Below are 57500 nucleotides of genomic sequence, written 5' to 3' on the forward strand. Positions count from 1 at the left end.
TAGTGGGAGCATCTTGCTCCCTAATGTCCTATGTAGTGGGAGCATCTTGCTCCCTAATGTCCTATGTAGTGGGAGCATCTTGCTCCCTAATGTCCAGGAAGCGGGCTAGAAGCCCGCACTACAAAAAAATAAATTTACACATTTGGGATGCTCCCAAGCTATTTCGGCGATCGCACTCTATCAGCTAATTTGCTCTAGCAGTACCTCATTAATAACTGTTTGATAGCCAATACCTCTTTTTTCGGCTTCTTCTTTTGCCCAGGCTAGGACTTTCGGGTGAAGTCTGAGGGAAATTAATTCATACTTCTCATCTTCATCTTTTGCTGGTCTACCCCGCCTTCTCAACTTCATGCCAAACTGTTCAGAAATCGCTTCTCTGAATTTCTCACTTTCTTCTGGTGTGACTCGCCTCGCCCTCTCGAAAGGGAACTCAGATTCCTTCTTCATATCTCTTGTAATAATGCGATCGCATGGTGGCGGATATGATCTTCAATAAAACTGGCGATGAAATAATAACTGTGATCATAGCCTTCTTGGTAACGCAAGTTTAGCGGCTGATTAACATCTGCACAAGCTTTCTCAAACACCTCTGGCAGTAATTGTTCAGCTAAAAATTTATCAGCAGTTCCTTGGTCAATCAGAATTGAACTGTGATATCCGACTTTTTTGACTAATTCACTAGCATCATAAGCACGCCAACTTTCTTGATTGTTGCCAAGATAACCACTGAAAGCCTTTTGACCCCAAGGACAACGCATCGGTGCAGCGATCGGCGCAAAGGCTGATACTGATTTGTAAAGTTCGGGATTTCTCATCGCACAAACAAGCGCCCCGTGTCCCCCCATCGAATGACCGAAAATGCCTTGTTTCTCAGGTTGGGTGGGGAAGTTTGCGGTAATTAAAGCCGGTAATTCCTGGACGATATAACTATACATTTGGTAGTGTTGACGCCACGGTTCCTCTGTAGCATCAACATAAAAGCCCGCACCTGTGCCAAAGTCCCAGTCATCATCCTCACCTACAATGCCAGTATTACGCGGACTTGTATCTGGTGCCACCAATATCAAACCGTACTCAGCCGCAAAGCGTTGCACTCCCGCCTTTACCATAAAATTCTCTTCGGTGCAAGCCAATCCAGAAAGGAAATAGAGAATCGGCACAGGTTTTTGAGTTGCTTGTGGTGGTTGATAGACAGCAAAGCGCATTTCACCGTTACAGGTGGAGGAATGATGACTGTAAAAGCCGAGTTTGCCACCAAAACTTTTATATTCTGAAATGAGGTTGAGGTTAGGCATTGCTTATATTCTCTTTCTTGAGCGATCGCCAAAGACAGATTATTTTAGCCTAAATTAATATTATGCAGGTAACAACAGCACAATATGGCGCAGTTGCGATCGCTTTGAGAACCGAAACCAAATTGCGATCGTTGCTTGGCGATTCATCGTGTCTGAACTCGCTAGTTTGTCAATAGGATAACTAAACCAACACACACTCAAGCGGCTACTAGGTTCATAAGCTAACAACCATGTTTTTTCGTAGCGTACCAAATCGCTAACCCAAGGTGGATTTATATCTTCCTGTTGAGCAACTTCGACGATAAAATTAGCAAAAGCGATCGCATCTTCTCTATGTTTTTTGATTCCCTTTGGTAAATGGGTTTGGGCATATCGCCAAAACAAGGTAGTAAAATTTTTACCCAACACCCGCGCAGTGCGTGGTAATTGTTCGCGTACTTCTCCTAACCGTTTCCACTTCAGAGAATTGGCAAAGATATTTACCTCTTGTGCTGAAAGTTGAGCTAACTTTTGTGCTTCATCGCAACTCAGCCCCAACTCTGCACCAACGGCTTGTGGATTAGCAAAGAAACGCTCTCTCAAATCCGTATTCGTGTAAAGTTGGGCTAAAACTTCCTGGGTTTGTGCTAACCCCATCTGCCATAACTCCTGCTAATGTCCCGTGCTTTTTGCAGTTCTGCTGTCAATTCTGCAAAGGGTGGCAAGTTTTCATCCCGTTCGAGAATAATCCCTTTAACTGGAACACGGGCAACAACTTCCTCCATCAGTTGCCATACTTCTACTGGCGTTGATTGGGAATGGCTATCTATTAACACACCATCATGCCAATGTCCACCAACAAAATGTAATTGTACGATGCGATCGCACGGTAATTGTTGCAAAAAGTCATGGACATCATAGCCGTAGTTCACAGCATTAGTATGGAGATTAGTTACATCTAATAACAGTCCACAATCAGAACGTTCTACCACCTCGCCTAAAAATTGGGCTTCTGTCATTTCTGCACCTGGAAGCGTCACCATGTAGGTGATATTTTCCAAAATCAGTGGTACATCAACCCAGCGACGCAATAAAGCAATGTTGCGACAAAGTACTTCCACAGCTTCTTGAGTATAAGGTAGCGGCGACAAATGCCCGATATCAATTCCACCCGCTTTTGTAAAGCAGATATGCTCACTCCACCAAGGCGGGTTGAGTTGCTTAATTAATGCTGCCAGTTTGCGTAAATAATCTGTATCCAAACCTTCAGCACTGCCTAACGAAAGATTAATCGCGTGGGGAATTATCGGGAAATGAGCAGCAAGCAGTTCTAACTCCTGCTGTTTTTGCACAGATGCATCTAGATAATCTTCGGCAACAATTTCCAAAAAGTCAACCTGCTGACGGTTGAGAAAAATATCACTTTTAAAAGGTTCCCGAAAACCTAACCCCACACCTAAACTAGGAAGATGAGAAAGCATTGCTCTTAACCTCCTCCACAGCCACCACCGCAGCCACCACCGCAGGAACCGCCGCTACATGAACCACTACTGCATGAGGAGCCACTATCAGAACTAGTACTGCATGAGGAGCCACTATCAGAACTAGTACTGCATGAGGAGCCACTATCAAAACTAGTACTGCATGAGGAGCTAGTGCCAGAACTATTACTGCCAGAACTACTACTATATGAGGCGCTCCTGCATGAAAAGCTACCACATAAGCTACTAGACGAACTCTCTACTGTGGCAACTGTTCTAGAAAATGTTGGCGGAAAAAACGCTTTGTAGTAAGAGTCATAGGAGGTTCCAGCCAGGGCTTCAACGCCAAATAGTGCCACCAGTAAGTTGTAGTCAAATACAGAAGGGATGTCATACTTTACCTTCTGCTGCAATCGGGTAAATGTTTCCTGAAGTTGTTGCAGATACATTTTCCCTCGCTGACTTAGATGCGTATGCTTACTGACAGACCACAGCAGAAAGATAATTGATAATACACCAATTGCGATCAGAAAACCTAAGTTATAGCGTCCTTTACCAAAGGCTATCAGCAGCTTATAGCCCCCCAAGCTGAAAATAATCATCGCCCCAATCAAGCCAACTTTGATATTCCATTCTTGCCACTGGGAAGCATACAACAGTTGCTCATTTTGCAGTTTCTCTTCATAAGCATTGCAGTATAACTGGATGCTCTGGGTTGCCAACCAAACAGATGTTTGAACTGTGGAGGAGGAAGATAATTTCTCAAATACCTCACGCTCTATTGGCTCTAGCTGAGATACATCAGGATAATTTGGTGCTTGGCTAAGAGATTTTTGACTGAATTGCAAATAACCCCGGACAATCAAATCAAATAACACTACATTGGCAATTCCTGTTTCTTGGGAACGCAAATAAGCGATTTCGTAAGGATCTGGTTCAGCAGGAATTAACGGCAGAGGCTGGTTTTTGGTTGGATCTTGCACTAGCCACCAGGAGGCTACCAAAGTTATCCCAATGACAAAGCAATAAAATAGCAAAAAATCCAGCCCATACATATCTGCAATTGGATTATGCAGTAATGCATTCATTGCCTTTACTCCTTTTTAGGAAATTACTGAAAGTAAGAGAAATTAAATGTCTCAAAGTTTGCAGTGTTGTTTAGAACATTTCCCTTTCTCAGGTTTGTCATTTACTCTACCACAAGATTGTAGCACACACTAAAATTTACCCCATAATCAATCCTACAACGTCGGTAACTTAGTCCCGCACCTTTTACAAAACCCAGCATCGACATCATGGAAAGCCAAACCACAACCTAAACAAACTGTTTCTACCTGATTAGCAGTTTTCACCACTCGCTTAATTAAATCTCCCACTTGCCAAGGAATCAGCGCAATTCCGGTAAAAATCATTAACACTGTTAGCAAACGCCCTAATTCAGAAATTGGAATAACATCGCCAAATCCGACAGTTGTCATTGTGACAACAGAGAAATAAAAGGCATCCAAAAATGTACCGTAATTTTGAGGATTAACCGGATGCTCGACTTGATAAATTAAGCCAGAGTAAATAAAAACAATTGCAAATAATGTAAATAATATTCGCGCAAAAATCATTCCATCTTCGGTACTGACACTGGCGAATAAAAATTTCCTATCTATAAATCTGATTAACCGTAAAATCCGAAACCATCGGAGTAGGCGGATAAAGCTAATATCCATCATTCCTAGAAAGAATGGCAAAATCGCTATTAAGTCAATAATCGAATAAAAGCTAAAAATATACTTAATTTTGTTTTCCGCACTCCACAGGCGGAGTGAATATTCCACCGCGAAGATGATCACGATCGCAATATCGACTAGATTCAACTTAAACCGTACAGAATCAGGAATATTATAAGTTTCTGCCACAAAAATTCCTGATGATAGTAACACCATAACGGCAAGTGTTAAATTAATCGCTTTACCGATTGGTGTTTCCAGGTCTTTTAAGTAAAATTCTGTGTCTTGTCTGCTCAGTAACATATTCGACCATTAACTAACTCTTAATTTCCAGTTATAGCATTAGAAATAGGATATTATTAACCATGATCCTTATGTTAACCTCAGCTTATATGAACCCAGAATATTTTATGAGTTTAGCATTGGCAGAAGCAAAAGAAGGCGATGCGCCTTACGGTGCTGTGATTGTTAAAGATAACGAAATCATGGCGGTAGCTCATAATACTGTGAGCAGAGACAACGATCCATCAGCCCATGCGGAAATTAACGTCATTCGTAGTTTAACAGCTAAACTGAAAAACCCTTCTTTAGAAGGTTATAGCATATATACAACTGGCGAACCTTGCCCGATGTGTGCAACTGCTTGTGTTTGGAGTGGTTTAGCCGAAATTGTCTATGGTGCTTCAATTGAAGATTTAATCTCGGTAAATCAATCACAAATTAATATATCTTGTGAAGAAGTGATCGCTAAGTCATTTAAAAACATCAAAGTCACAAAAGGCGTTTTAAAAAATGAATGCTTGGAGTTATTTAAATAAGCAACGCACTGGCTACTCTACGTGAAAAACAAGATCCCCGACTTCTTTAAAGAAGTCGGGGATCTGCGGGTTGCAATTCTCACAAATCAAATGGAATTGCTATATAGGTTAAAATTACGAATTACGTTCGCGTAGCGTGCCGGAGGCTCTATTACGAATTACGAATTATTTAACTTGGCTCATTCAAATAAGATAAATATGTATTTGCCCAAATTGCAGCTTGAGTGCGATCGCGCAAATTTAACCTGTTTAAAATATTCGTAACATGATTTTTTACCGTACCCTCAGAAATGTACAGTTGGTGAGCAATTTCTCGGTTACTAGCACCTGTAGCAATTAACTGCAAAACCTCTTTTTCTCTAGGAGTAAGTTCAGCTAAACTAGATGGTACAGGTAGTGAGTGGGTTGGTGTCGGATGAGAAAACTGAGTCAACAGTTTTTTAACTATACCTGGGCCTAGTTGAGTATATCCTTTATGAACAGCACGAATAGCAACAGCTAATTCTTCTGATGGTGTATCTTTCAATAAATAACCCATTGCTCCATTTTGCAACGCTGCTGACACATATTCATCATCATCAAAAGTCGTCAGTACTAAAATCTTCGTTTTGGCAAAACGTTTTTGAATCTCCCGCGTGGCTGCAACTCCATCCATAATCGGCATTCTGATATCCAATAATATTACATCTGGCTGTAATTGAGCAACTAAATTAATCGCTTGTTCACCATTTTCTGCTTCTCCCACTATCTCTATATCTGGTTCTAGTTCCAATAAAGCTTTTAACCCTTGACGAATTAAACTTTGGTCATCTACTAGCAATACTTTAATCATCATGTCAACCTCGTTAAGGGAATATTAACTGTAATTTTGCAACCAGAACCAGGAGTGCTGTTAATATTAAACTCACCTCCAATTGCTAAGGTGCGATCGCGCATACTATGAAGTCCAAAACCAGTAGTATTTTGCCCTAAATCAAAACCTCTACCATTATCCTGAATTATCAATCGTAAATTACCTCTGGTCGTAGTCAGTTCTAGTTTAATCTCTGTTGCATCTGCATATTTAGATATATTTGTCAATGATTCTTGAGTAATTCGGTAAATAGCGGTATTGATTTCAGGTGGGAGAGAATATTCTAGGTTGATTTGATAAATTGGTAAAATGCCATTGGAGCGATGAAAATTTTCTGAAAGACTAGCGATCGCCAGTTCTAAAGATTGCTCTTGTAAGGGGCTAGAACGCATAGTAGAAACAGATTGGCGGACATCTTTTAGCGCTTTTGAACCTAATTCTTTTGCGGTTGCTAGAAATGTTTCAGCCCTAATTGGGTTAGATTGCCATAGTTTTAAAGCCGTTTCTAATTGCAGATTCAAAGCAGTTAGAGAGTGTCCTAATGAATCATGAATTTCACGAGCAATGCGGTTACGTTCTTCCAAGGTAGCTTGATTTTCAATTCGCAGGGCATATTGACGGAGTTTTTCGTTAGCGATCGCTAGCTTTTCTCGACTGTGCCGTTCTGATAATACTGCATTCATCATCAACAACACAAAAACTAAACTTAAGCCAAATGTCAGCGACCAATTCAAGCTAAAAAAACGAGATCGCTCTTGTGCTTGTGCTTGTGGTGATGCTTGAAAATTGAAAAGCTGGTATTTTAGCTGTGTAGTAACTAAAAATAAGGTAAATGATAAAGTTGTAATGAATAAACGCCCAGGTAACTGAAAAATTAAGCAACTGCGAGTAACTAAAATTATGTAGAGAACCGGGAAAAGGCGAGCAAATCTCTCACCAAAAAGTCCAGTTGTTAAAATCAATAAAATTTCAATGGCTGTGTAGATTACCTTAGTTATCTGGTTCCTCCTGGGTAATGTTAAGCCCATTACCGCAAAAATAATCAGACTATAAATTGACAGTTGTGGCAATATGCTACAAACTGATAAGTCTGGAAATACACCACAAATTGATAGTTCTGGAGGCTTAGGACGAAATTGCCGTAACGGAGGTGGTATAACTGCCGTCAATGCAGTAATCGCTAGTAGTGTCCACTCCAGATAAAGCAGAGACGGAAAAGGATGTTTTTTAATTTGAATTGGACGACTCATCAGTTGCTTTGCTCCAGTTATGAATTAGAGAGACGCGATTAATCGCTTACAGGAGAGACGCGATTAATCGCGTCTCTCCAAACTTTTAACTCCCCACTCCTAACTACTTATTGTCAATCATCTTTGTCAAAATTCAATCATGACTAAAGTCATGGGTAAAACCATGACTTTCTCCTCATGTGACTACTGAAGATAAGTTCTTATGATAGTGGCATCCAACCAGGAAAAACCCACGAGATAAGTAATGAAACTCAAAGCATTATCGCTAGTTGCTGGAGCGATCGCTCTAACTTTAACTGCAACCTCCTTTGCTGTTAACGCCCAAACAGTCTCTCCTTCACCCGTGCTACTTGCACAAACTCCACAAGGAGGCCCTTGGAAAAACTTGGGTCTAACAGGTATACAAAAAGCCCAAATTAAGACAATTCACGAAAATACCTGGAAGCAAATTGAAGATAACGTTTTCACCCCAGACCAAAAAACACAGTTCGAGACAGCGAAACAAGCGCGTCGGGCTGAGTGGCAAGCGCGTAAGGCTCAGGGGCAAACAGGTCAACAGCAACCAGGTCAAGGTCAGCATCGTCATCATCGTGGCGGAAAAGGTGATTTTGCTAAGTTAAATCTGAGTGATGCACAGAAAGAGCAAATAAAAGCACTTCGGAAGTCAGAGAAAGAACAGATTAAAGCAGTCTTGACCCCCGCACAGCAGCAACAAATACAGCAATGGCATCAAAATCGTCAACAAAGCAATCCCGGATAATCCCCAATCTTTCAAAAAATACTTAATAAATCTGAGGTGGGCACTGCTACCCATCTCATCCCAAGATAGGTATTGTTTTCCATACTAAAAAATTAATAGACTTCTTGCAGAAGATGCGGAAAGGGGAAAAACTTCATCCCCTTTCCCTTTCCCTATTTATTCCCATGCCCAATTTAACGTGAGTTCGACAAGTTTTAATTTGACCTCTCAAGAGCAGCCCCTCTCCGACGCACAGAGGGGAGCAAAAAGCTTAATTTTTCGTTGCTCCTCCCTTTCCATTTCGGAGAGGGAGGCTGTCCGGGAGAGGTTCATCGAATTCACGTAATTTAGTAGACTTTCAAGCTAGTTATGAGTTATGAGTTAATTCAAAACTCCTAGCTTGATTAAGATGTCCAAAGAATTCGCAATTGGTAGTAAAGTCTGTGTCGTGGCACTACCAGCTTACGTCAAAACTGCTGAACCTATGCCCATGCTGCGCCCACCCGATGTAATTCATATTGGCGAAGAGGGTATAGTTATTGACCGCAGACCCGGTGGATATTGGGGTATTCGCTTCGCTAGGGGAGCCTTTCTCCTAGATAGTCAATACATCGAAAGCACAGATATCTCTCCCGAATCTCACTTAGAGGAGATTTCTGGCAACCAAGAATTATAAACTTGTGTAGAGTTGTGATTCTGGTTTGCACCATGATTTCCCGCCGCACTTTTTTAAGCATATTATTTGCCAGCTGTATTTCTGCGATCGGCTGGCTGAATTTTACCCCTGCTGCTGATGCTCTTGGTGGTAAACTTCCTGCAATTAATCAACCCGCACCAGAGTTTACTTTGCCAACCAACACAGGTGATGGCAAAATTTCCCTCTCTGACTTGCGCGGTAAGTGGCTAGTCCTCTACTTTTATCCTAAAGACTTCACCTCTGGTTGTACTATAGAGGCTCGTCGTTTTCAGCAAGACTTACCCCAATACCTTGAAAAAAACGCCCAGATTATTGGCGTCAGTGCTGATGATATTGATTCTCACGCTAAATTTTGTGATTCAGAGGGACTAAAATTTCCCCTGTTGGCTGATACTGATGGTTCAGTGAGTAAAGCTTACGGTTCGTGGCTCGGCTTTTTATCTATGCGTCACAGTTTTATCATCGATCCTCATGGCGTGTTGCGCGAGACTTTTGTGAAAGTTAACCCAACTATTCACAGTTCAGAAGTGCTGGCACGACTAGAAAAATTACAGTCCACAGCTTCTTAGACCTCAATTAGGGATTTCCAACAAATAAATTATCCAATCTTGTAGGGTGGGCATCTTGCCCGCCTTTGGCTATGGGCGGACGAGATGCCATTGGTGTCAACTTAAGCCAAAACTCCTTTAAAACCTCGTTTCTAGCCTCTGGCTGGAAATACTCCTGCGGTTCTGCCGCAAGTCTTGAGGCGGAGCCTCACATAGGCATTCCCAGTCTCTGACTGGGAACGAGACAATCTCTAAAAGCTGGTTATAGACTGGCTTTTACGTTAAGTTGACACTAATGACGAGACACCCACCCCACAATAAGTAGTTGAGTATTATTTTTATTTGGAAGTCCCTTAACTAAACAAGGGGCTTAAGTCCTTTGTTATCTGCATTCTTCTTTAACGCACAATAAACCCATCTTTTTTGAGTACAGCTTTGACTTGACTGCCAGATAGAAACTCGACAAACTCTTTGGCAGCAGAAGTATTTTTACTGCTTTTAATTATTGCTACCGGATAGACAATCGGTGAATGAAACTTATCATCAGCAGCGACTACGACTTTTACCTTGTTGGAAATTTTGGCATCAGTGGCATAAACTAAACCGGCTTCGGCGTTACCACTTTCTACTGCTGCTAAAACTTGACGCACATTGTTAGCAAAAACCAATTTTGACTTGACCTGCTCATAAAGTTTCAACTTCTTTAATACTTGCTCTCCATATTGACCGGCAGGTACACTTCTGGGTTCACCGATCGCAATTTTTTTAATCTTACTATCTCTTAAATCGTAAAAGCTAGTGATGCCAACAACATCCTGAGCCACAATCAAAACTAGACGGTTATTTGCCAGGTTAATACGGCTACCTGGTAGCAACAATCCTTTTTCTTCCAAGGCATCCATTTGCTTTTTGCCAGCAGAAATAAAGATATCTGCTGGGGCACCTTGCTCAATCTGTTGCTGTAAAGCACCAGAAGCCCCAAAGTTATAACTAATGTTGACATCTGATTTACTTTGTTGGTAAAGAGGCTTAATTTCTTCCAGCGCCTCTTTTAAGCTGGCGGCTGCGGACACGAGTATGCTGGTGTTTGACTGTGCTATTACGGGAGAAGGAGTAACCAACGGTAAACCAATTGTTAGCAGCAAGCCAGCAAGCGCTATACCTAGAAAGCCAAAAATTTGTCTTCTTTTCATAAAAAAGGTGTTTGAGAGGTTTTTTTTCTAAAATTGATGCTAGGTAGAATCGTAACAATAATACCAAGATTTGCCCAACTATATCGGTAAAATTATGCCTAGAAAAGAACAAGGGTGGGTCACATTCCAAACCTCAGAAGAGGAGCGAAAGATTTTAGAAGAGTTTTGTGACCAGTCTCAGCGAACTAAGACCGAGATTCTTCGGGAATTGGTACGTGGTCTTAATCAACACTCTTCACGATCCAACTTGCTACCAACCATAAACAGAGAAGAGGAGAATATCTACGCTCAAAAGTCTGAGATAGAAATTAGTATTCAAAAGAAACCACTCAAAGTTAGCTCTCGCAATATTTTGAAGGGTGTTGTTAAACGAGTTGTCACTGGAGCGGTTAATAGTGAGGTGACGCTGGAGATTGTTCACAAAGTTGTGTTAACTTCGATTATCACCAGAGTATCGGTAGAAGAGTTGGGTTTGTCTGAAGGGAAAGAGGCTTATGCTGTTATTAAGTCCAACGATATAGTTATTGCCAGCGAATAGGCTGTGGCGATCGCTATTCTGACAGCAATTTTCATCTTAAATAGACCACGCGGTAGGGGCACAGCAATGCTCATTCGTGTCAACTTAAACCAAAACCCTTTTAAAACCTCGTTTCTAGCCTCTGGCTGGAAATGCAGTTCCTGGTGGCTCTGCCGCCAGTAAGGGAGGCGGAGCCTCAATGAGGGGCATTCCCAGTCGGAGACTGGGAACGAGGTAATCTGCTAAAAGCTGATTCTAGGCTGGTTTTCACCTGAAGTTGACACCAATGGGCAGTGCCGTGCCCCTACACCTAGCGATATAATATTTTACCGCATCTGAATGGGAACGGCTATAGTTAGCGTGTTGATTGCCCCAAAGATTGGGTTACGGGTTCGATTTCAACCTCGGAGAAATGTTTTATGGCATCTCAAATAGACATACATTTGCCTAACGGAGTTTTAGAACGCTTGCAAAATGTGAAAGATTTTGTGAGCGGAAACGTTAACTCTCTAAGTAACTCAGCACAACAAGTTGGGGAATCTTTGAATACAACAACTGATAGAGCAATTGATAGAGTTTCGACAGGTTTAGAACAAAGTTGGCAAACAGCTGAACAAGTTAAGAGTACAACATCGGGAGTAGTAAAAACAGCAATTAGTTCTTCTATAAGTGATTGGCTGACACAACACCCGATATTTTTTCGGTTAGTTCAAATACTAGGTTGGGCGGCTAATCACCCAATTATTAGTGTAGTAATTCTGGTGTTTGCACTTGCTCTACTTTGGAGCATCATCAAAGCAATTGTCCGCTTGATTGAAACAGCTAGTTGGTCAATACTCCAAGTTCCGATCCAATTACTTCAGGCTTTGATTAAAGTTAGTTTTCTATCTTTAACTAAAGTTGGCAGTTTTGCTATTCAACGAATCACAGCTACTAAAATAAACGATAATCTGCCTATTTTACTACCTGAAAATTTTAAACCAAATAAGCAACAACGATTAGCAGAAATTTATCATCGTTTAGAGGCAATTCAAAAGGAACAATATGAGCTTTTACAAGAAGCAAAAGATTTGATTGCTGCTGACACAATTGATCTAGAAATATCCAAAATTCAACCGCTAAAAAGCCTTGAATCACATCTTGGCTAAGTTCTGCTGTGGAACCAAGAAAACCTCACCCTGGTTCTGTTACGCAAAACCTGTCCCTCTCCTTGGTAAGGAGAGGGATGTCCGTTAGGACTCTTTGAGGTTTTTTTGTTTTGGGTAATTGGATGACTTGTGTGTACACCGTAGCCCAGAGGGAGAGAGAGGCTAGGTGGGAGAGGTTCGTCGAACTCACGTTAAAATTAACGCTCTTAATTTTATTGAGAAAATATTTCATTAGTACTTGACATTAATTATCAATCAAGGCTATATTCTTTTACAGTGTTCTCCTCTCTTTTAAGGATCGGCAGACGGGATTAGCCAGCAGCAGCAGGCTCGTCCCTCTTTTTTGTGATTAGGAATTGGGCATTGGGTATTGGGGATGGGGGAAAATAACTAATGACTAATGACTAATGACTAATATGCAAGATATTGATGCGATCGTGATTGGGTCTGGGATTGGCGGATTAGTAACAGCGACTCAGTTAGCGGCGAAGGGAGCAAAAGTGCTGGTACTGGAACGTTATTTGATTCCAGGTGGTAGCGCCGGTTATTTTGAACGCCAAGGCTATCGATTCGATGTTGGCGCATCAATGATTTTTGGGCTGGGACAAAACGGTACTACTAACTTACTCACCCGTGCATTATCAGCTGTAAATGTCAGCCAAGAAGCGATCGCAGATCCAGTGCAAATTCACTATCATCTACCCCAAGGTTTAGACCTGAAGGTTGACCGGGTTTATGAAAAATTTTTGCAAAATCTTATTGCTCATTTTCGCCATGAAGAAAAGGGGATTCGTCGCTTTTATGACGAATGCCAAAAAGTATTCAAGTGTCTCAACAGTATGGATTTGCTGTCGCTGGAAGAACCTCGGTATTTACTACGGGTATTTTTCCAGCATCCTTTGGCGTGTCTCGGTTTAGTTAAGTATCTGCCTCAAAATGCCGGGGACGTGGCGCGGCGCTACATCAAAGACCCGCAATTATTGAAATTTATCGATATGGAATGTTATTGCTGGTCGGTGGTTCCATCAGATATGACACCAATGATTAATGCTGGGATGGTCTTTTCTGACAGGCATTATGGCGGAGTTAACTATCCCAAAGGCGGAGTGGGACAAATTGCCCAAAAACTGGTGGAAGGTCTAGAGAAGGCTGGAGGTAAGATTCAGTACCAAGCTAGAGTTACAAAAATTCTCACAGAACAGGGAAAAGCCGTAGGTGTGCAACTGGCTAATGGTAAAGTATATCGGGGTAAACGCATAGTTTCTAATGCTACACGCTGGGATACATTTGAGCAATTATTACCACCAGAAGAAATGCCAGATAATGAGAAAAAATGGCAACAGAATTATCAAAAATCTCCCAGTTTCTTGAGTTTACATATAGGGGTAAAGGAGTCTGTTTTACCTGCGCGGACAGAGTGCCATCATATTTTACTGGAAGATTGGAAAAAGATGACAGCAGCAGAAGGCACAGTTTTTGTTTCGATTCCCACATTGCTTGATCCAGATTTAGCACCAAATGGATATCACATTATTCATGCCTTTACGCCTCACTGGATTGATGATTGGCAAGAACTTTCTCCGAGTGAGTACGAAGCGAAGAAAGAAGAGGCGGCTTGGCGAATTATTGACCGCCTAGAGAAGATTTTTCCCGGTTTAGATGCTGGATTGGATTATTTAGAAGTAGGGACACCGCGCACCCATCGCCGCTTTTTGGGTCGTGAGGATGGGACTTATGGGCCAATTCCCCGGCGCAAGTTGTGGGGATTATTAAAAATGCCCTTTAATCGCACAGCTATTCCAGGACTTTATTGTGTAGGGGATAGTACCTTTCCGGGTCAAGGGTTGAATGCAGTCGCTTTTTCTGGGTTTGCTTGCGCCCACCGCATTGCCGTGGATTTAGGATTTTAATGTATAAGCTGTTGCGTATTTAATTTGTATATTGGACGCGCTCATGTTGCCCGCACTACAATATTTTTGGGTTTTCGTGTTATACAATTTAGCTGCACATCAACTTATCAATTCAGGCGATCATTAGACATAGGAGTGAAAATGACGTAGGGACAATTCATCAATTGTCCCTACCAAGGATTTCGAGCAACGCAGAATTAATTTTCACTCCTATGTTTATTGGACTTACGCATTGATGGCATTATCTAAATTACATAGATGTGATTTTCCCTGGTTTAAGAGACTGGGCTTGAATGTGATTACTGTTTAGCTGAGGTTTCAGCTTATCTTTGACAGATGATCATGTCAGGTAGCTGATTTGGGCTGAGGTTTAGTCTGTTGCAGCAAAAACTTAGCTCTACTACCGAGATGCGATCGCAAGACTCGAATTCTGCTACAACTTGTTAAATAAAGCTCAAAGCCAAAAAATGTTCATACATAAAATAGGTATTGGTAGAGTAGCACAGCTGTGCATTGGTGGCAACTTACAGCAGTTTTCATCTATTTGAACCACATCTGTCGTAGGGGCACAGCAATGCTGTGCCCCTACTGCGTGGTCTATTTAGCTGAAAATAGCTGTAAGGTCAAAGGCCAAATTCAATTCGCCCTGGCTCTAAGTTGACACGCATGACAGATGTGCTACCCTGCGGTAATTAGATAATTGTAATTTTACTTGCGGCTCTAGTAGCTTTTTCCCTAGCCTCTTGGACATTATCACCCTTCGCCAAAGCTACGCCCATTCGCCGATATGGATGAGCATTAGGTTTACCAAATAATCTAATATCTACATCTTTTTCTGACAAAGCATTAGCTACACCGCCAAAAGCAATAGAATCAGATTTTTCTGAGGCTAAAATTACCGCACTCGCTGATGCTCCTAGCTGTTCTATATGAGGAATTGGCAAGTCTAAAATAGCTCGCAAATGTAGTTCAAATTCATTGAGATTTTGTGAGATTAATGTCACCATTCCCGTATCGTGGGGTCTGGGAGAAAGTTCGGAAAAAATCACTTCATCTTTGGTAATGAAAAACTCAACGCCAAAAATTCCGGCTCCTCCTAAAGCATCAGTGACTTTTATCGCTATTTCTTGGGTTTTTAATATCTTATCTTCAGAAATTAGTGCGGGTTGCCACGATTCTTGATAATCGCCTCGTTCTTGGCGATGACCAATAGGATAACAGAAAATTGTCGGTGCATTCCACTGTTTAATTGTGAGTAAAGTGATCTCAATTTCAAAGTTAATAAATTCTTCTACGATGACCTTTTGACTGTCTCCTCTAGAATTAGCGATCGCATAATTCCAAGCTTTCTCAACCTCACTCTTATCCAGCACTACAGATTGACCTTTACCAGAGGATGACATCACAGGTTTAACAACATTACTAAACCCAATTTCCTCAGAAACGGCAATCAATTCTTCTAGAGTTGTTCCATAACCATATTTAGCCGTTCTGATGCCCAATTCTTGATGCGCCAATTCCCGAATTCTATCGCGGTTCATTGTATAGTTAGTAGCAGCCGCAGTTGGTATAACTGTAATCCCTCGCTGTTCAAATTCCAAAAGTTTTTCTGTTCTGATTGCTTCAATTTCTGGTATAATAATATCTGGCTGATATTTTGTCACTACAGCTTCTAAATCATCAGCACTGAGCATAGAAATAACTTCATAAGCATCAGCAACTTGCATCGCTGGAGCATTGGCGTAGCGGTCAATGGCAATCACATAATTACCAAGACGTTGAGCTGCGATCGCAAATTCTTTACCGAGTTCTCCTGAACCCAGCAACATCAATTTTTGGGGTAACTTAATACTCATTAACTTATCCAGGACAATTTCAATTTAATAATCTTATAATTTTTTGTGTTTTAATTACCATCTTCACAAGAATTAAATCTAGCCCCGCGTAGTTGTAAATCTTCATGTTGCAGCTTTGTCAATCCATCGCCTATACCAAATTTACACTCACTTACTAGAGCGCCTAACCAAATAGTCTCGTTAAGAGTTGCACCTCGTAAATCTGCATTTCTCAAATCAGCTTTTGTAAAATTTACAAATAAGAGGTCTGCATTGACTAAACTACTACCTTGTAGATTTGCCTCTGATAAGTTTCCTCGGATGAAGTTTACACCATCTAAAATTAAACCTGATAAATCTGCTCCTATAAGATTAGGGAACTTTAACTGACTTGGATATTGAAAAAACCGCATCATACAAATGATATTTGCTTCATTTAGTCGTATTTTAGTTAAAAAATCATAACGAGCTATGCCCAGTTGTTTGAGAATTTGTAGACGCTGTGGGGGACTTTGTTCTAAAAACTGGATGGCTGTGTAGCGTAGGTCTTGAGTAGGGATATTTAGCATAATTCTTAGAGGGTGTTTGAAAAGTATTTAGTTGTGATTTTAGGCACTTCTAGATCCCCCCTAACCCCCCTTAAAAAGGGGGGAACCGGAATCAAAGTCCCCCAATTTATCGGGGGATTTAGGGGGATCTAGAACGTTTTGCTACCAAGAAGAGGACTTTTCAAACAACCTCTTAGATAGTCGTGATATTTATGCCGATTAAAAATTTAACCGTCAATTTAGGCAAATAATAGATAATATTAGGACTAGTATAAGATTAGTGAAATGCACGTAGTAGACCCTCATGGCTAAAATAGTGCATTAGACGTAGACGTAGGTTGGGTGGAGCGGAGCGCAACCCAACTGATTATCAGGATGTTGGGTTACGCAAAGCCTCCACCCAACAAAGCAATGTTTTTGCAACTAATTCGTCATGAAGTTCGCGGACTCACTAACGTAATTCGTAATTTAATTCTTAATTACGAATTACGAATTACGAATTACGAATTATTTTAACGTTCTGCCAACAATGCTTTTGTAGCAGATTCGCCTGCTAATCTTACGCGCTTTGTCAACTGGAAGTTTAACCATACTAGAACAGTCAACTCAGCTAAGAATGCCATAAAAATTGTTGTTGTTCCAGAGCCTTCTATACCTGCCCAAGGACAAGTTGAAAACAGCCATACAGTAGACATCACAGTAGACACCTGCGAAGAAATGCTGATAAATCCTAAAATCATCGGTGGTAGCAAGATTGCTGCACCTATAGTCCTAATTGCCCAAGAAGAACGTTTGGGAGTTTTCAGCAAAAGTATCAATTGAGCGATGGTAGCGTAAATCATGATTATGCTGATAGACAAAGCTATAGCTAAAAGTACTTTAAACCTGTCAATATCGTGACTCAGCCAAGTTTGGCGATCGTTCGCATCAAAAACAGATGTAAATGAAATCCAAACTAGCCAGGGGATAGTAACAATTATCAGATTAATTGCGATCGCTACGAGTGCAGGGCTTTTTTCACCCCAAATTAGATCCTGCCATAAATTCTTGTGACTAGAAACTCCCTGATGTCGATATCTTGCCCAATCTTGTACATCTTGACGGTGAGGGGAAAGAACCGCAATTAAACTTAAAATCAACGCCAAGTTGTACACTGCCAAAAAAACGAGATTTCCCCCAAACCCTTCATCCCATCTTTCATTATTTATACCAAGTTGTAGGGTAAATCCCCACATCATCAACTGGCTAAAAGCTACTAGTAAATAACTTTGCTTCTTGCTGATTATTGAGGATTGAGGATTACGGAAGCAACGTTTAATAACTTGCAAAATACCGTAACTGCACAATCCCAAGTTTAATAAATGGAAGCCAACAACATTAACTACACTTGTCCAGAACGGTAAATAGAAAAACTGCCAGTTTTTCACGGAAGAACCATTGGATATATGGAATAAGTTAGGAAATAGATAATTAGTTGTATCCCAAGGATTAAAGAGTCTAAACCAAGCAGTTGAATTATTTAAACTATTGCTATCAGACGATGCCAGTACCATCGTTATGAACAAAAAAAGCGAAACTACACCACTACTTAATAAACCTAACAAAGACTGAAAACCGTTAACTGAACGACTAAATAAGGCTAATAGGAGTGCAGCACTGTAGAAGAAAATACAGCTAGCAGCAAGAATTGCGTAGTAACTCAAAATGTAACTAAAAGCAATGTTCGCAGAAAGTCCAGCCCACAAATGTAAAGGAACTGCTAGTAAGATGAACAGATAAATTAAACTCGGAACTCCTAGCAACTTGCCAGTCAATATACTTGTTTCTGATTGAGGACTTAGACGGATGAAATTCAGCGTACCACGAGTTTCTTCTTTGGCTAAATCGTTGATTAGCAAATAACTTCCTGCAACTAATAGTGTAAATACAAAAATTACACTAAACGTGAGGAATATATATTCCCAATGATCTCGCCACCACAACTGCAAATCAATTTCATTTTGGGGACAGAAATTCTTTGAGAAGAAATCATTGAAGTCAACAATTCTAGATTGATCTGATTGCTGTAAAACCTGATTTTGTTTCTGTTCATATACTTGACGAAGATGACAGTATGTGCCAGTTAGCGAGTATCTATCATCGGGGAATTCCCGTAACTGATATAAAAAAACTACCAGTTGCAGTAGTAAGGATGTTGCAACTGCGATCGCAACATTAAAAAACTTCAGGCGTCCTTTGAGTTCCCGGAATAGTTGCGGATTCCAATCGCCGATTTTGTCTATTAAATTCAGCATAGTATGAAAAAATTCTCCAAAAATGGGGAGTGATATTATCGAACAGACATTCAGAAGTCAGGAGTCAGAATTCAGAATGAGTTCTGAACGAAAAAGCGGATGAATAATCGGCGTTTTTGCACCCCCACAAAACAAGAAAATTTCGTGGTCAACAAGAAAGTCGTGGCTCTGAATCCCCGACTGATTGATTCTGACTTCTGAATTCTTCTTCAATGACGTATCAAGATGCTTGTTTGTGACCTAATTTTAGGAAAATACTTTCTAAGTCTTCTTGTGTGCAGTGAAAATCAGTCAGGGGAATACCTGCTTTAATGAGTGATCGCAATAACTCAGCACTATCTTCATCTTTGCCCGAAAAATTCACCCGCACACTGTTTTTTCCTGGTATTACCTCCCACTCTTCTACTAAAGGATGATGTTTTAGTTCAATCAAAAGTGTCTCTAGGTTCCCCAAAGTTGATAACACAATTTGCTGATGAGCAAGACTTTGGTAAAGTTGCTGTAGGGAAGTATTTTCTACCAAGAAGCCAAGTTCCATAATTCCCACAGAAGTACAGAGTTCCGCTAAATCACTGAGAACGTGGGAGGAAATGATTACAGTCATCCCAGCTTCTCGTAAAGCTTTGATGATTTCCCGAAATTGCATCCTAGCAATGGGGTCAAGCCCAGAAACAGGCTCATCTAGTAGTAGTAAAATCGGTTCGTGGATAATGGTTCGCGCTAAACTTAAGCGCTGTTTCATTCCGCGTGACAGAGTAGAAATTTGACTGTGACGTTTATTACCAAGTTGGATTAGTTCTAAAACTTCATGTAGGCGTTGAGTGCGGCGTGGTTCTCGCAAACGATATAGACGCGCAAAATAATCTAAGTAGTCCCATACTGTCAAATCCTCATATAGCGGGTAGTCATCGGGTAAGTAGCCTAGACGGCCCTTAAGTTTGGGGTTACTCTTGTCACGGAGTAAGCGATCGCCATTAATATAAATCTCACCCGTAGTTGGTTCCTCAGCAGTCGCCAACATTCGGATGAGAGTTGTTTTACCCGCGCCATTCGGCCCAATCAATCCATATACTTCCCCCACCTGAATCTCTAAATCAACATCATTGACAGCAACGTGTCGGTCAAATTGCTTAGTTAATCCACGGGTGCAAATTGCTAATTCTTTTACCATTGCTGCTGCGGTGCGGCTTGTGATTAATAGTTAACTTAACCTTTTCTAAAGCTTTTGTCAGGCTGGTTTCAGAAATTGAAACTGGCTTTCAGAAGAATTCAGAAGTCAGAATTCAGAATTCAGGAGTCAGAATTCAGAATTCAGGAGTCAGAATTCAGAATTCAGGAGTCAGGAGTCAGAATTCAGGAGTCAGAATTCTGTTTTGATATATAGGACTAGTATTTGATTTTTGAACAAATTAAGTACTAATCGAAAAGGCTTATTCCCTACTCCCCACTCCCTATTCCCTACTCCCCACTCCCTATTCCCTACTCCCAGCCTATGCAAGTCAGTTCAATAATCAAAGCGAATTACTATATATATTACTGTCTCACTTTCAAGGTGACTCTAATGGGACAAACCATTACTCAGGTTGATGCTTTTACCAATACACCTTTTGCAGGAAATCCTGCTGCTGTCTGTGTTTTGGCTACTCCCCAAGAGGAACGCTGGATGCAGAACGTGGCGCAGGAGATGAATTTATCTGAGACGGCTTTTCTAGTTAGACAGGATGATGGCTTTAATCTGCGTTGGTTTACGCCCACGGTGGAAGTGCCGCTTTGTGGTCATGCAACTTTAGCTAGTGCCTATGTACTTTGGTCAGAAGGACATTTATCACCTGATGAAGTTGCGCGTTTTTACACCAAAAGTGGAGTGTTGATTGCTAAGTTGCAAGGTGAGTGGATTGAGTTAGATTTTCCTGTAAATCACTCACAAGCAACGATCGCTCCTCCAGAACTTAATGCTGCTTTGGGTGTACCATCCAAATCTGTCTTGCAGAATTCACTAGGTTATTTAGTGGAATTAGAATCGGAAGACTTGGTACGGCAAATGCAGCCTAATTTTCAACTCCTAAAAACGTTGCCTGTTTCTGATGTTATAGTTACCAGCATTACGCAGTCTGATCCAAATTATGATTTTATCTCTCGCTTCTTTGCACCAGGAGTAGGTATTGATGAAGACCCCGTGACTGGGGCTGCCCATTGTTGCCTTGCTGCGTTCTGGCGCGATCGCTTGCACAAAGATGAGTTTTTGGCTTATCAAGCATCGAGTCGCGGTGGAGTGGTAAAAGTCTATTATGACGGGGGCGATCGCGTCTTTTTGGGCGGACAAGCGGTAACTGTGATGCGAGGCGAGTTAATTAACGCATAAATCTAATACAGCAGAATTCAGAATTCAGGAGTCAGAATTCAGGAGTCAGAATTCAGAATTCAGAAGGCAGAAGGCAGAAGGCAGAAGGAACCCACCCTTAAAAGGGTGAGATTGAAACAAGGACATTTTATACCTCGCTGCAAGCAGTCTCAGTATAATTATTTATTTTTACTGAGCTTTAAACTCTGAAACTTTAGTTCTCATTATACTTTCTTACCTTCTGCCTTCTGCCCTCTGCCCTCTGCCTTTCTTTGTAAAACAGGCTTTATACCTGGCTTTGAGACTTAGCTTGTGTACAACACCCAACTTGAAATCTGCTGGATTACAAATTAATTGCATCCGGCAAAAACTCAGCATCAAGAACTTGGGCAATGAGATAAGGACATTCCACCGGAAACGTATCTATTGGTAGTTCAGTTTCATTACTAGCAGCTTTCAATCCCCGATAGTAGCACTGGGCTAAAACTTCTTCTGGATAGGACTTGAGGCTGGGACTCTCTTGCAGCAAATCTGCAATTTGGTTGCGTTGCTGATCAATTGTATTTCGCCAAGAGCCACTCCGCAAACTAGACTGATAATGCCACTTGAGCAAATGCTGTAATAATATCTCCAAGCGGCTTTTCAACTCTCGTCGATCTGACCGTCCCAAGCTTTCAATCTCCTCAATCACAGCATCCCAGTCTACTTGTCCAAATTGTCCAGCACGAATGAGTTGCACAGTTTTTTCTGTCCATGCGACAAAATCTTTTTCATACAACTGGGCTGCGCTTTTCGGAATTGGGGTCATAAGCTTCCTGCAATCCACTGTAGACTAGCAAAAGTTGAGATATTTTATACCCATTTTAACGTCAGCTATGGGAGGCGATCGCGTCTTTCTCACCGGACAAGCAGTAACTCCTATGCTTATGCGTGTCAACTTAAGCTAAAACTCCTTTAAAATACTAAACTGCAAGAGCGTGTACTTTTGCAAAGAAGCAACTGCCACAATATTTAAACAAACCTATATTTTAATTTCAAAAATGTCTGCTAAACACACAAATAGTAGAAGTCCCAGCCAATCTCGTGACTGGCCAATTGAGCAATTACCTGGATTGAGCCAAGAGGAACAATCTCAACTGCAAAATTGTGGGATTACTAGCACAGTAGCGCTAATCAAACAAGGCAAGACTCTAGAGGAAAGAGTAGCGTTAGCCAATAAACTACAGATTCATCTTCAGTATGTAAATAAATGGATCGCTTTGGCTGACTTGGCACGTATTCCCAGTGTAGGGACACAATATTGTGGTTTATTGCTCCATGCGGGTATTGGTTCTGTAGCACAGTTAGTTCAAACTCCCACTCACAGATTGCACCAACAAATTATGCGCTTGCAGGTAGCAACAATGCAGCGACGAGATTTGTGTCCAGCAATTGAACTAGTACAACAGTGGAGTCAGCAAGCGAAAATAGTTTTGGGTGGGGAGTAGGGAGTGGGGAGTGGGGAGTGGGGAGATGGGGGAGATGAGGGAGATGGGGGAGATGAGGGAGATGGGGGAGTTTTGAGTGCTGTTAGCGGTAGCGTAGCGTTTAACCCGTGCTGAGTGAGAAATCTCACTTGTTTACTCAGAACTCGAAACTTGGAACTCGGAACTGTTTTACCAAAGTATGTTCAGTTTAATTCCCCAGCAAGACAGGCAGCACGTTTTGATGCATAATTGAAATCCCCGTCACAAAACTTAATTACGAATTACGAATTATTTTAACCACTCCCCACTCCCTACTCCCCACTCCCTACTCTTTGGCTAAGACTCCATTAAGGAAGATATCAGCGAGTCCTTCGGCCATTTGCTGCATTTCTTGGGGGGAAGCGTCAGGTTCAATGAGGGTGTTGTTAGAAAAACCTGCGATCGCAAACATTCCCAAGAAAACTTTCGCAACTAGCTTGGCATCCATTTGACGATAAACGCCTTTATCCATCGCTGTTTGAAAGAAGGCTTCGCCCACATCGGTCATTTTGGTAATCACTTCTAATTGAATGCGATCGCGCAAATCGGGGTGAAACTGCACCTCCATAAAACAAACACGCATCACATCGGCATTTTTTTGGAAATTCCACATCCGGCGACGCATCACCTGAGCTATGGCTTTATAACTACCCATTTCACTTAATTCTGTCAGTAAATCTGTCAGAATCTCCACCCAGCCATTAGTCGCTACTTCCACCAAAATTGCTTTTTTATTGGGAAAATAACGAAATAGAGTGCCTTCAGCTACACCTGCTGTTTGTGCTAAATCGCGGGTGGTAGTGCCGTCAAATCCCTGAGAGGCAAACAAGCGTTGTGCGGTCTGTAAAATCCGGGTGCGCGTCTGAGTCTCTGAGGGCGGGGAAGAATTAAAAATTCGCATAAAATTTATGGTGAGATATCTGGAACAGGATTTGTAGCATTATTGTCTAACTTCAAGTAGAAAAAACCCTGAAAACTTAATACAAGATTAACGCTCTTTTACTAAGTATCCTGTTTTTTACGTAGTGTAACTTTATCTTAATTTTTGCTTATGAACCAGATCAGTCGGTCAATTTTGGATTTTAAATTTTGGATTTTGAATTGGTCAGATCAAGTATCTGTCACATTGCGGCGGTTGTTTGTCACTTTGTTAACTTTGATTATCCTCTGCTGGGGATTGCTGCCAGAAATTGCTCTGGCTGAAACTCAGACGGCACTTCTTCCTCAAGAATCTCCAACTCCACCACTTCAAAGCTCGATCCAACCTTATCTCGATCGAGTGATCAAACAGTTAACGGAATTTCGCCTCGACAATGGTCTAAAATTCATCGTCTTGGAACGACATCAAGCGCCTGTAGTTTCTTTTATTACCTATGCGGATGTCGGTGGTGTGGATGAGGTAGAGGGCAAAACTGGTGTAGCTCACTTTCTGGAGCATTTGGCGTTTAAAGGCACGACACGTATTGGTACAAAAGACTACAAAGCAGAAAAACCTTTATTAGAAACTTTAGAGCAGTTGGATGCTCAAATTAAAACAGCGAAAACCGATGGCAAAAAAGATGAGGTTGCTCGGTTAGAAACTGAGTTTAAGCAAGTTGAATCACAAGCAGGTAAGCTAGTCTTGCAAAACGAATTGGGGCAAATTGTCGAACAAGCGGGAGGCGTGGGTTTAAATGCCAATACTTCAACCGAAGCCACCCGTTATCTATACAGCTTTCCTGCCAATAAGTTGGAACTTTGGATGTCGTTGGAGTCGGAGCGATTTCTCGATCCGGTAATTCGTCGTGAGTTTTATAAAGAGAAAGATGTAATTTTAGAAGAACGACGGATGCGGGTGGAGAATTCGCCCATTGGACTGATGCTGGAGAAATTTGTTGATACTGCTTACAAAGTCCATCCCTACAAGCGTCCAGTGATTGGTTATGACCAAGATATCCGCAATCTCACACCAGAAGATGTCCAAAATTTTTTTGATACTCACTACGTACCAAGTAATTTAGCGATCGCTATTGTCGGAGATGTCAAGGCGGCTGAGGTGAAAAAACTGGCACAAACTTATTTTGGCCGCTATCAAGCAAAAACCAAAGCTGTTGAGCAAATTCCGGTGGAACCGCCACAACAACAAACACGAGAAGTTACTTTACAGCTAGCTTCTCAACCCTGGTATTTAGAAGGTTATCATCGTCCAGCAATTACCCATCCAGATAATGCAGTCTATGAAATCATCGGCAGTTTATTAAGTGATGGGCGCACGTCGCGGCTATATAAGTCTTTGGTAGAAAAGCAGCGTTTGGCGCTCAATGCTCAAGGTTACAGTGGATTTCCTGGAGATAAGTACCCAAACCTGATATTCTTCTATGCTCTCACGGCTCCTGGTCATACAGTTGATGAGTTGGCGGTGGCTTTGCGCCAAGAAATTGACAAATTAAAAACTGAGCCGGTAGCGGCGGCTGATTTGCAACGGGTGAAAACCCAAGCACGGGCGGGTTTGTTACGTACCCTCGATTCAAATATGGGGATGGCTCAACAATTGTTGGAATATGAGGTGAAAACTGGCTCTTGGCGGAATTTGTTTAAGCAGTTGGATAATATTTCGGCGGTGACGACGGCTGATATTGAGCGGGTGGCTAAGGAGACTTTTACGCCTGAGAATCGCACGATTGGTAAGTTGTTGTCGAAAGAAACTTAAGAGAAACGAACCGCGAAGGGCGCAAAGGGCGCGAAGGAAGAGAGTATGCAGAGGTTTAAGGTGAAGGGTAAACAATTCAAAATCCAAAATCTAAGTTGCGCTGGAAGCGCACCAAAGGTGCGACTTAAAATCCAAAATTGGAAGGGGCTGATTTATGCTTTGGTTGCTGTTTTTACGTGCTTACTTTTAACTTGTAATTTTTCTCTGGCGGCGACGACTGAAGCAAAGCATTACACGGAGTTACAACTTCCACCGCTACCTGAGATCAAGTTACCTAAGTATGAGCGGTTTGTGCTGCAAAACGGCTTGGTTGTCTATTTGATGGAGGATCACGAGTTACCGTTGGTGAATGGGACGGCGTTTGTGCGGACAGGAAATCGCTTGGAACCACTGCAAAAAGTCGGTTTAGCTGGTTTTACGGGCGCGGTGATGCGAACTGGGGGAACTAAGAAGCATTCGGCTGATGAACTCAACGAGATATTGGAACAACGGGCGGCATCTGTGGAAGCTAGTATTGGTGAAGCTTCTGGTGGTGCTAGCTTTGACGCACTCAGTGAAGATTTAGAAACGGTGTTTGGGCTGTTTGCTGAAGTGCTGCGATCGCCTGTATTTGCTCAAGAAAAGCTAGACTTGGCGAAAACTCAAGCTAAGGGCGGCATTGCCCGTCGCAATGACAATCCAGATGGGATTGCTAGTCGAGAATTTAAGAAACTGATCTATGGGAAAGATAGCCCCTATGCTCGCACAATCGAGTATGCAACGGTGGATCAGGTTTCTCGTGAAGATTTGCTCAAGTTTTATCGGCAATATTTTCACCCCAATAATCTGATTTTGGGGATTGTCGGGGATTTTGAGGCGAAGAAAATGCGATCGCTTGTTCAAGCTAAGTTTGGCGACTGGAACCGCAACCCAAGTATTGCTAAACCCAAATTACCAGATGTTTTGCCAGCTAATACAGGTGGAGTCTTTTTTGTCAATCAGCCACAACTAACCCAAAGTAGTGTGCTTCTCGGCCATTTAGGTGGACGATTCGACAATCCCGATTATGCGGCGCTGGATGTATTGAATGGGGTATTAAATGGATTTGGTGGACGCTTATTTAATGAATTGCGATCGCGTCAAGGTTTAGCTTACTCTGTCTATGGCCGGTGGAGTCCCCGCTACGATTATCCTGGAATGTTTATTGCTGGTGGCCAAACGCGATCGGATGCTACTGTCCAGTTTGTCAAAGCCTTACAAGCTGAAATTAAGCGTATGCAAACTCAAAGAGTCACAGCAAAAGAACTGGCTTTTGCCAAAGAGTCTACACTTAACTCCTTTGTATTCAACTTTCAAGACCCCAGCCAAACTTTATCACGGTTGATGCGATACGAATATTACGGCTATCCTGCTGATTTTCTCTTTCGCTATCAAAAAGCCGTCGCCGCCACCACAGCCGCCGATGTGCAACGGGTAGCACGAGAATACCTCAAGCCAGAAAAGATCGTGACTCTAGTGGTGGGGAATCAAACCGCCATTCAACCGCCATTAACGCAGCTAGCAGCAAAGGTGACACCCATAGATGTAACAATTCCTGGTTCGCAGCCACAGGTGAAGAATTAAGGGACATCCAGAAAATAAAGTATACATTCACTAACAATGATGATAAGCTGTTGCGTATTTAATTTGTATATTGGACGCGCTCATGTTGCCCGCACTACAATATTTTTGGATTTTCGTGTTATACAATTTAGCTGCACATCAACTTAGGACTTATATCATGTCCGGGTAATTAGTTATGATTCCCATAGTCATTGCACCCCACCCCTTAATCCCCTCCCCGCCGGCGGGGAGGGGAGACAAAGCACAGCGTTGGCGGGGTGGGGTTCTTCGGGTTTAATAAGTAATCAAGCGGACATGATATTACGCATTGACAGACATAACTAAATGTGCATCAACTTTCGTTACAAGGCTCTGCCTTGTAATGCTCTTGTGGGAGGGCTGCTGCCTCCCAGTTTGACAGGAGGCAGAGTCATAACCCTTGTTGTTTAGCCTGCTTGCGCGGTTGCAACTATCCAGGGTATCCACCAGCTTGAAAAATCTGTTCGGCGGTTAAATTTAACTCTGGGAAAGTAGACGAGATGATGCAATCGCTGCCTCTAAATTGAGTAACTTGGTACTCACCATCGATTAATTGATAAATGGATATAGTAGGGAGTTTAGGATTGCCAATAAACTTTCTAGCGCCACACGCTGCGTAATCTATAATCCAATATTCAGGAATGCCTATAGCTTCATAATCAGCTAATTTTTTGTAGTAATCATCCCGCCAATTATTACTAACAACTTCAATAACCAGTGGAATAGATGCAGCAAGAGAAACAGTCGATTCCTTTTTCCATAAAGGCTCATTCACTAAATTTGGTCGATTGATTATTAATATGTCTGGTGAATAAGCTGATTCACCTTCAAGTGGTTTGACTAATACAGTTTTTGGAATGTAATAAGGTAAATTTAGACGCTTGATATCAGCAGACATTTCTAGTGCCAAAAAACCCACAACATCTTCATGGTCGCCCGTTGGTTGTGCCATTTCAACAATCACTCCATCATGTAATTCATACCTCCCCCCTTCGGGTCGCCACGCTGCAAAATCTTCAAAGATCACTAGTTTTGGTCTGGCTTGAGTCATGATTTATCGCTCCCCTTGTACTGCTTTATCAACTCAGTTAAACGCTCTTTGTAACCTGGAGTTTCTTCGGTCAACCATTTTTCTGCGAGAAGACGGTTTACAAATTGATAGCGACGCGCCGTTATTTCTAGTAATTTGCTGACATTTATTCTTCCCTCCTCAATCATTAGTTTTCAGCCATAGATATTCAACAACATAGATATTACATCTATGTTGGCATGAACTCACGCGCAGAGAAAACCTATAATAATTATTATCATTCTTATAGAACGTATATTTTATTTTCTGGATGTCCCTAATAGCGTGCAATAGGTAGATAGGACTTACGCAAAACGCAAAATATCTCTCAAACTCTGATTTCTCTGTGTCCTCTGCACCTCTGTGGTTCGTTATTCCGTAACTTGTACGTAAGTCCCGCGAGTAGACACTGAATATATAAATAAAATCCCAAGAATCAGATCCCCGACTTCTCTAAGAAGTCAGGGATCTCGGTGTTCAAATAATTTTCTTCACTATCGGGAAATAACTGAGGACAAATTGTAGTAACCAGTAGAAACTAAATCAGGAACCAAAACCTCTGGGAACTCCAGAGGTTTTTTCTTTACTCTCAGGACTTACGCCACAACAGCCGGACTTGCTACCTTCTCCTGTCTTTGGGAAGGTGGACGCATTCCTAAACCAAGTAAGTTCAGCATTTCTCGGTCAGTATCGTAATCTGGACAGGGAGTTGTCACCGTCAACATCTTGTTGTCGTCGCTAGAAAAGATAGAATTGGCTCCTGCCATAAAGCAGAAAGCTTGTTCAACTTGAGAAAGTCTAGCCCTACCAGCACTAAGACGCACATCGGAAGTTGGCATTAAAATTCTAGCTGTGGCAATCATCCGCACAATATCCCAAATGGGGACATCAGGCTGATTTTCTAAGGGTGTGCCTGGTACTTGTGAGAGAATATTAATCGGTACGGACTCTGGATGCGGATGTAAGTTTGCCAGAGTTTGTAACATCCCAACACGGTCATCGACAGTTTCGCCCAAACCCAGGATACCGCCGGAACATACAGTAACATTTGTCTGACGGACATTCTCAATCGTGTTCAAGCGATCGCTATATGTTCTCGTGGTAATAATTGTGCTGTAATATTCCTGTGAGGTATCTAAGTTATGGTTGTAGGCGTAAAGTCCCGCTTCTGCCAATTTCCTGGCCTGATTTGCCGTCAACATCCCCAAAGTGCAGCACACTTCTAAACCCATTGCAGTCACATCCTTGACCATTTCCAGGACTTCCTCAAATTGTGAGTTATCCCGCACTTCTCGCCAAGCAGCACCCATGCAGATGCGACTAACACCAGTTTCTTTCGCTTTCTGGGCAATGTTAACTACCGTTTCCTTTTCTAGGAGTGCTTGCGCCTTTACCTCTGTTTTATAGCGGGAAGATTGGGCACAGTAGCTACAATCTTCTGGACAACCTCCCGTTTTAATAGATATGAGCTTACAAACTTGTATTTTTGTTGGGTCATGATATTGGCGATGCACGCTAGCAGCTTGATAAATAAGCTCTAGCAATGGCGTGTTGTATATCGCCCGAATCTCTAATTCCTGCCAATCGTAGCGTATTCCCACCACATCACTATCCTTCTTGTAGACTGGGTTAAATCTTGAGCTGTCTTTTGGTTGAATCTCCTGCGGTACAGCGTTTGGGCAAAGCGATTTTATCGAAGTTATGCTGCACACTGTGCTTTATCACCCATTGGCTCTCAATCCTTCCGCTCTAGATATTAGACATCAGCTTATCAAGATTTTGGTTGAATGGCAGATTCAGAGCAAAAATACTCACTTCACTGCTGCTAAACCGCAGGTATGAGAGAATTTACAAAATTAGCGAGAATGTTTTGGGAAGAGATCACGTAAATTCAGTAATTTATGATATCAGAACTGCCACTAATTACAAGCGATCGCCTATTATTACGAGCAGCGATCCATGAAGATATACCCCAAATTCTCAAATACTTCACTGATAACAAAACTTATCTGACTCCATTCTACCCTCTTTGGGCTGATGGTTTTTTCACTGAAGAATATTGGCAGTATCAGATAGAGAATAATTTTCTGGAATTTATCAATGGGCAATCGTTAAAACTATTTATTTTTACTAAAAAAAATCCAAATATAATTATTGGAACGGTCAATTTTAGTAATTTTTTCCGAGGAGCCGCTCATTTTTGCTATGTAGGATATAGCCTTGCTGAAAGGAAACAAGGTAAAGGATATATGACAGAAGGACTAAAAGCCGCAACTCAATATGTATTTCAACAGTTAAATTTTCACCGCATCATGGCTAATTATATGCCTCACAATCGGAGAAGTGGCAATGTACTCAAAAGACTCGGTTTTGTCATTGAAGGATATGCTAGAGACTATTTATTAATTAATGGGCAATGGGAAGATCATATTATAACAAGTCTGATCAATCCTAATTGGCAAGCACCAAAATTTTAAAAATGGCTGAGTATTATCTTCAAGAACATTTATTTATCTTTGCCAACTACATCTGCTTCTAAATTTAATTTCTTATACATGCTATAGGACTAGTATTTGATTTTTGAAATGCACGTAATAGACCCTCTAGGCTAAAATAGTGCATTAGACGTAGGTTGGGTGGAGCGGAGCGCAACCCAACATCCTGATATATGTTGGGTTACGCAAAGCCTCCACCCAACCTACAATTTTTTTGCTGAGTATAATTTTCAATAATGGTACAATATCTGAGTTGGAATTAATTTCAGATATAGCAGATTTCAAGGAAAGTTAACTACACAATCTAAGTCTCAAAGACAGGTATAAAGCTTGTTTTGCCTCTGAATTATGACTCCTGAATTCTTAACTCTGCTGTATCACAGGACTTACGCAAACAATAGCCGAAACCCTTATTTTCAGGTAGGGGCAATTCATGAATTGCCCCTACAGCTTGTACTTTTGCGTAAGTCCTATATCATTTGTAAATATTTACAAATTCATAGCAAATTCATAATAACTACACAACAACTCCACAAGTAAATGCAATAGTAATATTTGTTCACTACCTGGCTCATTTATCAAGGTTAAGTTGAGCCAATGTGTCCAATTTTATTAAATGATTGAGGAGTTTTTCAAAATGTCCATTAATTCTATAAAGCGTTTATCTGTCTTTTCTACTATCTTCGCCTTTGCTACCATTTTACACGGAGTTGTATTGGCAGCACCAGTTCCAAATCCCGCCACTACACCAGCCTTAAAAACTCAGACTAGTTCTGCATCACACCAGATAAGCAAACTCACAAATCAGCAACGCCTACAAATCCAAATAGCTCGCCAGCAAAGAGATAAGGATATTGAGGCTGTATTAAACCAGTCTCAAACTACTAAGTTTAAGGCAGCACTGCAATCGCGTCAGAGAATCAGAACAGTGTTAACATCTTTGGATCTGAATCAAGATCAACAGAAAAAAGTTCAATCAATTTTGCAAGCTTATAACCTGCAAGTGAAAAAGATTCTATCTTCACAGGCATCACAACCAACATCAAACTCAGTAGGAATTACTCAACCGACATCACAACCCATTACCAAATAAAAAACTCAGTTTTATTTAATTGAGGTTAAGTTTCGGAAGACTGGCGGATTTGAGCCAAACTTCGGTTGAGCCAGTCTTCATACCAATCATAAAAACTCAGAGGCTGCTCTTCATCGCTATCTTGATGAAAATCATCAGGGTCGGTGTCATGGAAAGCATGACAAAAACTTAAAGTTGCAGGATATATCCCATTATCATTAGTACGGTCATCTATCCAGATTTTTCCTGACTGCTCCCCAGAAATGACTAACATTGCATAAATTCCACAACCATAATTTGTAATGGTGAGAGTACCCTGGATAAACTTATCATCAAAGTAAGCATCACTATTGGCAACAAAACGCGGATTATTCTTGACAATCAAATCTAAATCATTCCATGCTTCTGTTAAAGGAAATGGTTTAGAGAGAATTTCGTAGTTCTCTTGGTATAGTTTTTCTGGGATGACATCTTCATACTCAATTTCCAACAGACCAGATAAGCCGTATCCTGGCCCCGCACCACCATTACCAATTTCTAAGAGAAAGTTTCGATATTCACTTGGTAGTGTAATATTATATCTAGATTCAAACACTTGAATATCTTTGTTACTCAAACAAGGTTTAAATTGATATTCGTGTGATTCTGAGCCAAAAACCTCAAATGTAGCGTCTAAAATAGCTAATTGAGTCAACTTTTTCTTTAATTGCAAAACTTTATTCATTATGCGCTCCAGATTTTGATCGTGGCGCTACCATATTTTATATATGGTTCGCTTTTTGCGTCTATGCTGATGCTGAAGCCAGAGGTAGTATTAAGGGAAGAATGAATTAAGCTTTGCTTGTAATGACTCTGGCTGAAACTCCAAACTACAAAAATTCTAGCAATCCTTTTCTCACCCTCAACTACGAAAGCGCCTTAGAATCTCTAGGCGGTGACTACTACGATGAGGTTGCAGCAGCAGAATTTCCCCAACACCTCCTGCGTTGGCGTAATGATGAACTATTGCCCCGTTTCGGTCTAGACCCCCAAGTAGTCAAAGACGAAGATTTTATCACAGCTTTTGGCAAATTTCAGGGGCGCAAACCCTTGTTGGCACTTCGTTACCACGGCTATCAATTTGGTGAATATAACGGGCAGTTGGGTGATGGTAGAGGCTTTCTCTACGGGCAAGTACGCGCCAATGATGGCGAATTGTACGATTTTGGCACGAAAGGTTCTGGGAGGACGCCCTACTCGCGTGGTGGCGATGGTATGCTCACGCTCAAAGGTGGGGTACGGGAAGTTCTGGCTGCGGAAGCACTGCACTACTTGGGTGTACGTACTTCGCGCTGTCTTAGCATGATTGAAACAGGTTTACCCCTCTGGCGGGGCGATGAACCTTCGCCTACCCGTTCCTCTGTGATGGTGAGAATGAGCAGTTCTCATATACGGTTTGGCACTTTTGAGCGACTGCACTATTTCCAGCGTCCAGATTTAACTAAGAAGCTGTTAGACCACGTAATTGAGCAGTATTATCGACACTTAAGTGCTGAAGAAGATAAATATGCCCTGTTTTACGCCGAATTAGTTAAACGGGTTGCAGAACTAGTAGCGCAGTGGATGGCGGCTGGCTTTTGTCATGGAGTTCTGAATACTGACAATATGTCGATTACGGGAGAGAGTTTTGATTATGGGCCTTATGGATTTATCCCTACTTATGACCCCTACTTTATAGCTGCATATTTTGACTATTCTGGACGCTACTGTTACGGTAATCAACCAAGTATTTGCCAGTTGAATTTAGAAATCCTCCAGGAAGCTTTGAAGGCGATTATTGATAAAGGCGAAATGGAGGCTGGATTAGCTAGGTTTGATGAATATTATCAAGCTGAATACAGTTCTTTGATGTTGAAAAAGTTAGGTTTTGTGGAGTTGGTACATCCACAAGCTCAAGAACTCTTGAATCTAACGATTGAATTTTTGAAAGTGAGCCAAGTTGGTTATCACCAATTCTTTTATGAGATGGTTCGCACTTTTTCATCTAAATGGCGAGATGAACCAGGTTTTGTAATGAATGGTTCCGATATTGTACCAATACCGGGTGCTTCAGCAATTTTTGATGATTGGTGCATATTGTACCATAAAATTTTGAATGATTTTGATAGCGATCACACCGATGTAATCGCCCAAACTCTAGCTGTTCATAATCCCAAAACGGTATTATTAAGACCTGTGATTGAATCTATTTGGGAAGCAATTGCTCAGGAAGATAATTGGCAACCTTTTTATGAGTTAATCAAGGCAATTCAGTCTAGGAGATAGTTAGCATGGGGCAAGGCTTGTACCGAAAATCATTTTTTTCCCTTGCCCCTCTGCTTTCTTGCCAATATTTAGATGCGTTTGCCGAGAGGTTTGAGTAGAAGCAATTCATGAATTGCCCCTACTCTGGTTAATTGAGATGGTAGCTGGATTTCCGCCGTGCTGTACTAGTATGTAATCCCAAATTGTGTCTGATAGAAGTAGAATTATTTTCCGAAATGGAACTAGTCAAATCTGTGCCAATGACAACAGTGACATCAGATGCAATATCTCCTAAAGAAGCAACTTCTACATCACCGACACCAAGAGCTTTTTGAACTGCATTAGCTGCTTCAGGATTTCCATGTTGAGCAATAATTCTGGTTTTTTGAGCAGTGTCTGTATTAGTATCAATTTCATGACTAGAAAGAAAAATATTCCTAAAACCGCGTTTTTCGAGTAAGGAGGTGACTTTTCCTACAGCTTCGCGTTGTGTAGTTGCGTTCTGGAGAAAAATTTTCATACCTTGCGGCACTACTAAATTTTTGTCCTCTTCTTTTACTTCTACATTATTAAAATCAAAATAACGTTGGAGAATTTTGCTAGTAGCTTTATGGTCAGAAATCCAGTAGCTAACATTGTATTCACTTTTTTCACTAAAACGCCCTGGCAGGAGAATAAAACTATGGTGATTACTTTGAGCTAGAGTTTGAGCTATGGCTAACATTTCATTAATAGATAAATCAGTGTCTATATTATCTTGAGCTACCTTTAAAATTTGAGGTAATTTAGTAATAGTTTGTGGCTGAAGCAGTGTAAGTAGGATATCTTTAAGAACTTGTTGTTGTCGCTGCACTCGACCAATATCACCTAAAGCATCATGACGAAAACGGATGTATTCTTCTAGATGTTGCCCAGTCAACTTTTGTAGACCCGCTAAAAAGTGAATGCTGAGGTTCTGTGAATGATCTACATAATCCATTTTTTTAGGAATATTAACTTCAACTCCTCCCAAGGCATCTACCAAATGAATAAAACCTTCTGTATCCAAGCGCAAATAACGATCAATTGATACACCATCTAATAGCTGACTTACACTTTGGGCTGCTTGTTTTGTTCCACCACGCACGTTTGCATCATTAATTTTATCTACACCAACTCCATAAAATCGAACGAGAGTATCTCTGGGAATAGATAGTATATTAATCGAATGAGAATCTGGCATGATTTGGGCTAGTAGGATAGTATCGCTATTGCCTGCTAATGCCTCGGCAGGAGTAAAATTTTTCTCGTGGGGATGTCCAGAATTGTCGATACCGAGAATCAAAATATTCACAGGATGATCTAGAGTTGCAGGAATCGAACCTGTGACACTTTCGGAACTACCAGGCAGATGCAAAGCAACATCATGATCATTTTTTAAGGGAGTTAAACTTACAACCGAGGAGTAAATTGCTCCCAAAATTGTAGCTACTACTGTCGCACCGATTGCTAAAGCAAATGGCTGTTTTAACAGCTGAGATTTCTTGGGATTATTTTTTCCTTTCACTTCTCACCCACTACATATAAGATTAATTGCTATGGTCTAACCCGGAATTATCTTACTCTGCCAGAGTGGCCACATTTAACTAAACTGTTGAGCATAAGATCGCGCATAGCGACGCTCTAGGGCTAATAATTCTTCATGGGTTCCCGATTCGACAATTTGTCCCTGTTCGATAACTAAAATGCGATCGCACCTCCTAACGGTCGATAAACGGTGAGCAATAATAAATACTGTCCGTGTCTTTGTCCACCAGATAAGTTTACCCCACGATCGCCCACCCAAGTCTGATAACCCTCTGGGAGGTGGCTAATATATTTATACGTGTTAGTTAATACGGAATTTGAGTTATGGATATTGAAGAAATGTTGGATAGGTATGAAGCGGGAGAAAGAAACTTCGCTTGGAGTGTTAATTGCAGCAGAACTGGTTTATTCATGATAGCGGTTGATTTGAGTGGGGCTGACTTGAGCGGGATCAACTTGGAAGGAGCCTTTTTGGAAGCTGCTCACCTGGACAATACCAATCTCAGTGGGGCTAATCTCAGGGGAGCCTATATGGAAGGAACTCAGTTGAATGAAGCCATCCTTAACGGCGCTAATTTGAGCGAGGCTAGAGGTGGTGAAGCCAGCTTCAACAATACTTCCTTTGTCAACGCCAACTTGAGCAGAGCCGAAATGTACCAATGCGGTTTTGATGGCGCTAATTTCAGCCATGCTATTCTCAGGGATGCTTTCGTGAACTACTCCTCTTTCGATGGTGCTAACTTCACCAATGCCGATTTGAGGGAAGTTGAAGGTTTCTATAACATTCGTAAGGCTATTTTCAGTAATACCATTATGGAAGATGGAAGTATTTGGTACGAAAGTATTGGGTATTGAATACATAGATACTCATTCTTCTAGCTCAAAAACCGATTTTGTGAACTCAAAAACTAATTCGGTTGTCTTAAAACCTCAAACTTCCCCTATCTTTAACTAAACTGCTGGGCATAAGACCGCGCATAGCGACGCTCCAGGGCTAATAATTCTTCATGGGTTCCCGATTCGACAATTTGTCCCTGTTCGATAACTAAAATACGATCGCACCGTCTAACTGTTGATAAACGGTGAGCAATAATAAATACTGTGCGTTTCTCCATCAATCTTTCCAGCGCTTCCTGTACCAGTGCTTCTGACTCCGAATCTAAGGCTGATGTCGCCTCATCCAGAATCAAGATTTGGGGATTGAGCAGAACTGCACGAGCGATCGCAATTCTTTGTCTTTGTCCACCAGATAAGTTTACCCCACGTTCGCCCACCCAAGTTTGATAACCTTCTGGTAGTTGGCTAATAAATTGATGGGCATTAGCAATTTTCGCCGCCTCTTTAACTGCTTCCATCTCAAAAACATCTTGTCCAAAAGCGATATTTTGGGCAATTGTCCCCGAAAACATGATGGTTTCTTGGGGAACAATCCCAATTTGTCGCCGCAGACTATGCAGCTTGACATCTCGAATATCAACACCGTCAATGAAGATTTGCCCAACTTCGGGATCGTAAAAACGCGGGAGAAGATTCACAAATGTGGTTTTACCAGCACCAGAAGCACCCACAAGAGCGATCGCTTCACCTGGTAATACCAATAAACTGATATCTTTTAATACGGGTTCACCTGGTTTATAAGCAAAGGAAATATGACGATATTCTACTTTGCCCTTGACTGGGGGTAGAGCGATCGCATTTGCCTTTTCAATCACCGTCGGCTGAATTGCCATCAATTCAAAAACGCGGTCAACAGATGCTTCACCCTGCTTAAATTCGTTGTAGTTGTTAGTAGTATGACCAATGGGATCAATTAACAGCGCCGCCGCCGCCAGATAACTGAAAAAATTTGCCACTGTCAAGTTATTTTGGGAAATTTGCCACGTTCCCACAATGAGTAACGATAACCCACTTAAGGCTTCCAGAAATCCGATGATGGGAATCTGAATCGCTTTCAGGCGTTCGGCTGAGTATTTTGCTTTGAGACTGCGTTCTGCTTCATGTCCAAAGCGGGCGATTTCGTAATTTTCAGCAGCAAAAGCCTGTACCAAACGAATACCGTTGAAAACTTCCGCAAGGATGGCTGATAAACCTGACACGCGATTTTGACTTTTTAAGGAATACTTGCGTAACCGTTCACCAAACCAACCGACTAAAATACCCATCAGTGGCGCAACAATCACCGTTGCTAGTGTCAGTTGCCAATTCAGGTAAATCATGTAAATCGGAATTGCTAGTAACTGCAAAATGCAGGGGATAAAGTCGTGAAATCCTTTATTTACTACTTCGCCAACGCGGTCAACATCTTCCGTGAGGCGGTAAGATAAATCACCTGCTTTTGCAGTTTCAAAATAGCTGAGATTTAGCTTTTGCAGATGGGCGTAGACTTGCTGGCGGAGATGAAAAGCAACTCTCAAAGCAGCTTTCGCCATGTACATATCTTGTATAGACTGAAACAAGCCTCTGACAAGAAAGACTAAGGCACAGCTGCCAGTTATTTGAGCGATCGCTACTACATTACCTTGGGCAAAGGGAGTTGCCAATTTCCCGGCGAGATTGATCAACACTAATGTCGCCAGTACGTATCCCAAGATACCAACAACTCCCTTAGCGATCGTTTGCCACTGGAGTCGGATATAAGGCAGTAGTAGCCAATAATTAGAGCGCGTTTTCAAGCTGTAACGTCCACAACGATATTCTCCTTTGTTTGACGCTATCAGCTTTTGGGGAGTTTCGGAATAATTAACTAATAGTTGCAACCTGTTTTAGCATTCAGACTAACTAAAAGTTTAGGTTTTAAAACTCTTCATCCAAACGAAGGGTTAATAACATCACATCAGGACAATTATTTTACACAATTCCTGGAACAACAGGTTTACTACTTTACCTTTCCTTGAATGTGCTTACCGAAAACTTTTCGGAACACAACTCAAAAATCTTAGAATTTTAATCCTAATTCCTGTCGGAGACGATAGAGAATTGTGTTCTGGTCAACTTGAGAAAGAATTTCTTGAATGACGCTGCTAGCGCCCAACTGTCCCCAAGTGCAGCCTTTTTCGAGATACACCTGAGCAGCTTTGCCAACGGAGTATGCTCCATAACCGGCGATCCCAGCTTGAGCGATCGCACTGCCAGCAAAGGCAGTAATATTGCTGGGATTGTCACCACTGGTTATTGCAGCCGTACTCTTACCCAAACCCAAAAGGAAACTACTGCCTAATTCTAAGAGCAGCAAACCACCAGAGCTAAATAAAATCGTTTTTAAAATTTTCCCGGCTTCATAGCTAGTCATCGGCAAACCATACAATCTAGCTAGAGCGCGAATTAAAGCTAAATCGGCGATAGTTCCGCCAAGGATATCTAAAAAAGCAATGGGATTGAGCATTACTGCCAAAGCTTTGTATTTGGTAAATTGCCAAATGATATTTTCGGCTTCTTGTTCGCGTAAATCGATGGTTTTTTGAGCGATCGCGGCTTCTGCATCCCGTGCTTGGATCAGTGCATTTAAAGCCAGAAGCGATCGCCCTTCTCGATTCAGAATATTCAGAATTGTCTCTTTGAGTTCATCTACTTGTGGTGGTAGTGTCTCCCATTCATAACTGACACGCCCATCAGGCCACTCAACCCGTACTTCCATTGGTGCTGGTTCCGCCGCCACCATCACAATTTCATCAGGTAGTAGAGGCTTCGCTTGGGAATGTCCTGCACCCAGTTGTTGCAAATTTTGGTAAATCGCTCCCTGGTCTGTATCTGGGTATAAGTCTATCTTGTTAAACACCAAAATCAGGGGTTTTTGTGCTTCCCGCAATGACAGCAGTGCCTGATACTCAGTGCGCGTGATATCACCAGACACGACAAACAAAATTAAATCAGCTTGATGCACCACTTCTCGTGCCATATCCGCCCGTGACTCACCCTCAATTTCATCTAATCCGGGGGTATCAATTAACTCTACTAATACCTTACCACCGGGCTGCCAACGGACGGAACGCGGCCATTGAGTGACACCATTCAGTGGCCCAGTTTGCAGAATCTTCTCTCCCAGCAAGGCATTTAAAACTGCTGACTTTCCCCGACTCACCAAACCAAAAGCAGCAATTCTAATGATGTTAGAGTCCAGCTTGTTGAGCGTGGAATTCAAAGCTTCCAATTCCGGTTTGATCAAACCTGCCAATTCTGGGTTAGATGACAATTGTCCTGACTTGCGAAGATATCCATACCAAGACAGCGCTTGTCTGAGACTGGCGCGGGCACGATTTAAGTGAGTTTCTTGCAGATTACGCAAAACCGACATTTTACAAACCTTTTCAGCTTTTATTATCCCATATATGCTCAAATTATGCTCAAACAAGCTATTTTGACCATACTAGTCAAGCGAGCAACACTCAACAATCACGCTCAATAAATGCTCACTCTGGAGAGCATAAGCGGGTCGCAAGCTGGTTTATCCTTCCTTCCCAATTGCTTGCTTTAACTCACCTACCAGTTGAGCCACATATTTGTAACGCTCCCCAGGTTGACCGGTCGCCGACTTCCCCTTGCTCTCATCTACTCTATCTTGCCAATTGTCAAGGATGTGCCGTACCGTCTCCAACTCCCTTGCTATCTCCTCAACATTATCACCAAGGGAAGGTGGTAAACGGTAAACCTGAGTTTTACACCTTTACCCCATTTACTTTCCCTGATCGCCATCCAAAAACCTCGGCATTGTCGCACTTGTTCAATTTACCATAAAACATTGTCACACATTGTTAAACATTATTGAGCCTTGTTCCAAGGTTGCGGGAGTATGATGAACTGGCAACAAATCTTTGTAGTGTTGATGAGTCAGAGCGATCGCGTACAAACTTCCATATATTTCCCCAAAGATATCCACGAGGCTTTGGTGAGATGGGCACAGGAAGAAGACCGTCCCATCAGTAATCTTGTTGTGCGGCTTGTGAGTAAGGCAGTTGAGGAGCGGGAAAAGAAGCAAAATCCGCCGCAATAATATCTAGCTGTCGCAGATAGGACAATTTGTAAATTCCTGGTATCGAAAAAAGATGAAATGGTTGATGAATACTTATTTAAATTAAGAGGAAAAACTGGGTAAAAAATATAAAATATATCTTGATGTTTGTTGTTTAAATCGTTCATTTGACGAGCAAACACAGCCGCGAATTCGTTTAGAAACAGAAGCAATTTTAGAAATTATCAGCCGTTGTCGAGATGGAGAATGGGAATTAGTCAGTAGCACAGCCCTAGAATCGGAAATTGCACAAACCCCAGATGTAACCAGAAGAGAACAGGTGCTTGAAGCATTAGCGATCGCTCAACATCAGATTTTAGTCACCGAAGAAATCTCTAGACGAGCTATAGAATTAACAAACTTTAATATTAAAAATTTTGATGCGCTTCATATCGCTTGTGCTGAAGGGAACGCTGACATTTTCTTGACAACCGATAACCGTCTATTGTCAAGAGCATTAAACTATAAGAATAACTTAAACATAATAGTTGCTAACCCAATGATCTGGTTAGCAGAAGTTACCACCAATCTCGTAGAAGGAGGAGAAAATGACCCCGATTGAATTATATAGAAAAGGATTTCAAGCCTTAGTAGATGCTTTGGGATATCCTGATGCTATCCGGTTTATTCGCCAATTTGACAAGGGAAATGGAGACTACACCCAAGAACGTCATCAATGGCTCGATCAGCTAACGATGGATGAAATCCTCACAGACATTAAGCAACGCCAAAAAATATCTGACCCCAAGAACCAGGAACAATAATGAGCCAAGTTGGATAACGGGAACGCCTAAGGCAAAACCGCAAACAGGGAATGATGCAAGAATTATTAACCAGGAAGACGACAAACAAGGCTACAGCGATCGCCTTCGCCTCATCACCAAAGCCTTGTATGAACTCAACAAAGTCGCAGGCGACCAAAGCAAAAGCCTTTATGACATCAACAAAGAAGTTTATAGCCTAAAAATGGACACTAATTCTTTAAAACGGACAATATAATTTAATGGACAACAGCCGCACTTGCTGCTTTAGGGGTTAAAACAGTCTTTTTTAACTAAGCTGTAGATAGTAAAAATTCGTCAAATATTATAGATAGCCCTCCAATGAATTTACTGGAGGGTATTTTGTATTCTCAAAAGACTTTAAGTAAGTCGGCGCAATTAAAGCTAACTCGCTGGGGCTGTCCTTTATCCTTTGCTATTCCTCATTGGTCAAGGTTTTAAGCCTATTTATGTTTCGTAACATAATTTGGTTTATTTCCAACGATTTACTTATCTCAACTATTCCTGCTTGAGTGGCAGCAACGAGAACAGAACCCTCAAGCATGATAGAAATAATTATTGGATTTTTAGGTATTATTGTAGGGTTTTTCTTGGGTATATTTTCTCAACTAACCTAATAATACTTTTAGACATTTGCGGAAATTTCTGATGGCGTTGTAAAATTTTGTTACTTAAAGTGAGGTAGTTAGCTTAAGTAATTTATCAACATTAAAGTTAAGACACAACTGCCATGCAATGTATATTTCAGAATGCCAAAAGACTAATTTCAATTTGCTTACTTACACTGCTCATAGTGACTAGCGCTCTGACGATTTCACCTGCTCCGGCTCACGCACTAGGAGATTTAAATGTAGAAATTTTTAAGTGTGAGTCAGAATGTGGCAATATGGCGGCATTTGCTGCGGGGGTAGCTTCAGGTAGTGCGGTAACACTTGCTGCGACAGGGAGCAGTGGAAGTTTAGCTACAGAGCCTGTAGCTGCAATTGGATACGCAGCTATAATAGCAGCATCTGCATTAACCGCAATAGCTGCACCAGCAATAGCAGCTGTGGCTGTGGTAGTAGTTCCAGTAGCGGTAACAGCATATGCATACCGCTTGTGGGAAGCCCATCAGAACAGTGAGCCAACGCCTAAAGTAAGCGCATCTATATTACTCTTGACAACAACCTTGTTTAATGTATTAACGAAATAATCAGATTTATAAATAAGCTGGTGGATTTGCGGATTTTGGCTTTTTTCTTTCTTGGTGGAAATTTCTGATGTCGTTGTATGTTTTGTTTTTTAAGCTGAGGTAGATCGCTTCTGTGATTTATCAAAATTAAATTAAGACAAGAAATCTCATGCAACGTTTATTTCAAAGCGCTAAAAGACTAATTTCGATGTGCTTACTTACACTGCTCATAGTGACTAGCGCTCTAACGATTTCACCAGCTCCTGCTCAGGCAGCAACAGGAAGTGTGATAATTTTTAACTGTGAGTCAGACTGTGGAAATCTGGCGGCGTTTGTTGCTGGGGTGGCTTCGGGCAGCGTGGTAACGCTGATTGCTACGGGGCACACGGCACTTATAGCCGGGGCTGGGGCTGCGGTTGGTTCAGCAGTACTAGGCGCAGGGGGTGCGGTTGGTTCAGCAGTAGCAGGGGCAACGATTGGAACTTTAACTGCGGTTGGATCAGCCGTAGTAGCTCCGATATTACTTCCAGTAGCCGCAACAGCAACAGTTGGCTATCTTGGATACAGCGCATGGACAGCTCTTAACCCCAGTGAGCCAAACCCTTGAATTTAGTTGATTACAAGAGTTGTGCAAGATTAAATTTAACCTTTGCACAGCACCTCTGGGACAAATATTATTTTTAGCCCTTCGGTGAACTTACCGAAAGGCTTTCACTATTTCAAAAATCTCTCTTCCTCTGCTACGAGTGCTGTTTATTTTTATTAAAAACTCACATATCCTATCAAGATTTCATAAAGTTCCCTGAACTCGCAAAAATTTATCAAGTCTATATTGTGAGTAACTTAAATTACCTATAAATAAAACAAGTGACGCAAACTTTCCGAACAGGTGCAGCATTCATAACAGGCGGAACCATAGCAGGTGCCGGTGTTTCTGCAACAGTCGGCGGGATGGGACTAGCAGGCGGATTTGGCGCTGTTGGCATTGGTACAACTTCTGTAGTCGGTGCTGGCGCTGTGGCTGGTGCAGCTGCTTATGGCGCTTTTAAAGCGATCGCAGAGGGAGATGCTGCTGCGATCGCTACAATGGGAGTTGGTGCAGTCGGCGGTGCTGGTGTTTATAGCGTCGTCGGTGCTATGGGTTTAGTTGCACCTAAAGTAGGGCTGGCATTTGGGATTGGTGCAGTACCGATGGCGGGAATTGGTGCAGTGGTGGGACTCGCCGCCTATGGTATTGCCAAACTGTTAGATGAATCTGGAATTAGGGAAACTCCAGCACAGCTTTTTGAGCGGATGGAAGAGAAAGTTTTGCTGATGGATGCCCATTCAGAAGCAGTGATGGAATTAGAAGCATTTTTATCTGGTGAGGATCTCAACCAAAAATTTGCTGTTTTGGAAGTCGAGGATGAGTTACGATCGCTCAAGGCTGAATTCAAGAAAAAATCAGAATTTGTTACCCCTAAACCTTCTACTCCCAATATTGAACCAGAAATAATATCTCTGACAACCCAGCCACCTGAAAGCTGGAGATGTGTACGCACAGTCAAAGCTCACTTAGCGGCAGTTAATGCGATCGCTATCAGTCCTGATGGTACTACCTTGATTAGTGGCAGTGATGACAGACAAGTTAATTTGTGGAACTTGAAAACAGGTAAATGGCTTTACACGTTCTCTGGACAAGCAGAGGCAGTTTTATCTGTTGCTATCAGCCCTGATGGACAGCAGATTACAAGTGGTAGTGTCGATTGCAAAATCAGCAGTTGGCAGATGGACACAAAAAAGTTTCTCTATACATTCTTTTATTTAAACTCTCCCTACAGTCATAATGGTTTTGTTAACTCAGTTGCCTACAGTCCTGATGGGGCAATTCTTGTTAGTGGTGCTGCCGATAAGACGATTAGAATTTGGGGAGGCTACACGGGAACAATAAAACGCACCTTGAATGGACACTCAGGTGCGGTTTTGTCTGTCACCATCAGTCCGAATGGTAAAATCCTTGCAAGTGGTAGCGCTGATCAAACTATTAGGCTTTGGGATGTCAAAACTTGGCAACAGCGCTATATTCTCACTGAACATTTGGGAGCAGTAAATACACTTGCCATCAGTCTTAACAGTCAAACTCTTATTAGTGGTAGCACAGATGCCACAATAAAGCTGTGGAATCTCCAAACTGGAGAATTACTCAGTACTCTGGTTGGACACTTAGCGGCGGTTTTGTCTGTTGCCATCAGCTCTGATGGAAAAACCCTCGCCAGTGCCAGCAGAGAAGGTATTATCAAACTTTGGAACCTCCATACTGGGGAACTACTACAAAGTCTTTCTGGGTGTAATCCCGTTGCTTTCAGTCCTGATGGTAAGACGCTGGTAAGTGGCGGTAATGGCGGAAGCCTGAAGATTTGGAGTCAAATGCAAAGCTTTGATAAATTTACTCTTGACTCTGTATTATCTGGGAGATGGTGGGAAGTTTTGGGTGTAAATCAGAGCTATCATCCCAAAGATGTCAAACTTACCTATCTTCGATTAGCAAGGCAGTATCATCCTGATGTCAACAGTTCTGCGATCGCAAAAGCCTCAATGCAAGCAATTAATCAGGCTTATAAAGAATTCCAGGAGCAGTTAAACCCTCACAAATATATTAACTTTGATAAATAAGTTACCAACTAAATTAAACTGATAGCACAATCTCTAATGACAAGCTACTATCATTAGGGTAAAATATATAACTCTTCAGAAGTATTGAACTCTTCAATTTTTTAAGCATTTATCTTGCATATTCTGATAAAAAGTTATAAATTATTAGATTATGGGGGAAATCTGACATCTTCGTGTCAAAAACTAATCCTGCTCAAGTAAATATACTGCAACCAGTTTGAACTTCACGCAAACCTTAAACAGCACTGAAGATATGTTTTTGTTTGGTAAAGCAAAGATTCCAAACATCAAAGAGAATAATAAATAATCTAAAAATATATCTTGTGTGACTGTTTTGAAGAATCATGTTACGGCTGGCGGTGAAGAAGAACAAAATTAACCAAAAAAGTAATCGATTATAAACAAATTAACTAGCAATAAAGTGCATAAATGTCAGCAGATTTATTCATTGTTAGTTAATTAATGTTTCTGCCAATTATATTTGCTATTCAAAGAATCGTTTTTGCTATGCTGAGAGTAGCAAAAACAATAAATGAAGACGCATCTACGACAAATTCACAACCCAAATGGAGTTATTCTGGCGATGCACCTAAACGAATTGGAAACTACTGAAAATTTAAAAGAAGTGGAAGAAGCATGGCGAGCGCTAGAAAAATCAATTCTCTACTATCAAGGACGCCCTGTTGGTACAGTAGCCGCCTATGATGCATCTGTAGAGGCACTCAATTATGATCAGTGCTTTGTCCGGGATTTTGTCTCTTCAGGTCTAATTTTTCTAATCAAAGGTAGAACAGATATTGTTCGCAATTTCTTAGAAGAAACCTTAAAGTTACAGCCTAAAGAAAGGGCATTAGATGCTTATAAGCCTGGACGAGGATTAATTCCAGCTAGCTTTAAAGTTGTATCAGAAAATGGGCAAGAATATTTAGAAGCAGACTTTGGTGAACATGCGATCGCTAGAGTTACACCTGTAGATTCTTGCCTATGGTGGATTATTTTGTTGCGTGCTTATGTAGTCGCCACAGATGACTTTTCTCTAGCCTATAAACCTGAATTCCAAAATGGTATCAGGTTAATCATGGAAATCTGCTTGGCGAATCGTTTTGATATGTACCCAACGCTGTTGGTTCCAGATGGTGCTTGTATGATTGACCGTCGTATGGGCATTTATGGGCATCCTCTAGAGCTACAAGTTCTTTTTTACACGGCATTGCGTGCATCTCGTGAACTGCTAATTTGTCAAGGGAATTCCGATATTGTTGAAGCGATTGATAATCGGTTGCCTCTTTTATGTGCTCATATTCGCCAGCATTATTGGATAGATATTAATCGCTTGAATGCAATTTATCGCTTCAAAAGTGAAGAATATGGCAAGACTGCTGTTAATCTGTTCAATATATATGTAGATTCTCTTCCTTATTATGAATTAGATAAGTGGCTGCCCAAAAAAGGTGGTTATCTAGCAGGTAATGTTGGTCCGTCGCAGCTAGATACTCGCTTCTTTTCCCTCGGAAACTTAATGGCAATCATTTCAGACTTAGCCACCGAAGAACAGTCACAAGCGATTATGACTCTCATTGAGGAACGATGGGATGACTTAGTGGGAGATATGCCAATGAAAATTTGTTTCCCAGCTTTGCAAAATGAAGAGTACAGAATTGTAACTGGATGTGACCCCAAAAATATACCCTGGTCGTATCATAATGCTGGTAGTTGGCCAGTTTTGATGTGGATGTTAGCGGCGGCGGCGGTGAAAACTAACAAAACAAGTCTTGCACAAAAAGCGATTGAAATTGCTCAACCACGCCTCATTGAAGATGAATGGCCAGAATATTACGACGGTAAGAAAGGGCGACTGATTGGGAAACAAGCCAGAAAATATCAAACTTGGACAATTACTGGGTTCTTATTAGCAAAAGAACTGATGGCAAACCCCACTTATTTACCATTAATTAGCTTTGGTAAATTACCACCAGAACAGGTTTCTAGAGCATGTGAGTTTGAAATCGCCAGTGTAGACCCGTATCTGACTCGATAGGAAGTTAAGAGTCATTCAATTTTAGATTTTAGATTTTAGATTTTGCGGAAAGTCTGAGCGGAGATTTCCTTCGCTCAGAACTTTCCAAGTAAGATTTTAGATTTTTCCTTCAATCCAAAATCCCAAATTCAAAATCTAAAATTGGCAGAGTTGGGAGTTAGAATACAAAAGCCTTCTGACTCCTGAATCATGTTTCCATGACAAACGCCCGTCAACTAGCTTTTATCGCCCTGCGAGATGTTCATAAGGGGGCTTATGCTGATGTTGCCCTAGATAGAGTGCTGCAAAAAGTTAATTTGGCTGATTGCGATCGCCGCTTGGTGACAGAATTGGTTTATGGCAGCGTCAGAAGGCAGCGTACTCTTGATACTCTCATTGATCAAATCGCCAAAAAGAAATCCGATCAACAACCCCAAGACCTTCGCACCATCTTACATCTGGGTTTCTACCAACTTCGTTATCAACAGCGTATTCCCGCCTCAGCTGCTGTTAATACCACCGTCCAACTCGCTAAAGAAAACGGTTTTTCTGGACTCACGGGTTTTGTTAACGGTCTATTACGCCAGTATCTTAGAAGAGCAGGGGGAGCAGAGGAAGACAACACTCCCTCATCCCCCTCATCTCCCTCATCCCCCTCATCCCCCTCATCTCCCTCATCTCTCCATACTGATCCGTTACAACTCCCAGAAAATCCAGTGGAACGCTTGGGCATTTTACACAGCTTTCCTGATTGGATGATTCAAGTTTGGTTAGAACAACTGGGTTTAGCCGACACGGAAAAACTGTGTGAATGGATGAACCAATCACCAACAATTGACTTGCGAATCAACTCGCTTTGCACTTCCATCGAAGAAGTTGAGGCGGCTTTACAATCTGCTGGTATTTTGGTGAGACGGATTCCTCACTTACCCCAAGCTTTAAGATTGATTGGTAGTGCTGGGTCAATTCAAAAAATACCTGGTTTCAGAGAAGGTTGGTGGACTGTCCAAGATAGTAGCGCTCAATTGGTAAGTCATTTGCTCGATCCCCAACCGGGTGAAGTGGTAATTGATGTCTGTGCTGCACCAGGGGGTAAAACAACCCACATCGCTGAGTTAATGGGGGATAAAGGGAAAATTTGGGCTTGCGATCGCACTCCTTCTCGTCTTCGTAAACTCCAAGAAAATTCTCAACGGCTGAATTTACAATCTATTCAAATTTACACTGGTGACAGTCGTCATTTTACCCAATTTCAAAACACCGCAGACCGCGTATTACTCGATGCTCCATGTTCTGGGTTAGGAACGATGCACCGTCATGCTGATGCGCGTTGGCGACAGACACCAGAATCTGTCCGGGGACTTTCGGTGCTGCAAAAAGAATTAATAACACATACGTCTACTTTTGTCAAGCCGGGTGGTGTATTAGTTTATGCCACCTGTACATTACATCCAGCAGAAAATGAAGAAGTGATTTCGGCATTTTTAGCTGAGTCACCTGATTGGCAAATTGAGTCTCCCAGAGGTTTTGAGTTTCCTGATTCTGCCCATAACACGCCTCAAGGTTGGTTTAAAGTCTGGCCTCATCGACAGGACATGGATGGCTTTTTTATGGTGCGCTTAAGAAAAACCAATAATTCCGAGTGAATACTGTTTGGGATTGTACGATTTTGTGGAGGACTGAATCTACCAGAGGAGTCAGCAATGGTTTCCCCTTCCAATGTCAAAAACTTAGTTAAAATCCTGATTGGAGCAGCCTGGATTGATGGCAAAATCCAGCCAGAAGAACGGCAATATCTGCGCGAAATAGCTCAAGCAAAGGGTTTGGCTAACGATCCAGAAATTAAGCCTTGGCTGTACGAATTAGTTCCTGTAGAGCCAAAAGAGTGCTATGACTGGGTGCAGGAATATTTAGGCGATCGCCCCAGCCTTGAAGATTGCGAAAATCTGATTGAAGCCATCAGTGGGTTAATTTATAGCGATGGTGATGTTGCCGTCGAAGAAGCCAGACTCCTGACCCAATTGCAGGATATAGCGAAGCTGAATGACTCAAGTCAACCAGCTCACAATCTACTTCTCAAACAAATTCAAAAGCTTTACCGCCGTTGGGTTGAAGTGCAAAACTAAATTATAAGTAGGTCGGCGCAATTAAAGCTAACTGGCTGGGGCTGTCCTTTGTCATTCGTCATTCGTCACTTGTACTGAGCGACGCCGAAGTATTTGTCAAGGTTTTAAGCCTATTTACGTTTCGTAACATAATTTGGTTTATTTCCAACGACTTACTTAGTCATTAGTCAATAGTCTAATAACTAATGACTAATGACTAATGACTAATGACTAATGACTAATGACTAATGACTACTTTGACTTCGGTTCACCCAGACCCGGAGTTTCTTCTTTATCAATCTTAGGCACAAAATCAGGCCGCTCTTTGCTTTCCCAACCTGCGGGGCGTTTTGAGTTGTACCAAGCTATTGAACCAATGCTGACAGCAGCAATAAAACCAACGACATACACCAACGTGAAAGCAAAAGGAAAATGAGGAGCAGCATCTATGGCTGGTGCTGCTGTTTGCATCAATAAATGCATGAGTATATTCTCCAATGTTAGGTAACAGTATTTAATACGCTATAAGATGAGCGTATCACTTAACATCCCCCCGAAGTTTAGTTTAAGCAAGTTGATATTGCATGGGAAAGAGTAGGGAGATGAGGGAGATGAGGGAGATTAGATGAACGAACAGCAGACGTCTATATCTTGGCTGGAGAAGAAACAGGTATTGTAATTAACCGAAATGGTGAATGGAGATACGACGAATGACCAAGCCCAAGTTTGCAGCAATGAGTAAAATAGAGTTAAAACGTTATTTATTAGAGAATCGTAATGATACAGAAGCTTTTCACCCTCTAATGGATAAAATTAACGCTGAACCTAACCCGAAGTTTTATACCATAGATGAAATTGGTGAACTACAAAAATTAATAGAAGCAAAACGGACACGAGAAAATCTATAAAAATTACCTTCCGTTTCTACAGGCGTTGAACCCTGGTAAATTGCAAAAGGTATTGATTTTGAATTTTGTTAGCACAGCGTAAAGTCTTCTCTTGGAGAAGCTTGTCTCATGCGTGTCAACTTAAGGTGAAAACCAGCCTAGAACCAGCTTTTAGCAGATTATCTCGTTATCTCGTTCCCAGTCTCCGACTGGGAATGCCCCTCATTGAGGCTCCGCCTCCGTAACTTGCGGACATTCGTGATAGGTTAAGACTACATGAATTTTGTCAATTCGTAATTATCGTTAAAAATTACCAAAATGTGAAGTATTGAATTCACATTTGTACTGATTTTTTCGACCTGGAATGAATGATCGGTTTCAATATTAAGTGATCGCTAGGCAAAAATTGTGTTTTTAACCCGTATTTCCGCCTAATTTTAAGCACTATTACTTATTGACAAATTGTTTATGACCTTAACCTATCACTGATGACTGGCGGCAGAGCCACCAGGATCTGCATTTCCAGCCAGAGGCTGTAAACGAGGTTTTAAAAGGGTTTTGGCTTAAGTTGACACCAATGGGCTTGTCTGCGACACTCTCTCGCGTTCGCCAACGGCATAGCTATCTCTACGAGACGCTCCCGCGTTCGCTTAGAGCGAGTCCGCGAGCGTCATTTTGAATTTTGAATTGTTATTGCTGAGGAGGTCTAAGTCTATCCCGCCAGCTAGGTTGTGGTGATGAAGAACCTGAAGAACCGGAACTATTTGCTGGAGGTAACTCTCGCCGAGTTCTTTGAGGCGGGGGAGAATCAGATTCTACTCTTCTAGTTCGCCGCCGTGGAGTAGATGATTCTGAGGAAGAGTTACTGGAACTTGATTCTTCGTTGCGATCGCGCCTTCTCTGTCTTGGGGTAGAATCGCTAGATTGCTGTTCTTCTTGAGAATAGCTCCTCCTGCTTCTCCGTCTCCTAGATGAACCAGTATCCTCAGAATTAGAATTTCTAGAATTTTCCCCTTCTGAGTCATCATCAGAGTCAATAGAACGATTCAGTACTTGTTTAGGCTTGATGGACTGGGCTTTGATAGTGCCTTTACGACCTTCTAACTTGGGTCGTTTGGGAAACTTTTCTACTGGCATTCCCTCTGCCGCTTTTTCCATAAATTCGTGCCAGGTGTAAGCCGCACTACCACTAGTGCCGTCTGTGGGGCGGTTATCATCGTTACCCAGCCAGACCCCTGTCACCATCTGGGGAATGTAGCCAATAAACCATAAATCGCGGGCTTCGTCGGAGGTGCCAGTTTTCCCTGCAACTGGTCTATTACCTAATTGAGCAGCACCACCAGTCCCCGCTTCTACGACGTTGCGTAGCATCCAAGTCATGATGGCGGCACTGTCAGCGTCAAGGGCCCGTTTTGACTTGAAATTAGCTGACCAGATCACCTTACCTTGGCGGTTGATGATCCGGCTAATACCATGAGGCTCTGTATGCAATCCAAGAGTTGCAAAACTGCCATAAGCACTGGTCAATTCCAGTAGATTCACTTCATTGGAGCCAAGTGCTAAAGAATAGGTGGGCTTGAGTTCAGATTTTATCCCCATATCGTGGGCAAGTTTAATCGTTGGCGTAAATCCCACATCAATCAACACCTTTACCGCAATAATATTAACGGAGCGGGTGAGAGCATCTCGGATGTTCATTGAACCGTGGAACTTTTCACTATAATTTTTCGGTTCATAGCCATCTACGACAAAGGGTGCATCCTCGTAGCTATCGTAGGGGCTTTTACCGCTAGCGATCGCAGTGGCATATACAAACCCTTTAAATGTCGATCCTGGCTGCCGTTGTGCCTGAGTAACCCGATTAAACTGGTTTTTACCAAAGTCTTTTCCCCCAACCATTGCCTTAATTTCACCGTTCCGGGGGTCAATGGCCACCATTGCTGCTTGCTTAAAGTTTTCCCAGCGTCCTTGATTTCGCAGTGTTTTCGCTACTGCCTCGTCTGCCACCTTCTGCCAAGTTGGGTTTAGCGTGGTTTCCACTACTAGACCCCCACTTTTTAGCACATCCTGGGAAACATACTTCGGCAATTCTTTTTGGATGTAGCTGGTAAAATAGGGTGATTCTACTTGCAGTCGCTTAGGTAAACTGCTTTTGAGGGTGAGTGGCTCCTGAAGCGCTGCCTGCCTTTGTTCTGGCGTAATCACTCCATCTTCTTGCATCCGTTGCAATACCAAGTCCCGCCGCCGTTTTGCTGCTACTGGATTCTTGTCTGGGGCGTACAAGCTAGGGGCGGGAGCTAATCCCGCAATCGTTGCCATTTCCGCTAGGGAAAGCTGATCTGGTGATTTACTAAAGTATACCCAGGCTGCATCTGTCACACCATAAGCTCCAGAACCCAAATAAACCAGATTCAGATAACGCTCTAGAATCTGATCTTTGGTTAATTCTTGCTCCATTTTTTGTGCTAGGCGGACTTCTTTGAGTTTGCGCCAGATTGTCTGCTCTTGTTTCAAAAAGAGAATCCGCGTTAGCTGTTGGGTAATAGTGCTACCACCTTCTACCACACCTTGCGATCGCAAATTATTCAAACTCGCTCTCACAATCCCTTGAGGATCAACTCCGTTGTGTTGCTTAAACCTTCTATCTTCTGAGGCGATAAAAGCTTTTTTTAAATTATCTGGTATTTGTTCCAGCTTTAGCTGTTCTCTAGTCGCTTCACCTTGTTGTTGTAATATGGTGCCATCAGCAGCTTTGATAGTCAGTGTTTGCTCTCTCAGCACGGCATTCAACTCCGCCTGATCTGGCAAAGTCTGATCTATTAAACTGACACCGTATAGCAAGGCAGCTATCCCACCACCTACACCCAAGCCTGTCCAAAACCAGATGCGACAATAGAATGGTTTGCCGCCAGTTGCCTGATTGGCCTTCATCCTAGATGGGAAAATTTTCATTTTGCTCAGTAACTGCCTCGTCTGCGCCAGATGTGCTGGTGGTAAGCTCTCATTCGTTCCTCCTTATCCAGAGTCACTCAAATTTAGTTGGTCTTCGCTTGAACCAGGAGGTAAGCTTCCCCACGTCAGTTCCTCGCTCAAAGTAGTAAAAACTATCTAACCACCATCAATCAGCTTTGGGGTTAGCGCACTACCATAGTGTTAGTATAATATCCTATAAATAATTAACTAAATTCACCAGAAAATAATGTTTTTTAGATTTCGTCAATTTAGTTTTGTAAAAATGCTGCAATTTTCACATGATTGTTTATGCCCACTTACTTGATTATTGGGAATATAAAAACTATTGACATTTTCTGGAACAGGTGCAGCCAACTATCCACAAAGACAGCCCGAAAACGGACTAATTAAGGAGAGTGCGATGCTTGGGGCTGGCTACGCCGAAGTAAAGCCCAGACGCAGCGCCCTTGCACTTGGTAGTAATATCGGCGATTCACAGACAATTTTAGAAGCAGCTATAGAAACTTTAGCCCAAACTTCAGGTATTCTCTTAGAAGCCAAATCCAATTGGTACAAAACCAAAGCCGTGGGTCCACCACAGCCAGATTACCTAAATGGCTGCGTCACATTGCAGGTAGAAATACTACCCCAGCAGTTATTAGAAATTTTGTTAGGAATTGAACAACAATTTGGGCGTGTGCGTCAGGAACGCTGGGGGCCACGAATCCTAGATTTGGATTTGTTATTATATGATGACTTTATTATCGATACACCAAACCTTCAGATTCCCCATCCACGAATGCGGGATCGGGCTTTTGTATTAGTACCACTGGCAGAAATTGCCCCAGATTGGATAGAACCAGTTTCTGGGTGTGTTATTAAAGAACTGCTGAAAGAGGTAGACTGTTCTGATGTACATTTATGGATGGGCAATTAAAATTACCATCCTTAAACGCAGAAGAACGCTGATTTCGCCTCTGTATTCACAGATAATCAGATTTTATTATGCCACTAGGTAGAGAATTACCACAACTGCTGAGACAACGCTTGTTTTATAAAGGGCGCAAATTTGATTTTGAAGTTAATCGCTTGCGTTTGCCGAATAAATCAGAAGGAGAATGGGAATGTATTCGTCATCCTGGTGGTGCTTTAGCAGTACCGGTGACACCAGAGGGAAAACTTGTACTCGTGCGCCAGTATCGTTTTGCAATTCAGGGACGGATATTAGAATTTCCGGCGGGAACTGTGGAACCAAATGAAGATCCTTTAAAAACGATACAGCGTGAAATTGAAGAAGAAACTGGCTATAGTGCCAAAAAATGGGACAAATTAGGCGAATTCTTCCTAGCTCCCGGCTATTCTGATGAGATTATCTATGCTTTTCTGGCAAGAGATTTAGAAAAGCTAGAGACACCACCACCACAAGATGCAGACGAGGATATCGAAACTGTGTTTTTGACTCCCGAAGAATTAGAGAAAGCTATTCTGGAAGGAGAGCCGGTAGATGCTAAATCAGTTTCTAGCTTTTTTCTGGCGCGTCCGTTTTTAGTTTAGCTGAATCAGCACAAGCCTCACACTCACTTTTAGGAGCGGGACTTACGGTAGAGATGATCTCATTGGGCTGGATAAGCAGCTAATGAGTTTGGTGGACAAAAACATTAGCTAAATCTAATACATCGCTCGTAGTAAGCGGCTCTAGCCCTTGAGAACCTTATATAGAAGGATTTATCGCTCACTACGAACAAAAGTTTTATCTGACATTTACAGCTATTTTCAGGTAAATAGACCACGCGGTAGGGGCAATTCATGAATTGCCCCTACCACAGATGTGGTTCAAATACATGAAAACTGCTGTAATTATGTCTACCTACTTAGCGCTTCTCATCAAACGAGAAGCGTTATTTATTACCTTGGCTAGAGTGACATGAAAATTGACTTAGAGCCAAAGTTATAAGAGCATGACAGAAAGAAGCCTACAACTCCTAAATATGTGTCTCTATCCCAGACGCATATATGTTTCACACAGATGAAAAAAATTACAACTTTTAACAGTGCCGGTAAACTGACTGCTCTTTTGTTCCTGATAACTCTCTTGCTCACGCCTTGTGTGATTGTAAATGCAGGAGAACGTGGTGTATTGATGAAATTTGGCGAAGTACAAAACCAGATATTAGGAGAAGGACTTCACTTAATTATTCCTGTAGTCAATACTGTGAAAAAGTTGAGTATTCGAGTCCAAAAACAGGAAATTTCGGCTGAGGCTTCTTCCAAAGATTTACAAAATGTTTTCGTCGATGTTGCTCTCAATTGGCATATTATTCCCCAGGAAGCAAATGCCATTTTTCAAGAAATTGGAGATGAACAAGATGTAGTCATTCGGATTATTAACCCAGCCGTTGAAGAAGTCCTAAAAGCAGTCATAGCAAAGTATACTGCTGAAGAAATTATTACTAAACGCGGAGAAGTCAAAGGTGCAGTAGATGATGCATTGTCCACACGACTGGGTATCTATCACATTGCAGTTGATGATATTTCTCTAGTTCATGTCCATTTTTCAGAACGATTTGGTGAGGCGGTGGAGGCGAAGCAGATTGCTGAACAAGAAGCAAAACGAGCAGAGTTTATCGCGCTAAAAGCAACAAAAGAGGCTGAGGCAAAAGTTAATTTAGCCAAAGGAGAGGCTGAGGCACACAGATTATTACGTGATGGTTTAACTCCAGAAATTCTAGAAAGGCAAGCAATAGAAAAATGGAATGGTAAGCTGCCATTAATTGTAAGTAAGGAGGCTCCAAAATTGTTTAATTTAAGTGAAATTTTAAAATTTGATAAAAATTGAGATTATTTTTAATGAAATATCTGCTTATACATAGGGACGCACAAATGTCATTGGTGTCAACTTAAGCCAAAACCCTTTTCAAACCTCGTTTCCAGCCTCTGGCTGGAAATGCTCTTCAATTGCGGCTCTGCCGCAAGTCTTGAGGCGGAGCCTCTCGGAATGCATTCCCAGTCTCCGACTGGGAACGAGACAACGAGACAATCTTAAAAGCTGCTTATAGACTAAGTTTCACTTTAAGTTGACACCAATGCACAAATGTGCGCCCCTACAACCCATAAACGTGACAAACTAAATTAACCCTTGGAGAATAAAATGGGAGAGTCGAGAATCTTCAACTGAATCAATAGTATAATCAACAGAGTATAAACTGTTGAAGAAATTAGACCCGTGACTAATTCTTTTTTGAGGTTATGCTCTTGAGGTTCTTTTTGAAAAATTTCCTTAGAACCGAATTGCATTAAGAGAATTCCCACAATATTAGAAAGCCAGTACCCTATAATTGAACAAGGTAGAAGTAATTTTGGGGAAAGTAAACTACACGCATACCCAAAACCATAAGCTATTGGCAGATTGAATAGTAGATCATTCCACCAACATAGTGGTGACAATAAATATCCCAGTACCAGAAAAAATCCACCTCTGAGTTTTTTGAAAATGTCTTTTTTGAACTCTTTTGGAGTAGACTGTTGTAATTGCTCTAGTGCTGTATCTCCTGTTGCATTCAACTCTTGACTGACCTTTTGGAAGCTTTCCATAAAAACCCACTATTCCTATCGGCTTAGTGTAGCTTAATATATAAACTAAACCAAAGTCTAGTATCATGAGTAATAACATTTTGGCTTTTTGATGCTGAAAGGTTTACCACTGCATAGTTTCAACAAAATTTTAAAAAGCAAAATTGAGGTTTAAATCAGCTGCAACTTAACAATATCTGATTTCTTCCAGAGATGCATGAGTTAGTTTGCTTATTGCAGAATCTGGGTTTTTCCTTCGGTATCTGAACGAAATAGAACGATTTATACAGAATCGAAACAATCAACGCTATTTGTCGCTCAATAGGTTTCAAAATCAGAATATATCTTTATAAATCGTAGCACACGATCAGATCCAGCACCGATACTGAACTAACCAGAGCCTCCTTATCGTCGGGTGGGTGGATGTTGAGTAGCAAAATTTTTATGTTTTTGCATATAGCCGGGGCAGAAATTTAAACTAATAATAGCTACAATAAAACAGGAGTCAGAATTCAGAATTCAGAATACTCTACCCATAAAGAGATAGAGTTTTAAGGCGAGAATATTTTAAATTTTTTCGCGCCACTTGCGGGCAAGGTTTTAAACCAATATTCATTACCCAGTCGTACAGAATTCAATTCTGAATTCTGACTCCTGAGTTCTGAATTCTTCTTATAAAAGTACTGAAGCATCTTAATAGGAAAATGACAGATTTAACTCCAAATAGCACATTTTTAATAACAGGAATTGTTTTTATAACTATTGCTGTAATCGGACAATCTAAATTAGGTTTTATTGAAATTAATCCCGGGTTTTTTGGGAGATTTTTGGCTCTATTTATTGGTATTTCCAGCCTATTATATGCTTTGGGATTACTCAATTTTTCAGCCGAA

At 41.6% G+C, this 57500-nt stretch carries 58 protein-coding genes and 2 pseudogenes (1 of these 60 running past the window's edge); 33 read left to right on the top strand and 27 right to left on the bottom strand.

Going from position 1 to position 57500, the window contains the following annotated elements; genetic code table 11:
- On the top strand, positions 1-188 hold a 188-nt coding region (locus V7K27_RS06550), incomplete at its 5' end, for a hypothetical protein (RefSeq protein WP_334945455.1).
- On the opposite strand, the gene V7K27_RS06555 is transcribed toward V7K27_RS06550, so the two are convergent.
- The 6 genes from V7K27_RS06555 to V7K27_RS06580 all read right to left on the bottom strand — a co-directional run bounded on the left by V7K27_RS06555 (position 181) and on the right by V7K27_RS06580 (position 4779).
- Complete coding sequence (locus V7K27_RS06555) at positions 181-447, bottom strand: BrnA antitoxin family protein (protein ID WP_334945457.1); 267 nt, start codon at positions 445-447, stop codon at positions 181-183. The genes V7K27_RS06550 and V7K27_RS06555 overlap by 8 nt on opposite strands.
- Entirely contained in the window at positions 444-1295 is an 852-nt protein-coding gene (gene fghA / locus V7K27_RS06560) for an S-formylglutathione hydrolase (protein WP_334945459.1), read from the bottom strand. Before fghA ends, V7K27_RS06555 begins: the two co-directional genes overlap by 4 nt.
- Before the next feature lie 60 nt (positions 1296-1355).
- Positions 1356-1931: a hypothetical protein gene (locus tag V7K27_RS06565; protein WP_334945461.1), complete on the bottom strand. Its 576-nt coding sequence runs from the start codon at positions 1929-1931 to the stop codon at positions 1356-1358.
- Positions 1922-2755 carry a DUF692 domain-containing protein gene (locus tag V7K27_RS06570; RefSeq protein ID WP_334945463.1) on the bottom strand — a complete coding sequence of 278 codons (834 nt, stop codon included), beginning with the start codon at positions 2753-2755 and terminating at the stop codon, positions 1922-1924. Before V7K27_RS06570 ends, V7K27_RS06565 begins: the two co-directional genes overlap by 10 nt.
- A 5-nt stretch (positions 2756-2760) precedes the next feature.
- Positions 2761-3843: a TIGR04222 domain-containing membrane protein gene (locus V7K27_RS06575; RefSeq protein ID WP_334945465.1), complete on the bottom strand. Its 1083-nt coding sequence runs from the start codon at positions 3841-3843 to the stop codon at positions 2761-2763.
- Positions 3844-3996: 153 nt separating this feature from the next.
- Positions 3997-4779 (bottom strand): ion transporter, encoded by a 783-nt coding sequence (locus V7K27_RS06580; protein WP_334945467.1) that lies wholly within the window; start codon positions 4777-4779, stop codon positions 3997-3999.
- A gap of 89 nt (positions 4780-4868) precedes the next feature.
- Here V7K27_RS06580 and V7K27_RS06585 point away from each other — a divergent pair, with 89 nt between their 5' ends.
- Complete coding sequence (locus V7K27_RS06585; RefSeq protein WP_334945605.1) at positions 4869-5294, top strand: nucleoside deaminase; 426 nt, start codon at positions 4869-4871, stop codon at positions 5292-5294.
- Between the two features lie 169 nt (positions 5295-5463).
- Here V7K27_RS06585 and V7K27_RS06590 read toward each other — a convergent pair whose 3' ends face one another.
- Positions 5464-6126, bottom strand: coding sequence for a response regulator transcription factor (locus V7K27_RS06590; protein ID WP_334945607.1), 663 nt, complete (start codon positions 6124-6126; stop codon positions 5464-5466).
- On the bottom strand, positions 6126-7397 hold the full coding sequence (locus tag V7K27_RS06595; RefSeq protein ID WP_334945469.1) for a sensor histidine kinase: 1272 nt from the start codon (positions 7395-7397) through the stop codon (positions 6126-6128). Before V7K27_RS06595 ends, V7K27_RS06590 begins: the two co-directional genes overlap by 1 nt.
- A 244-nt stretch (positions 7398-7641) precedes the next feature.
- Here V7K27_RS06595 and V7K27_RS06600 point away from each other — a divergent pair, with 244 nt between their 5' ends.
- From V7K27_RS06600 to V7K27_RS06610, 3 genes are all read left to right on the top strand, one after another.
- Complete coding sequence (locus tag V7K27_RS06600) at positions 7642-8157, top strand: P pilus assembly/Cpx signaling pathway, periplasmic inhibitor/zinc-resistance associated protein (protein WP_334945471.1); 516 nt, start codon at positions 7642-7644, stop codon at positions 8155-8157.
- A 388-nt stretch (positions 8158-8545) separates the two neighbouring features.
- Entirely contained in the window at positions 8546-8812 is a 267-nt protein-coding gene (sipA, locus tag V7K27_RS06605; protein WP_334945472.1) for a regulatory protein SipA, read from the top strand.
- 32 nt (positions 8813-8844) lie between these two features.
- A complete protein-coding gene (locus V7K27_RS06610; protein WP_334945474.1) occupies positions 8845-9402 on the top strand; it encodes a peroxiredoxin in 558 nt (185 codons plus the stop codon).
- A 377-nt stretch (positions 9403-9779) separates the two neighbouring features.
- Here V7K27_RS06610 and modA read toward each other — a convergent pair whose 3' ends face one another.
- Positions 9780-10574, bottom strand: coding sequence for a molybdate ABC transporter substrate-binding protein (modA, locus tag V7K27_RS06615; RefSeq protein WP_334945476.1), 795 nt, complete (start codon positions 10572-10574; stop codon positions 9780-9782).
- Between the two features lie 94 nt (positions 10575-10668).
- Between modA and V7K27_RS06620 the strand changes: the two genes are divergently transcribed.
- The 3 genes from V7K27_RS06620 to crtH all read left to right on the top strand — a co-directional run bounded on the left by V7K27_RS06620 (position 10669) and on the right by crtH (position 14149).
- Complete coding sequence (locus V7K27_RS06620; RefSeq protein WP_334945478.1) at positions 10669-11112, top strand: TOBE domain-containing protein; 444 nt, start codon at positions 10669-10671, stop codon at positions 11110-11112.
- A 398-nt stretch (positions 11113-11510) separates the two neighbouring features.
- Positions 11511-12239: a hypothetical protein gene (locus tag V7K27_RS06625; RefSeq protein WP_334945480.1), complete on the top strand. Its 729-nt coding sequence runs from the start codon at positions 11511-11513 to the stop codon at positions 12237-12239.
- Between the two features lie 407 nt (positions 12240-12646).
- Positions 12647-14149, top strand: a complete 1503-nt coding sequence (gene crtH, locus V7K27_RS06630) for a carotenoid isomerase (RefSeq protein WP_334945482.1) — start codon at positions 12647-12649, stop codon at positions 14147-14149.
- A gap of 692 nt (positions 14150-14841) precedes the next feature.
- Here the strand turns inward: crtH and purT are convergent.
- From purT to V7K27_RS06650, 4 genes are all read right to left on the bottom strand, one after another.
- Positions 14842-16005 carry a formate-dependent phosphoribosylglycinamide formyltransferase gene (gene purT / locus V7K27_RS06635; RefSeq protein ID WP_334945484.1) on the bottom strand — a complete coding sequence of 388 codons (1164 nt, stop codon included), beginning with the start codon at positions 16003-16005 and terminating at the stop codon, positions 14842-14844.
- Between the two features lie 50 nt (positions 16006-16055).
- A complete protein-coding gene (locus V7K27_RS06640) occupies positions 16056-16553 on the bottom strand; it encodes a pentapeptide repeat-containing protein (RefSeq protein ID WP_334945486.1) in 498 nt (165 codons plus the stop codon).
- 491 nt (positions 16554-17044) lie between these two features.
- Positions 17045-18826: an ABC transporter permease subunit gene (locus V7K27_RS06645; RefSeq protein ID WP_334945488.1), complete on the bottom strand. Its 1782-nt coding sequence runs from the start codon at positions 18824-18826 to the stop codon at positions 17045-17047.
- A gap of 220 nt (positions 18827-19046) precedes the next feature.
- Positions 19047-19997 carry an ABC transporter ATP-binding protein gene (locus V7K27_RS06650; protein WP_334945490.1) on the bottom strand — a complete coding sequence of 317 codons (951 nt, stop codon included), beginning with the start codon at positions 19995-19997 and terminating at the stop codon, positions 19047-19049.
- Positions 19998-20387: 390 nt separating this feature from the next.
- On the opposite strand from V7K27_RS06650, the gene V7K27_RS06655 reads away from it, so the two are divergent.
- Positions 20388-21188 carry a PhzF family phenazine biosynthesis protein gene (locus V7K27_RS06655; RefSeq protein ID WP_334945491.1) on the top strand — a complete coding sequence of 267 codons (801 nt, stop codon included), beginning with the start codon at positions 20388-20390 and terminating at the stop codon, positions 21186-21188.
- 322 nt (positions 21189-21510) lie between these two features.
- On the opposite strand, the gene V7K27_RS06660 is transcribed toward V7K27_RS06655, so the two are convergent.
- Complete coding sequence (locus tag V7K27_RS06660) at positions 21511-21975, bottom strand: DUF29 domain-containing protein (protein ID WP_334945493.1); 465 nt, start codon at positions 21973-21975, stop codon at positions 21511-21513.
- 232 nt (positions 21976-22207) lie between these two features.
- Between V7K27_RS06660 and V7K27_RS06665 the strand changes: the two genes are divergently transcribed.
- The gene (locus V7K27_RS06665; protein WP_334945495.1) at positions 22208-22654 is read left to right on the top strand and encodes a DUF4332 domain-containing protein; all 447 of its coding nucleotides are present in this window, start codon (positions 22208-22210) and stop codon (positions 22652-22654) included.
- On the opposite strand, the gene V7K27_RS06670 is transcribed toward V7K27_RS06665, so the two are convergent.
- A complete protein-coding gene (locus V7K27_RS06670; RefSeq protein ID WP_334945497.1) occupies positions 22621-22782 on the bottom strand; it encodes a hypothetical protein in 162 nt (53 codons plus the stop codon). The two genes, V7K27_RS06665 and V7K27_RS06670, sit on opposite strands and share 34 nt — an antisense overlap.
- Positions 22783-22958: 176 nt before the next feature.
- Positions 22959-23573: a TetR/AcrR family transcriptional regulator gene (locus V7K27_RS06675; RefSeq protein WP_334945499.1), complete on the bottom strand. Its 615-nt coding sequence runs from the start codon at positions 23571-23573 to the stop codon at positions 22959-22961.
- A gap of 150 nt (positions 23574-23723) precedes the next feature.
- On the opposite strand from V7K27_RS06675, the gene V7K27_RS06680 reads away from it, so the two are divergent.
- Positions 23724-25361, top strand: coding sequence for a M16 family metallopeptidase (locus V7K27_RS06680; RefSeq protein ID WP_334945501.1), 1638 nt, complete (start codon positions 23724-23726; stop codon positions 25359-25361).
- A gap of 45 nt (positions 25362-25406) precedes the next feature.
- On the top strand, positions 25407-26963 hold the full coding sequence (locus V7K27_RS06685; protein WP_334945503.1) for a M16 family metallopeptidase: 1557 nt from the start codon (positions 25407-25409) through the stop codon (positions 26961-26963).
- A gap of 448 nt (positions 26964-27411) precedes the next feature.
- Here V7K27_RS06685 and V7K27_RS06690 read toward each other — a convergent pair whose 3' ends face one another.
- The 3 genes from V7K27_RS06690 to bioB all read right to left on the bottom strand — a co-directional run bounded on the left by V7K27_RS06690 (position 27412) and on the right by bioB (position 29654).
- Complete coding sequence (locus V7K27_RS06690) at positions 27412-28032, bottom strand: Uma2 family endonuclease (protein WP_334945505.1); 621 nt, start codon at positions 28030-28032, stop codon at positions 27412-27414.
- On the bottom strand, positions 28029-28199 hold the full coding sequence (locus tag V7K27_RS06695; RefSeq protein WP_334945507.1) for a hypothetical protein: 171 nt from the start codon (positions 28197-28199) through the stop codon (positions 28029-28031). The genes V7K27_RS06690 and V7K27_RS06695 overlap by 4 nt, the downstream gene beginning before the upstream one ends.
- Before the next feature lie 447 nt (positions 28200-28646).
- The gene (gene bioB / locus V7K27_RS06700; protein ID WP_334945509.1) at positions 28647-29654 is read right to left on the bottom strand and encodes a biotin synthase BioB; all 1008 of its coding nucleotides are present in this window, start codon (positions 29652-29654) and stop codon (positions 28647-28649) included.
- A 97-nt stretch (positions 29655-29751) separates the two neighbouring features.
- On the opposite strand from bioB, the gene V7K27_RS06705 reads away from it, so the two are divergent.
- The 3 genes from V7K27_RS06705 (at position 29752) to V7K27_RS06715 (ending at position 31638) form a co-directional block, all read left to right on the top strand.
- Complete coding sequence (locus tag V7K27_RS06705; protein WP_334945511.1) at positions 29752-29892, top strand: hypothetical protein; 141 nt, start codon at positions 29752-29754, stop codon at positions 29890-29892.
- Positions 29893-29951: 59 nt separating this feature from the next.
- Positions 29952-30527 carry a GNAT family N-acetyltransferase gene (locus V7K27_RS06710; RefSeq protein ID WP_334945513.1) on the top strand — a complete coding sequence of 192 codons (576 nt, stop codon included), beginning with the start codon at positions 29952-29954 and terminating at the stop codon, positions 30525-30527.
- Positions 30528-31182: 655 nt separating this feature from the next.
- Positions 31183-31638: a hypothetical protein gene (locus V7K27_RS06715; RefSeq protein ID WP_334945515.1), complete on the top strand. Its 456-nt coding sequence runs from the start codon at positions 31183-31185 to the stop codon at positions 31636-31638.
- Between the two features lie 25 nt (positions 31639-31663).
- Here V7K27_RS06715 and V7K27_RS06720 read toward each other — a convergent pair whose 3' ends face one another.
- Entirely contained in the window at positions 31664-32341 is a 678-nt protein-coding gene (locus tag V7K27_RS06720) for an SMI1/KNR4 family protein (RefSeq protein WP_334945517.1), read from the bottom strand.
- 122 nt (positions 32342-32463) lie between these two features.
- On the opposite strand from V7K27_RS06720, the gene V7K27_RS06725 reads away from it, so the two are divergent.
- Positions 32464-33921: a protein adenylyltransferase SelO gene (locus V7K27_RS06725; protein WP_334945519.1), complete on the top strand. Its 1458-nt coding sequence runs from the start codon at positions 32464-32466 to the stop codon at positions 33919-33921.
- A 127-nt stretch (positions 33922-34048) separates the two neighbouring features.
- Here V7K27_RS06725 and V7K27_RS06730 read toward each other — a convergent pair whose 3' ends face one another.
- Together V7K27_RS06730 and V7K27_RS06735 are read right to left on the bottom strand one after the other, a co-directional pair.
- A complete protein-coding gene (locus tag V7K27_RS06730; RefSeq protein WP_334945521.1) occupies positions 34049-35446 on the bottom strand; it encodes an LCP family protein in 1398 nt (465 codons plus the stop codon).
- Positions 35447-35521: 75 nt separating this feature from the next.
- Positions 35522-35775: pseudogene (locus tag V7K27_RS06735) on the bottom strand (ABC transporter ATP-binding protein); the annotation flags it as partial.
- 15 nt (positions 35776-35790) lie between these two features.
- On the opposite strand from V7K27_RS06735, the gene V7K27_RS06740 reads away from it, so the two are divergent.
- Entirely contained in the window at positions 35791-36321 is a 531-nt protein-coding gene (locus tag V7K27_RS06740) for a pentapeptide repeat-containing protein (protein ID WP_334945523.1), read from the top strand.
- Between the two features lie 92 nt (positions 36322-36413).
- On the opposite strand, the gene V7K27_RS06745 is transcribed toward V7K27_RS06740, so the two are convergent.
- Together V7K27_RS06745 and V7K27_RS06750 are read right to left on the bottom strand one after the other, a co-directional pair.
- Complete coding sequence (locus tag V7K27_RS06745) at positions 36414-38138, bottom strand: ABC transporter ATP-binding protein (protein ID WP_334945609.1); 1725 nt, start codon at positions 38136-38138, stop codon at positions 36414-36416.
- A 263-nt stretch (positions 38139-38401) separates the two neighbouring features.
- Positions 38402-39748 carry a GTP-binding protein gene (locus V7K27_RS06750; RefSeq protein WP_334945611.1) on the bottom strand — a complete coding sequence of 449 codons (1347 nt, stop codon included), beginning with the start codon at positions 39746-39748 and terminating at the stop codon, positions 38402-38404.
- A 504-nt stretch (positions 39749-40252) separates the two neighbouring features.
- On the opposite strand from V7K27_RS06750, the gene V7K27_RS06755 reads away from it, so the two are divergent.
- From V7K27_RS06755 to V7K27_RS06800, 10 genes are all read left to right on the top strand, one after another.
- Positions 40253-40453, top strand: coding sequence for a ribbon-helix-helix domain-containing protein (locus tag V7K27_RS06755; protein ID WP_334945525.1), 201 nt, complete (start codon positions 40253-40255; stop codon positions 40451-40453).
- A 112-nt stretch (positions 40454-40565) separates the two neighbouring features.
- A complete protein-coding gene (locus V7K27_RS06760; RefSeq protein ID WP_334945613.1) occupies positions 40566-41033 on the top strand; it encodes a PIN domain-containing protein in 468 nt (155 codons plus the stop codon).
- The gene (locus V7K27_RS06765; RefSeq protein ID WP_334945527.1) at positions 41020-41235 is read left to right on the top strand and encodes a hypothetical protein; all 216 of its coding nucleotides are present in this window, start codon (positions 41020-41022) and stop codon (positions 41233-41235) included. Before V7K27_RS06760 ends, V7K27_RS06765 begins: the two co-directional genes overlap by 14 nt.
- Positions 41171-41470: a hypothetical protein gene (locus tag V7K27_RS06770; RefSeq protein WP_334945528.1), complete on the top strand. Its 300-nt coding sequence runs from the start codon at positions 41171-41173 to the stop codon at positions 41468-41470. Before V7K27_RS06765 ends, V7K27_RS06770 begins: the two co-directional genes overlap by 65 nt.
- Positions 41471-42046: 576 nt before the next feature.
- Positions 42047-42445: a hypothetical protein gene (locus tag V7K27_RS06775; protein WP_334945530.1), complete on the top strand. Its 399-nt coding sequence runs from the start codon at positions 42047-42049 to the stop codon at positions 42443-42445.
- Between the two features lie 211 nt (positions 42446-42656).
- Entirely contained in the window at positions 42657-43031 is a 375-nt protein-coding gene (locus tag V7K27_RS06780) for a hypothetical protein (protein ID WP_334945532.1), read from the top strand.
- 260 nt (positions 43032-43291) lie between these two features.
- Complete coding sequence (locus V7K27_RS06785) at positions 43292-45076, top strand: DnaJ domain-containing protein (protein WP_334945534.1); 1785 nt, start codon at positions 43292-43294, stop codon at positions 45074-45076.
- 583 nt (positions 45077-45659) lie between these two features.
- Complete coding sequence (locus V7K27_RS06790) at positions 45660-47114, top strand: glycoside hydrolase 100 family protein (RefSeq protein WP_334945615.1); 1455 nt, start codon at positions 45660-45662, stop codon at positions 47112-47114.
- Positions 47115-47311: 197 nt separating this feature from the next.
- Positions 47312-48739: a 16S rRNA (cytosine(967)-C(5))-methyltransferase gene (locus V7K27_RS06795; RefSeq protein ID WP_334945536.1), complete on the top strand. Its 1428-nt coding sequence runs from the start codon at positions 47312-47314 to the stop codon at positions 48737-48739.
- A gap of 57 nt (positions 48740-48796) precedes the next feature.
- A complete protein-coding gene (locus V7K27_RS06800) occupies positions 48797-49219 on the top strand; it encodes a tellurite resistance TerB family protein (protein ID WP_334945538.1) in 423 nt (140 codons plus the stop codon).
- A 231-nt stretch (positions 49220-49450) separates the two neighbouring features.
- On the opposite strand, the gene psb35 is transcribed toward V7K27_RS06800, so the two are convergent.
- Positions 49451-49681, bottom strand: a complete 231-nt coding sequence (psb35, locus tag V7K27_RS06805) for a photosystem II assembly protein Psb35 (RefSeq protein WP_334945541.1) — start codon at positions 49679-49681, stop codon at positions 49451-49453.
- A 147-nt stretch (positions 49682-49828) separates the two neighbouring features.
- On the opposite strand from psb35, the pseudogene V7K27_RS36420 reads away from it, so the two are divergent.
- Together V7K27_RS36420 and V7K27_RS06810 are read left to right on the top strand one after the other, a co-directional pair.
- Positions 49829-49912 (top strand): annotated as a pseudogene (locus tag V7K27_RS36420) (DUF6888 family protein); the annotation flags it as partial.
- Positions 49909-50106 (top strand): DUF6887 family protein, encoded by a 198-nt coding sequence (locus V7K27_RS06810; RefSeq protein WP_334945543.1) that lies wholly within the window; start codon positions 49909-49911, stop codon positions 50104-50106. The pseudogene V7K27_RS36420 and the gene V7K27_RS06810, both read left to right, overlap by 4 nt.
- Before the next feature lie 669 nt (positions 50107-50775).
- Here V7K27_RS06810 and V7K27_RS06815 read toward each other — a convergent pair.
- Entirely contained in the window at positions 50776-53037 is a 2262-nt protein-coding gene (locus V7K27_RS06815; RefSeq protein WP_334945545.1) for a transglycosylase domain-containing protein, read from the bottom strand.
- A 421-nt stretch (positions 53038-53458) separates the two neighbouring features.
- Here V7K27_RS06815 and folK point away from each other — a divergent pair, with 421 nt between their 5' ends.
- From folK to V7K27_RS06830, 3 genes are all read left to right on the top strand, one after another.
- Positions 53459-53974: a 2-amino-4-hydroxy-6-hydroxymethyldihydropteridine diphosphokinase gene (folK, locus tag V7K27_RS06820; RefSeq protein WP_334945617.1), complete on the top strand. Its 516-nt coding sequence runs from the start codon at positions 53459-53461 to the stop codon at positions 53972-53974.
- Positions 53975-54042: 68 nt separating this feature from the next.
- The gene (locus V7K27_RS06825; protein ID WP_334945547.1) at positions 54043-54591 is read left to right on the top strand and encodes an NUDIX hydrolase; all 549 of its coding nucleotides are present in this window, start codon (positions 54043-54045) and stop codon (positions 54589-54591) included.
- A gap of 472 nt (positions 54592-55063) precedes the next feature.
- The gene (locus V7K27_RS06830; RefSeq protein ID WP_334945549.1) at positions 55064-55873 is read left to right on the top strand and encodes a prohibitin family protein; all 810 of its coding nucleotides are present in this window, start codon (positions 55064-55066) and stop codon (positions 55871-55873) included.
- Positions 55874-56166: 293 nt separating this feature from the next.
- On the opposite strand, the gene V7K27_RS06835 is transcribed toward V7K27_RS06830, so the two are convergent.
- Positions 56167-56628, bottom strand: a complete 462-nt coding sequence (locus V7K27_RS06835; RefSeq protein WP_334945551.1) for a hypothetical protein — start codon at positions 56626-56628, stop codon at positions 56167-56169.
- Positions 56629-57311: 683 nt separating this feature from the next.
- Between V7K27_RS06835 and V7K27_RS06840 the strand changes: the two genes are divergently transcribed.
- Positions 57312-57500, top strand: partial view of a hypothetical protein gene (locus V7K27_RS06840; RefSeq protein WP_334945553.1) — the 5' portion only. 84 nt of this gene lie beyond the right edge of the window; only the first 189 of its 273 coding nucleotides appear in the window; it begins with the start codon at positions 57312-57314; its stop codon lies off the right edge, out of view.

Source organism: Nostoc sp. (assembly GCF_036919575.1).
Classification (GTDB): Bacteria; Cyanobacteriota; Cyanobacteriia; order Cyanobacteriales; family Nostocaceae; genus Nostoc.

What these genes read in the sequence shown, in the direction of transcription:
- V7K27_RS06555 (WP_334945457.1), bottom strand. Translation starts at nt 447, where the DNA reads ATGAAGAAGGAATCTGAGTTCCCTTTCGAGAGGGCGAGGCGAGTCACA.
- fghA (WP_334945459.1), bottom strand. Translation starts at nt 1,295, where the DNA reads ATGCCTAACCTCAACCTCATTTCAGAATATAAAAGTTTTGGTGGCAAA.
- V7K27_RS06565 (WP_334945461.1), bottom strand. Translation starts at nt 1,931, where the DNA reads ATGGGGTTAGCACAAACCCAGGAAGTTTTAGCCCAACTTTACACGAAT.
- V7K27_RS06570 (WP_334945463.1), bottom strand. Translation starts at nt 2,755, where the DNA reads ATGCTTTCTCATCTTCCTAGTTTAGGTGTGGGGTTAGGTTTTCGGGAA.
- V7K27_RS06575 (WP_334945465.1), bottom strand. Translation starts at nt 3,843, where the DNA reads ATGAATGCATTACTGCATAATCCAATTGCAGATATGTATGGGCTGGAT.
- V7K27_RS06580 (WP_334945467.1), bottom strand. Translation starts at nt 4,779, where the DNA reads ATGTTACTGAGCAGACAAGACACAGAATTTTACTTAAAAGACCTGGAA.
- V7K27_RS06585 (WP_334945605.1), top strand. Translation starts at nt 4,869, where the DNA reads ATGAACCCAGAATATTTTATGAGTTTAGCATTGGCAGAAGCAAAAGAA.
- V7K27_RS06590 (WP_334945607.1), bottom strand. Translation starts at nt 6,126, where the DNA reads ATGATTAAAGTATTGCTAGTAGATGACCAAAGTTTAATTCGTCAAGGG.
- V7K27_RS06595 (WP_334945469.1), bottom strand. Translation starts at nt 7,397, where the DNA reads ATGAGTCGTCCAATTCAAATTAAAAAACATCCTTTTCCGTCTCTGCTT.
- V7K27_RS06600 (WP_334945471.1), top strand. Translation starts at nt 7,642, where the DNA reads ATGAAACTCAAAGCATTATCGCTAGTTGCTGGAGCGATCGCTCTAACT.
- sipA (WP_334945472.1), top strand. Translation starts at nt 8,546, where the DNA reads ATGTCCAAAGAATTCGCAATTGGTAGTAAAGTCTGTGTCGTGGCACTA.
- V7K27_RS06610 (WP_334945474.1), top strand. Translation starts at nt 8,845, where the DNA reads ATGATTTCCCGCCGCACTTTTTTAAGCATATTATTTGCCAGCTGTATT.
- modA (WP_334945476.1), bottom strand. Translation starts at nt 10,574, where the DNA reads ATGAAAAGAAGACAAATTTTTGGCTTTCTAGGTATAGCGCTTGCTGGC.
- V7K27_RS06620 (WP_334945478.1), top strand. Translation starts at nt 10,669, where the DNA reads ATGCCTAGAAAAGAACAAGGGTGGGTCACATTCCAAACCTCAGAAGAG.
- V7K27_RS06625 (WP_334945480.1), top strand. Translation starts at nt 11,511, where the DNA reads ATGGCATCTCAAATAGACATACATTTGCCTAACGGAGTTTTAGAACGC.
- crtH (WP_334945482.1), top strand. Translation starts at nt 12,647, where the DNA reads ATGACTAATATGCAAGATATTGATGCGATCGTGATTGGGTCTGGGATT.
- purT (WP_334945484.1), bottom strand. Translation starts at nt 16,005, where the DNA reads ATGAGTATTAAGTTACCCCAAAAATTGATGTTGCTGGGTTCAGGAGAA.
- V7K27_RS06640 (WP_334945486.1), bottom strand. Translation starts at nt 16,553, where the DNA reads ATGCTAAATATCCCTACTCAAGACCTACGCTACACAGCCATCCAGTTT.
- V7K27_RS06645 (WP_334945488.1), bottom strand. Translation starts at nt 18,826, where the DNA reads ATGCTGAATTTAATAGACAAAATCGGCGATTGGAATCCGCAACTATTC.
- V7K27_RS06650 (WP_334945490.1), bottom strand. Translation starts at nt 19,997, where the DNA reads ATGGTAAAAGAATTAGCAATTTGCACCCGTGGATTAACTAAGCAATTT.
- V7K27_RS06655 (WP_334945491.1), top strand. Translation starts at nt 20,388, where the DNA reads ATGGGACAAACCATTACTCAGGTTGATGCTTTTACCAATACACCTTTT.
- V7K27_RS06660 (WP_334945493.1), bottom strand. Translation starts at nt 21,975, where the DNA reads ATGACCCCAATTCCGAAAAGCGCAGCCCAGTTGTATGAAAAAGATTTT.
- V7K27_RS06665 (WP_334945495.1), top strand. Translation starts at nt 22,208, where the DNA reads ATGTCTGCTAAACACACAAATAGTAGAAGTCCCAGCCAATCTCGTGAC.
- V7K27_RS06675 (WP_334945499.1), bottom strand. Translation starts at nt 23,573, where the DNA reads ATGCGAATTTTTAATTCTTCCCCGCCCTCAGAGACTCAGACGCGCACC.
- V7K27_RS06680 (WP_334945501.1), top strand. Translation starts at nt 23,724, where the DNA reads ATGAACCAGATCAGTCGGTCAATTTTGGATTTTAAATTTTGGATTTTG.
- V7K27_RS06685 (WP_334945503.1), top strand. Translation starts at nt 25,407, where the DNA reads ATGCAGAGGTTTAAGGTGAAGGGTAAACAATTCAAAATCCAAAATCTA.
- V7K27_RS06690 (WP_334945505.1), bottom strand. Translation starts at nt 28,032, where the DNA reads ATGACTCAAGCCAGACCAAAACTAGTGATCTTTGAAGATTTTGCAGCG.
- V7K27_RS06695 (WP_334945507.1), bottom strand. Translation starts at nt 28,199, where the DNA reads ATGATTGAGGAGGGAAGAATAAATGTCAGCAAATTACTAGAAATAACG.
- V7K27_RS06705 (WP_334945511.1), top strand. Translation starts at nt 29,752, where the DNA reads ATGCTGCACACTGTGCTTTATCACCCATTGGCTCTCAATCCTTCCGCT.
- V7K27_RS06710 (WP_334945513.1), top strand. Translation starts at nt 29,952, where the DNA reads ATGATATCAGAACTGCCACTAATTACAAGCGATCGCCTATTATTACGA.
- V7K27_RS06715 (WP_334945515.1), top strand. Translation starts at nt 31,183, where the DNA reads ATGTCCATTAATTCTATAAAGCGTTTATCTGTCTTTTCTACTATCTTC.
- V7K27_RS06720 (WP_334945517.1), bottom strand. Translation starts at nt 32,341, where the DNA reads ATGAATAAAGTTTTGCAATTAAAGAAAAAGTTGACTCAATTAGCTATT.
- V7K27_RS06725 (WP_334945519.1), top strand. Translation starts at nt 32,464, where the DNA reads ATGACTCTGGCTGAAACTCCAAACTACAAAAATTCTAGCAATCCTTTT.
- V7K27_RS06740 (WP_334945523.1), top strand. Translation starts at nt 35,791, where the DNA reads ATGGATATTGAAGAAATGTTGGATAGGTATGAAGCGGGAGAAAGAAAC.
- V7K27_RS06755 (WP_334945525.1), top strand. Translation starts at nt 40,253, where the DNA reads ATGATGAACTGGCAACAAATCTTTGTAGTGTTGATGAGTCAGAGCGAT.
- V7K27_RS06765 (WP_334945527.1), top strand. Translation starts at nt 41,020, where the DNA reads ATGACCCCGATTGAATTATATAGAAAAGGATTTCAAGCCTTAGTAGAT.
- V7K27_RS06770 (WP_334945528.1), top strand. Translation starts at nt 41,171, where the DNA reads ATGAAATCCTCACAGACATTAAGCAACGCCAAAAAATATCTGACCCCA.
- V7K27_RS06790 (WP_334945615.1), top strand. Translation starts at nt 45,660, where the DNA reads ATGCACCTAAACGAATTGGAAACTACTGAAAATTTAAAAGAAGTGGAA.
- V7K27_RS06795 (WP_334945536.1), top strand. Translation starts at nt 47,312, where the DNA reads ATGACAAACGCCCGTCAACTAGCTTTTATCGCCCTGCGAGATGTTCAT.
- V7K27_RS06800 (WP_334945538.1), top strand. Translation starts at nt 48,797, where the DNA reads ATGGTTTCCCCTTCCAATGTCAAAAACTTAGTTAAAATCCTGATTGGA.
- psb35 (WP_334945541.1), bottom strand. Translation starts at nt 49,681, where the DNA reads ATGCATTTATTGATGCAAACAGCAGCACCAGCCATAGATGCTGCTCCT.
- V7K27_RS06810 (WP_334945543.1), top strand. Translation starts at nt 49,909, where the DNA reads ATGACCAAGCCCAAGTTTGCAGCAATGAGTAAAATAGAGTTAAAACGT.
- V7K27_RS06815 (WP_334945545.1), bottom strand. Translation starts at nt 53,037, where the DNA reads ATGAAAATTTTCCCATCTAGGATGAAGGCCAATCAGGCAACTGGCGGC.
- folK (WP_334945617.1), top strand. Translation starts at nt 53,459, where the DNA reads ATGCTTGGGGCTGGCTACGCCGAAGTAAAGCCCAGACGCAGCGCCCTT.
- V7K27_RS06825 (WP_334945547.1), top strand. Translation starts at nt 54,043, where the DNA reads ATGCCACTAGGTAGAGAATTACCACAACTGCTGAGACAACGCTTGTTT.
- V7K27_RS06830 (WP_334945549.1), top strand. Translation starts at nt 55,064, where the DNA reads ATGAAAAAAATTACAACTTTTAACAGTGCCGGTAAACTGACTGCTCTT.
- V7K27_RS06835 (WP_334945551.1), bottom strand. Translation starts at nt 56,628, where the DNA reads ATGGAAAGCTTCCAAAAGGTCAGTCAAGAGTTGAATGCAACAGGAGAT.